This is a genomic window from Amycolatopsis sp. NPDC004625 (genome assembly GCF_040609695.1).
In the GTDB taxonomy this organism is placed as follows: Bacteria; Actinomycetota; Actinomycetes; order Mycobacteriales; family Pseudonocardiaceae; genus Amycolatopsis.
The window spans coordinates 1-55729 of record NZ_JBEXKX010000006.1; the positions used below are offsets into that span (position 1 = coordinate 1).

The 55729-nt window shown below is 69.6% G+C and carries 55 protein-coding genes, 3 tRNA genes and 1 pseudogene (1 of these 59 cut by a window edge); 28 read left to right on the plus strand and 31 right to left on the minus strand.

Going from position 1 to position 55729, the window contains the following annotated elements; translation table 11 throughout:
• Positions 1 to 101 precede the first annotated feature (101 nt).
• A complete protein-coding gene (locus ABZW17_RS08335; RefSeq protein WP_354811025.1) occupies positions 102 to 3320 on the minus strand; it encodes a penicillin acylase family protein in 3219 nt (1072 codons plus the stop codon).
• Between the two features lie 141 nt (positions 3321 to 3461).
• On the opposite strand from ABZW17_RS08335, the gene ABZW17_RS08340 reads away from it, so the two are divergent.
• The gene (locus tag ABZW17_RS08340; protein WP_354811027.1) at positions 3462 to 3836 is read left to right on the plus strand and encodes an FKBP-type peptidyl-prolyl cis-trans isomerase; all 375 of its coding nucleotides are present in this window, start codon (positions 3462 to 3464) and stop codon (positions 3834 to 3836) included.
• A 116-nt stretch (positions 3837 to 3952) separates the two neighbouring features.
• Positions 3953 to 4684 (plus strand): trypsin-like serine protease, encoded by a 732-nt coding sequence (locus tag ABZW17_RS08345; protein WP_354811029.1) that lies wholly within the window; start codon positions 3953 to 3955, stop codon positions 4682 to 4684.
• A 91-nt stretch (positions 4685 to 4775) separates the two neighbouring features.
• Here ABZW17_RS08345 and ABZW17_RS08350 read toward each other — a convergent pair.
• A tRNA-Leu gene (locus tag ABZW17_RS08350) sits at positions 4776 to 4861 on the minus strand.
• Positions 4862 to 4992: 131 nt separating this feature from the next.
• On the opposite strand from ABZW17_RS08350, the gene ABZW17_RS08355 reads away from it, so the two are divergent.
• The 7 genes from ABZW17_RS08355 (at position 4993) to pknB (ending at position 14460) form a co-directional block, all read left to right on the plus strand.
• Positions 4993 to 6240, plus strand: a complete 1248-nt coding sequence (locus tag ABZW17_RS08355) for a DUF3662 and FHA domain-containing protein (protein ID WP_354811031.1) — start codon at positions 4993 to 4995, stop codon at positions 6238 to 6240.
• 100 nt (positions 6241 to 6340) lie between these two features.
• Positions 6341 to 6802 carry an FHA domain-containing protein gene (locus ABZW17_RS08360; RefSeq protein ID WP_003079002.1) on the plus strand — a complete coding sequence of 154 codons (462 nt, stop codon included), beginning with the start codon at positions 6341 to 6343 and terminating at the stop codon, positions 6800 to 6802.
• Positions 6799 to 8196: a PP2C family serine/threonine-protein phosphatase gene (locus ABZW17_RS08365; RefSeq protein WP_354811034.1), complete on the plus strand. Its 1398-nt coding sequence runs from the start codon at positions 6799 to 6801 to the stop codon at positions 8194 to 8196. Before ABZW17_RS08360 ends, ABZW17_RS08365 begins: the two co-directional genes overlap by 4 nt.
• Positions 8196 to 9683 (plus strand): FtsW/RodA/SpoVE family cell cycle protein, encoded by a 1488-nt coding sequence (locus ABZW17_RS08370; protein ID WP_354811036.1) that lies wholly within the window; start codon positions 8196 to 8198, stop codon positions 9681 to 9683. Before ABZW17_RS08365 ends, ABZW17_RS08370 begins: the two co-directional genes overlap by 1 nt.
• Positions 9680 to 11149, plus strand: coding sequence for a penicillin-binding transpeptidase domain-containing protein (locus tag ABZW17_RS08375; RefSeq protein WP_354811038.1), 1470 nt, complete (start codon positions 9680 to 9682; stop codon positions 11147 to 11149). Before ABZW17_RS08370 ends, ABZW17_RS08375 begins: the two co-directional genes overlap by 4 nt.
• Positions 11150 to 11152: 3 nt before the next feature.
• Entirely contained in the window at positions 11153 to 12493 is a 1341-nt protein-coding gene (locus ABZW17_RS08380; RefSeq protein WP_354811040.1) for a serine/threonine-protein kinase, read from the plus strand.
• Positions 12490 to 14460, plus strand: coding sequence for a Stk1 family PASTA domain-containing Ser/Thr kinase (gene pknB / locus ABZW17_RS08385; protein ID WP_354811042.1), 1971 nt, complete (start codon positions 12490 to 12492; stop codon positions 14458 to 14460). Before ABZW17_RS08380 ends, pknB begins: the two co-directional genes overlap by 4 nt.
• Positions 14461 to 14507: 47 nt before the next feature.
• Here the strand turns inward: pknB and ABZW17_RS08390 are convergent, their stop codons facing one another.
• Positions 14508 to 14771, minus strand: a complete 264-nt coding sequence (locus ABZW17_RS08390) for a hypothetical protein (protein WP_354811044.1) — start codon at positions 14769 to 14771, stop codon at positions 14508 to 14510.
• A 52-nt stretch (positions 14772 to 14823) separates the two neighbouring features.
• Here ABZW17_RS08390 and ABZW17_RS08395 point away from each other — a divergent pair, with 52 nt between their 5' ends.
• Positions 14824 to 15690: a helix-turn-helix transcriptional regulator gene (locus tag ABZW17_RS08395; protein ID WP_354811046.1), complete on the plus strand. Its 867-nt coding sequence runs from the start codon at positions 14824 to 14826 to the stop codon at positions 15688 to 15690.
• 23 nt (positions 15691 to 15713) lie between these two features.
• Positions 15714 to 15980 carry a DUF397 domain-containing protein gene (locus ABZW17_RS08400; protein WP_354811048.1) on the plus strand — a complete coding sequence of 89 codons (267 nt, stop codon included), beginning with the start codon at positions 15714 to 15716 and terminating at the stop codon, positions 15978 to 15980.
• On the opposite strand, the gene ABZW17_RS08405 is transcribed toward ABZW17_RS08400, so the two are convergent.
• From ABZW17_RS08405 to ABZW17_RS08420, 4 genes are all read right to left on the minus strand, one after another.
• Positions 15938 to 16252: a hypothetical protein gene (locus ABZW17_RS08405; RefSeq protein ID WP_354811050.1), complete on the minus strand. Its 315-nt coding sequence runs from the start codon at positions 16250 to 16252 to the stop codon at positions 15938 to 15940. The genes ABZW17_RS08400 and ABZW17_RS08405 overlap by 43 nt on opposite strands.
• 100 nt (positions 16253 to 16352) lie before the next feature.
• Complete coding sequence (locus ABZW17_RS08410; RefSeq protein ID WP_354811052.1) at positions 16353 to 16994, minus strand: hypothetical protein; 642 nt, start codon at positions 16992 to 16994, stop codon at positions 16353 to 16355.
• The gene (locus tag ABZW17_RS08415; RefSeq protein WP_354811054.1) at positions 16982 to 17773 is read right to left on the minus strand and encodes an ABC transporter ATP-binding protein; all 792 of its coding nucleotides are present in this window, start codon (positions 17771 to 17773) and stop codon (positions 16982 to 16984) included. The genes ABZW17_RS08410 and ABZW17_RS08415 overlap by 13 nt, the downstream gene beginning before the upstream one ends.
• Positions 17770 to 18414, minus strand: a complete 645-nt coding sequence (locus ABZW17_RS08420) for an aminodeoxychorismate/anthranilate synthase component II (RefSeq protein WP_354811056.1) — start codon at positions 18412 to 18414, stop codon at positions 17770 to 17772. The genes ABZW17_RS08415 and ABZW17_RS08420 overlap by 4 nt, the downstream gene beginning before the upstream one ends.
• Positions 18415 to 18525: 111 nt before the next feature.
• On the opposite strand from ABZW17_RS08420, the gene ABZW17_RS08425 reads away from it, so the two are divergent.
• Positions 18526 to 19854: an FAD-dependent oxidoreductase gene (locus tag ABZW17_RS08425; RefSeq protein WP_354811058.1), complete on the plus strand. Its 1329-nt coding sequence runs from the start codon at positions 18526 to 18528 to the stop codon at positions 19852 to 19854.
• A 32-nt stretch (positions 19855 to 19886) separates the two neighbouring features.
• On the opposite strand, the gene ABZW17_RS08430 is transcribed toward ABZW17_RS08425, so the two are convergent.
• Both ABZW17_RS08430 and ABZW17_RS08435 read right to left on the minus strand, forming a co-directional pair.
• The gene (locus ABZW17_RS08430) at positions 19887 to 20543 is read right to left on the minus strand and encodes a response regulator transcription factor (RefSeq protein ID WP_354811060.1); all 657 of its coding nucleotides are present in this window, start codon (positions 20541 to 20543) and stop codon (positions 19887 to 19889) included.
• Positions 20483 to 22306 carry a histidine kinase gene (locus ABZW17_RS08435; RefSeq protein ID WP_354811062.1) on the minus strand — a complete coding sequence of 608 codons (1824 nt, stop codon included), beginning with the start codon at positions 22304 to 22306 and terminating at the stop codon, positions 20483 to 20485. Before ABZW17_RS08435 ends, ABZW17_RS08430 begins: the two co-directional genes overlap by 61 nt.
• Before the next feature lie 170 nt (positions 22307 to 22476).
• Between ABZW17_RS08435 and ABZW17_RS08440 the strand changes: the two genes are divergently transcribed.
• The 3 genes from ABZW17_RS08440 (at position 22477) to ABZW17_RS08450 (ending at position 24405) form a co-directional block, all read left to right on the plus strand.
• On the plus strand, positions 22477 to 23190 hold the full coding sequence (locus ABZW17_RS08440; RefSeq protein ID WP_354811064.1) for an ABC transporter ATP-binding protein: 714 nt from the start codon (positions 22477 to 22479) through the stop codon (positions 23188 to 23190).
• Positions 23187 to 23921, plus strand: coding sequence for an ABC transporter permease (locus ABZW17_RS08445; RefSeq protein WP_354811066.1), 735 nt, complete (start codon positions 23187 to 23189; stop codon positions 23919 to 23921). The genes ABZW17_RS08440 and ABZW17_RS08445 overlap by 4 nt, the downstream gene beginning before the upstream one ends.
• Positions 23922 to 24018: 97 nt before the next feature.
• Positions 24019 to 24405 (plus strand): SCO5389 family protein, encoded by a 387-nt coding sequence (locus ABZW17_RS08450; protein WP_354811068.1) that lies wholly within the window; start codon positions 24019 to 24021, stop codon positions 24403 to 24405.
• A gap of 3 nt (positions 24406 to 24408) precedes the next feature.
• On the opposite strand, the gene ABZW17_RS08455 is transcribed toward ABZW17_RS08450, so the two are convergent.
• The 3 genes from ABZW17_RS08455 to ABZW17_RS08465 are packed head-to-tail and all read right to left on the minus strand — an operon-like array spanning position 24409 to position 26107.
• Positions 24409 to 24903: a protein phosphatase gene (locus ABZW17_RS08455; protein WP_354811070.1), complete on the minus strand. Its 495-nt coding sequence runs from the start codon at positions 24901 to 24903 to the stop codon at positions 24409 to 24411.
• A 56-nt stretch (positions 24904 to 24959) separates the two neighbouring features.
• Positions 24960 to 25115 carry a hypothetical protein gene (locus ABZW17_RS08460; protein ID WP_003079060.1) on the minus strand — a complete coding sequence of 52 codons (156 nt, stop codon included), beginning with the start codon at positions 25113 to 25115 and terminating at the stop codon, positions 24960 to 24962.
• Positions 25115 to 26107, minus strand: a complete 993-nt coding sequence (locus ABZW17_RS08465; protein WP_354811486.1) for a class E sortase — start codon at positions 26105 to 26107, stop codon at positions 25115 to 25117. The genes ABZW17_RS08460 and ABZW17_RS08465 overlap by 1 nt, the downstream gene beginning before the upstream one ends.
• 273 nt (positions 26108 to 26380) lie before the next feature.
• On the opposite strand from ABZW17_RS08465, the gene crgA reads away from it, so the two are divergent.
• Both crgA and ABZW17_RS08475 read left to right on the plus strand, forming a co-directional pair.
• Positions 26381 to 26647 (plus strand): cell division protein CrgA, encoded by a 267-nt coding sequence (gene crgA, locus ABZW17_RS08470; protein WP_013221990.1) that lies wholly within the window; start codon positions 26381 to 26383, stop codon positions 26645 to 26647.
• A gap of 112 nt (positions 26648 to 26759) precedes the next feature.
• Positions 26760 to 27137, plus strand: a complete 378-nt coding sequence (locus tag ABZW17_RS08475) for a PH domain-containing protein (RefSeq protein ID WP_354811072.1) — start codon at positions 26760 to 26762, stop codon at positions 27135 to 27137.
• Here ABZW17_RS08475 and ABZW17_RS08480 read toward each other — a convergent pair.
• Both ABZW17_RS08480 and ABZW17_RS08485 read right to left on the minus strand, forming a co-directional pair.
• On the minus strand, positions 27134 to 28087 hold the full coding sequence (locus ABZW17_RS08480) for a rhomboid family intramembrane serine protease (RefSeq protein WP_354811074.1): 954 nt from the start codon (positions 28085 to 28087) through the stop codon (positions 27134 to 27136). The two genes, ABZW17_RS08475 and ABZW17_RS08480, sit on opposite strands and share 4 nt — an antisense overlap.
• Before the next feature lie 130 nt (positions 28088 to 28217).
• Positions 28218 to 28736, minus strand: a complete 519-nt coding sequence (locus tag ABZW17_RS08485; RefSeq protein ID WP_354811076.1) for a peptidylprolyl isomerase — start codon at positions 28734 to 28736, stop codon at positions 28218 to 28220.
• Positions 28737 to 28825: 89 nt separating this feature from the next.
• Between ABZW17_RS08485 and ABZW17_RS08490 the strand changes: the two genes are divergently transcribed.
• Positions 28826 to 29365 (plus strand): hypothetical protein, encoded by a 540-nt coding sequence (locus tag ABZW17_RS08490; protein ID WP_354811078.1) that lies wholly within the window; start codon positions 28826 to 28828, stop codon positions 29363 to 29365.
• A 64-nt stretch (positions 29366 to 29429) separates the two neighbouring features.
• On the opposite strand, the gene ABZW17_RS08495 is transcribed toward ABZW17_RS08490, so the two are convergent.
• Together ABZW17_RS08495 and ABZW17_RS08500 are read right to left on the minus strand one after the other, a co-directional pair.
• A complete protein-coding gene (locus tag ABZW17_RS08495) occupies positions 29430 to 29882 on the minus strand; it encodes a hypothetical protein (protein WP_354811080.1) in 453 nt (150 codons plus the stop codon).
• A 146-nt stretch (positions 29883 to 30028) separates the two neighbouring features.
• On the minus strand, positions 30029 to 30559 hold the full coding sequence (locus tag ABZW17_RS08500) for a DUF2020 domain-containing protein (protein ID WP_354811082.1): 531 nt from the start codon (positions 30557 to 30559) through the stop codon (positions 30029 to 30031).
• A 69-nt stretch (positions 30560 to 30628) separates the two neighbouring features.
• Here ABZW17_RS08500 and ABZW17_RS08505 point away from each other — a divergent pair, with 69 nt between their 5' ends.
• Genes ABZW17_RS08505 through ABZW17_RS08515 form a run of 3 tightly spaced genes read left to right on the plus strand, consistent with a single transcriptional unit; the run spans position 30629 to position 33342 of the window.
• On the plus strand, positions 30629 to 31261 hold the full coding sequence (locus tag ABZW17_RS08505; RefSeq protein WP_354811084.1) for a hypothetical protein: 633 nt from the start codon (positions 30629 to 30631) through the stop codon (positions 31259 to 31261).
• Position 31262: 1 nt separating this feature from the next.
• Positions 31263 to 31901 (plus strand): pyridoxal 5'-phosphate synthase, encoded by a 639-nt coding sequence (locus ABZW17_RS08510; protein WP_354811086.1) that lies wholly within the window; start codon positions 31263 to 31265, stop codon positions 31899 to 31901.
• Between the two features lie 52 nt (positions 31902 to 31953).
• Entirely contained in the window at positions 31954 to 33342 is a 1389-nt protein-coding gene (locus ABZW17_RS08515; protein WP_354811088.1) for an alpha/beta fold hydrolase, read from the plus strand.
• Here the strand turns inward: ABZW17_RS08515 and ABZW17_RS08520 are convergent.
• A complete protein-coding gene (locus tag ABZW17_RS08520; RefSeq protein WP_354811090.1) occupies positions 33320 to 34525 on the minus strand; it encodes a cytochrome P450 in 1206 nt (401 codons plus the stop codon). The genes ABZW17_RS08515 and ABZW17_RS08520 overlap by 23 nt on opposite strands.
• A gap of 98 nt (positions 34526 to 34623) precedes the next feature.
• Between ABZW17_RS08520 and ABZW17_RS08525 the strand changes: the two genes are divergently transcribed.
• A complete protein-coding gene (locus tag ABZW17_RS08525; RefSeq protein ID WP_354811092.1) occupies positions 34624 to 37710 on the plus strand; it encodes a BTAD domain-containing putative transcriptional regulator in 3087 nt (1028 codons plus the stop codon).
• Here ABZW17_RS08525 and ABZW17_RS08530 read toward each other — a convergent pair.
• The 4 genes from ABZW17_RS08530 to ABZW17_RS08545 form a co-directional block, all read right to left on the minus strand.
• Positions 37694 to 38437: an ABC transporter permease gene (locus tag ABZW17_RS08530; RefSeq protein WP_354811094.1), complete on the minus strand. Its 744-nt coding sequence runs from the start codon at positions 38435 to 38437 to the stop codon at positions 37694 to 37696. The two genes, ABZW17_RS08525 and ABZW17_RS08530, sit on opposite strands and share 17 nt — an antisense overlap.
• A complete protein-coding gene (locus tag ABZW17_RS08535) occupies positions 38434 to 39360 on the minus strand; it encodes an ATP-binding cassette domain-containing protein (protein WP_354811096.1) in 927 nt (308 codons plus the stop codon). The genes ABZW17_RS08530 and ABZW17_RS08535 overlap by 4 nt, the downstream gene beginning before the upstream one ends.
• Before the next feature lie 102 nt (positions 39361 to 39462).
• Positions 39463 to 39535: transfer RNA gene (locus ABZW17_RS08540), tRNA-Ala, on the minus strand.
• Positions 39536 to 39568: 33 nt separating this feature from the next.
• Positions 39569 to 39736, minus strand: a complete 168-nt coding sequence (locus ABZW17_RS08545) for a DLW-39 family protein (RefSeq protein WP_003100602.1) — start codon at positions 39734 to 39736, stop codon at positions 39569 to 39571.
• A 281-nt stretch (positions 39737 to 40017) separates the two neighbouring features.
• Between ABZW17_RS08545 and ABZW17_RS08550 the strand changes: the two genes are divergently transcribed.
• The 6 genes and pseudogenes from ABZW17_RS08550 (at position 40018) to ABZW17_RS08575 (ending at position 45290) form a co-directional block, all read left to right on the plus strand.
• On the plus strand, positions 40018 to 40779 hold the full coding sequence (locus tag ABZW17_RS08550; protein WP_354811098.1) for a maleylpyruvate isomerase family mycothiol-dependent enzyme: 762 nt from the start codon (positions 40018 to 40020) through the stop codon (positions 40777 to 40779).
• A gap of 95 nt (positions 40780 to 40874) precedes the next feature.
• Complete coding sequence (locus tag ABZW17_RS08555; RefSeq protein WP_354811100.1) at positions 40875 to 41654, plus strand: SDR family oxidoreductase; 780 nt, start codon at positions 40875 to 40877, stop codon at positions 41652 to 41654.
• Between the two features lie 19 nt (positions 41655 to 41673).
• Positions 41674 to 42519: a helix-turn-helix transcriptional regulator gene (locus ABZW17_RS08560; protein ID WP_354811102.1), complete on the plus strand. Its 846-nt coding sequence runs from the start codon at positions 41674 to 41676 to the stop codon at positions 42517 to 42519.
• An 88-nt stretch (positions 42520 to 42607) separates the two neighbouring features.
• Positions 42608 to 43928 (plus strand): annotated as a pseudogene (locus tag ABZW17_RS08565) (DUF3631 domain-containing protein); the annotation flags it as partial.
• The gene (locus tag ABZW17_RS08570) at positions 43925 to 44155 is read left to right on the plus strand and encodes a helix-turn-helix domain-containing protein (RefSeq protein ID WP_354811104.1); all 231 of its coding nucleotides are present in this window, start codon (positions 43925 to 43927) and stop codon (positions 44153 to 44155) included. The pseudogene ABZW17_RS08565 and the gene ABZW17_RS08570, both read left to right, overlap by 4 nt.
• Positions 44139 to 45290, plus strand: coding sequence for a site-specific integrase (locus ABZW17_RS08575; protein WP_354811106.1), 1152 nt, complete (start codon positions 44139 to 44141; stop codon positions 45288 to 45290). The genes ABZW17_RS08570 and ABZW17_RS08575 overlap by 17 nt, the downstream gene beginning before the upstream one ends.
• A 94-nt stretch (positions 45291 to 45384) precedes the next feature.
• Here the strand turns inward: ABZW17_RS08575 and ABZW17_RS08580 are convergent, their stop codons facing one another.
• The 10 genes from ABZW17_RS08580 to gnd form a co-directional block, all read right to left on the minus strand.
• Positions 45385 to 46719 carry a hypothetical protein gene (locus tag ABZW17_RS08580; protein WP_354811108.1) on the minus strand — a complete coding sequence of 445 codons (1335 nt, stop codon included), beginning with the start codon at positions 46717 to 46719 and terminating at the stop codon, positions 45385 to 45387.
• Positions 46716 to 47288: a sigma-70 family RNA polymerase sigma factor gene (locus tag ABZW17_RS08585; RefSeq protein WP_354811110.1), complete on the minus strand. Its 573-nt coding sequence runs from the start codon at positions 47286 to 47288 to the stop codon at positions 46716 to 46718. Before ABZW17_RS08585 ends, ABZW17_RS08580 begins: the two co-directional genes overlap by 4 nt.
• Entirely contained in the window at positions 47285 to 47587 is a 303-nt protein-coding gene (locus ABZW17_RS08590) for a hypothetical protein (protein WP_354811112.1), read from the minus strand. The genes ABZW17_RS08585 and ABZW17_RS08590 overlap by 4 nt, the downstream gene beginning before the upstream one ends.
• 247 nt (positions 47588 to 47834) lie before the next feature.
• Positions 47835 to 47908: transfer RNA gene (locus tag ABZW17_RS08595), tRNA-Ile, on the minus strand.
• 49 nt (positions 47909 to 47957) lie between these two features.
• A complete protein-coding gene (locus ABZW17_RS08600; protein ID WP_354811114.1) occupies positions 47958 to 48596 on the minus strand; it encodes a DUF3566 domain-containing protein in 639 nt (212 codons plus the stop codon).
• A 32-nt stretch (positions 48597 to 48628) separates the two neighbouring features.
• Positions 48629 to 51175, minus strand: coding sequence for a DNA gyrase subunit A (gyrA, locus tag ABZW17_RS08605; RefSeq protein ID WP_354811116.1), 2547 nt, complete (start codon positions 51173 to 51175; stop codon positions 48629 to 48631).
• 52 nt (positions 51176 to 51227) lie between these two features.
• Positions 51228 to 53195: a DNA topoisomerase (ATP-hydrolyzing) subunit B gene (gyrB, locus tag ABZW17_RS08610; RefSeq protein WP_354811118.1), complete on the minus strand. Its 1968-nt coding sequence runs from the start codon at positions 53193 to 53195 to the stop codon at positions 51228 to 51230.
• 197 nt (positions 53196 to 53392) lie between these two features.
• Positions 53393 to 53896 (minus strand): DciA family protein, encoded by a 504-nt coding sequence (locus ABZW17_RS08615; RefSeq protein WP_354811120.1) that lies wholly within the window; start codon positions 53894 to 53896, stop codon positions 53393 to 53395.
• 244 nt (positions 53897 to 54140) lie between these two features.
• Positions 54141 to 55295 carry a DNA replication/repair protein RecF gene (gene recF, locus ABZW17_RS08620; protein WP_354811122.1) on the minus strand — a complete coding sequence of 385 codons (1155 nt, stop codon included), beginning with the start codon at positions 55293 to 55295 and terminating at the stop codon, positions 54141 to 54143.
• A 10-nt stretch (positions 55296 to 55305) separates the two neighbouring features.
• Positions 55306 to 55729 carry the final stretch of a phosphogluconate dehydrogenase (NAD(+)-dependent, decarboxylating) gene (gene gnd / locus ABZW17_RS08625; protein ID WP_354811124.1) on the minus strand. 467 nt of this gene lie beyond the right edge of the window, so only the last 424 of its 891 coding nucleotides appear in the window; the start codon falls outside the window, past its right edge; the stop codon is at positions 55306 to 55308.

Genomic DNA, 55729 nt, shown 5'->3' on the forward strand with positions numbered 1-55729 from the left:
CCGTGAGCAGGCTTTCGAGGCGGGCGGCGACCCGGTCGAGCGGCACCGTGCTGCGTTGCGCTAACCCGCCTTACCACTCACGACAAGCTGCGGCAGACCCCCTAGTGGGCGTAGACCTCGAACTCGTACAGCGAGTAGCCGTACTTCGTCCCGCGCTGGACGCCCTGCATCTTGACGAACCGGGCGGGGGTGGCGGCGAAGGCGAGGTTGTCCTGGCCGCCGTCGCCGTCGGTCACCACGGCTGCGTCCGTCCAGTTCACCGCGTCCGGGGAGAGCTGGATCCGGTAGCTCTTCCCGTACGCCGACTCCCAGTTGAGCAGCACCCGCGAGACCTGCTGGACCGAACCGAGGTCGACGGTGATCGCCTGGTCGTCGCTCCAGTCGCTGGCCCAGCGGGTCGAGGCGTTCCCGTCGATCGCGTTGGACGCCGGCGAGTTGTAGAAGCCGGTCTCGGCGCTGGTGGCGCTGACCGTCTTCGTCGCCGCCAGGTTGGCGATGTTGTCGCCGCGGTGGGCGGCGTACTCGACGACCTGCTGGAACGTCGGGCGGTTCTGCCAGCTGATCTTGTCCTGCGTGATGCCGCCGAGCGGGTTCTGGACGATCGAGTCGGCGCACCACTGGTCGCCGGCCGAGCAGTTCGCGTCACCGGGGTAGACGGTGCTCGCGGACTGGCCGGCGGCCGTGGTCAGCGAGTCGACGAGCGCCTGGCGGCACGCGGTGGCGTCGCCGCCGCCGCAGAACGTCTGCGCGAGCGGGCCGGCCACCGGCTGGCCGAGCACCTGCCGGATGTCCTTGCTGACGTAACCCCACCAGCCGTACTGGAACGACGAGCCCTTGTGGGGCTGGCCGGTGTGCTGGCCGTTGCCGTTCTGCCAGCCGGACGGGCTTTCGTTGATGCCGAGCACACCCGTCATGGCGTTGTAGGCGTCGTCGCCCATGCCCGGCTTGAACTCGGCCTGGACCAGCAGCGGCCACCAGGCGTCGAAGATGCGGATCGCGTCCGCGTCGGCGTAGGCCTTGCTGCCGGCCGACGTCTCCGTGCGCAGCTGGCCGTGCGAGAGCCACGTCTTGAGCTTCGCCTCGGCGTCCGCGGCCGCACCGGTGGTCGGCGTCTTGTCGAGCACCTGCAGCAGCAGCGGCAGCACGCGCTCGGCGCGCAGGTCGGCCAGTGCCGCCTCCGCCATCGCCTGGGTCAGGTTGACCCGGGTGACCTTGGTGCCGCTGGTGATCAGCTTCTTGACCCGCGAGTCGAGCAGGTCGACGCGGTGCACGGCGGACTTGTCGGCGCCCGCGGCCGCGTAGCCGTTGGCCTGGGCGTTGTTCCAGCTGACGTAGTAGTCCTGGTTGACCGACTGCGGGTGCTGCGACGCCGGCGTGTAGGTCGCGACGTTGCCGGCCGGGTTCCAGCCGACCCAGTCGTGGCCCTGGTCGCCCCACACCGGCATGTTCGGGTCCACATCGGACTGCCGGGCCGGGTTGGCGCCGGAGTTGAAGTAGGCGATGTCCTTCGAGTCGGCGTAGAACCAGTTGAACGTGAAGTTGATGTCGGCGGCGGCCCGCTGGAAGTCCGCCGCGGACTTGACGAAGGTCGGGTCGTTGAGCTCCTGGAACCCGATCAGCGAGTCGACCTCGTGGAAGTAGGACGACCGCAGGGCCGCGTACGCCACCGGCTTGCCGCCGACGGTCGCCCGGCTCTGCACCGGCCCGTACTTGGTCCGGTAGCTGCGCAGGGTGTACGAACCCGCCGCGGTGCCGTCGGCCACCGTCGGCTTCCAGGAGTTCTTCACCTCGACGGTGTCCATCGGGACGCACTTGCCCTGGTAGGTGTAGTAGTTCGAGTCCTTCGTCGCCGTGCCGCCGTTGGGGTCGCACAGCTGCAGCGCGTAGGTGTCGATGATGTCCTGCGCCGACGTCGTCGCGCTCCACGAGTAGTCCTGGCCGCGGCCCAGCAGCGTGTACATGCTCAACCCGGCGAAGGCCGCGCCGCGCGAGCTGATGCCCGGGCCCTGCAGTTCCTGCAACAGCAGCAGCTGCGGGGCGAAGTAGCCGGTCTGCGGGCCGAACACGGCGACCGGGTGGCCGCTGGCGGTCTTGGCGCCGGAGACGAGCAGCGCGTTGGACATGCCGTGCTTCTCGCTCAGCATGTTCGCCGGCAGCACGCCGTTGTCGAACATCCCGCGGGCCGGCTCCAGCTCGGCGGGCGCGGCGACGTCCACAGTGGACGGCGTGGCGGAGGCGGCCGAGCCGGTCTGGTCGAACACCAGCGGCTGCGGCGTCACCGAGTTCTTGTCCGGCATGGCCCGGCCGGTGGCGTTGGCCGGAGTCTTGCCGTACGGGAAGGTCTGGCCGTCGTGCAGCGTCTTGACCGCCTCGGGGTCGTCCTCCGAGCGCAGGCTCTGCCACACCTTCTCGCCCTGCACGACGCCGTACTTCTCCTGCATCGCGAGCTTGGCGATGGCGTTCTGCACCTCGCCGCCGCCGCCCGCGCCGAACTCGGCGCCGATCAGGGAGGCGAGCGCGACCAGGTCGGTCAGCTTGAACGGGTCGATCGACCCGGCGTTGGTGATCGAGTCGACGTGCCCGGTCAGCACGTACTCGCCGGGGAAGTACCGGCCGTTGTAGGAGTCGGAGATGTACTTGTTGATGCCGTCGACGTAGGCCTGCGCGTCGGCGAGGCCCTGCGCGCCACGCGGGCCGCTGGCCGCGGTGCGGTCGATCTGCTGCTGCAGCTCGGCTTCGGTGTACGGCGCGTTCGCGAAGAACTGCTGCTCGAGCTCGCGGTTGGCCTGTGCGCCGCCGGCGAACGAGGTGACCTGGCCGCGGGCGGCGTGCCGCAGCACGTCCATCAGCCACAGCCGGTCCTGCCCGGCCGCGTACCCGGCGCCGAACTCGGTGCCGGCGCGGGTGGTCCCGGTGATGTGCGGGACGCCGAGCGCCTTGTCCCGCACGATCGTGACGTCGGAGCGCGGTTTCGTCGTGCTCGCCACCTGGTCGGCCGGGACGCCGAAGGAGGAGTCGTTGAAGTACTGGCTGATCGCGCCGGTGGTCAGCGTCTTGTAGCCGCCGGCCAGCGAGGCGTACTTCCCGAGCTGGTCGGCCGCGTGCGCCGGCCGGGTGCCGAGGAGCTTGTGGGCGAGGATGTCCGCGAGGGTGGCGTTGCCGTTCTCGCCGGGCGGGAGGATGTCGTTGCACTGCCCGCCGCAGTAGTCGTCGGGTGACAGGGCCGCCTCCGCGGCCGGCGCGGAAACGGCGACCTGGGTCAGCCCGGCCACGAGGGCCCCCAGTGCCGTAACGGTCAGGGCGCGGATGCGTCGTCGCATGCCGGGCTCCCCTCAGTCCAGAAGAGTGACGAAGCGCACGCTACCGAGCAGTAGCTGAAGTGTGAAGACTTTTCGCGTTTCTCCCCTCTTTGGGCGTAGTCCGATCGGCGCAGCCGATCGCACGTAGGTACGGTGAGGGCCATGACCTTGGAAAAGCCCCTCATCGACCGCCCGGACGGACCTGCGCCGGCCGAACTCGAGATCACCGACCTCACCGTCGGTGACGGCGCGGAAGCCACGGCCGGCCAGACCGTCACCGTGCACTACGTCGGTGTCTCGCACTCGACCGGCGAACAGTTCGACGCGTCCTGGGACCGCGGCGAGCCGCTGCGGTTCGGCCTCGGGGTCGGCCAGGTCATCCCGGGCTGGGACAAGGGTGTCGCCGGGATGAAGATCGGCGGCCGCCGCAAGCTGGTCATCCCGCCGCACCTGGCCTACGGCGAGCGCGGGGTGCCCGGCGCGATCAAGCCGTCCGAAACGCTCGTCTTCGTCGTCGACCTGGTCGGCGTGAACTGATCCCGCGGCCGGGCGTCACCCGATGGACCACCGGGTGACGCCCGGCCAGGGAATTCCCCGCCCGCGGCGGCGGCCCTAACGTCGAACGTCGACCACCGACTCGACGAAGGGGAAGAATGCGCCTGCGCGCCCTGCTCGCCGCTGCTGTCCTGACCATCTCCACCGCCCCCGCCGCCTGGGCCGTCGCCCACGGATCCGACGTTCCACCGGGGCAGTACGGGTTCGTCGCGAAGCTCGCGATGACGAAGATCCCCCGCCCGGACGGCTCGACGTACAGCAGTTACTGCACGGGCGCGCTGATCGCGCCTGCCTGGGTCGTCACGACCGGTCACTGCTTCCACGACGCCCACCGCGACCGGATCTCGGGAAAGATCCCGTACCCCACGACGGTGACGCTGGGCCTGACCGACGAAGAGACGGAGTCGGGCATCGCCCGCAAGGCGACCGAGGTCCTCCAGGCCAAGGAGAACGACGTCGCCCTCATCCACCTGGACTCCCCGGTGGCAGCGGTACCGCCGCTGACGGTGAGCCGCACGGCCCCCAAGGTCGGCCGGCAGCTGACGCTGGCGGGCTGGGGCAGCCTGACGGGCACGGACCCCAAGCCGGCGACCCGGATGCAGGAGGGCACGGTGGCGGTCGCGAAGGTGGACCCGACGACGCTCGGCGTCCGCGGCGCGGCCCCGGAGATCACGACGAGCGCGTGCACGTACGACTCGGGAGCGCCGTATTTTTCCGGCACCGAGCTGGTCGCTCTGGAGGCCACCGGGCCGGGCTGCCCCCACGCGGGCATCGAGACGACGAGCCGCGCGGACGTGATCGCCGACTGGATCGCCACCCACACGGCGTAACTTCGCCCAGGGCGAACGCGGAGCCGTGACAAACCCCACGGCCAGGTCCAGACCATGAAAAAGGGGCCCCGGCCAGTAGCCGGGGCCCCTTTGGTGGGCGAGGAGGGAGTTGAACCCTCACGTCCTTTCGGACACACGGACCTGAACCGTGCGCGTCTGCCATTCCGCCACTCGCCCTAGTGCTTGTCTCAAGCGGCGAGGAGAAGACTAGCAGGTGGTTTGAACGGCTTTCACCGGGGGCCGTGTAGAGGCTGGCTCACCCGGATAGGATCGATAGCGGAAGCACACGTGCAAGGAGGTTTTCCCCGGTGGGCCGCGCCGAACGATTCGACAGGCGACTCGAGAACCTGGTGGGGAACACTTTCGCGCGCATGTTCGGTGGCAACGTCGTCACGCAGGAAGTGGCGATCGCCCTGGAGCGGGAGAGTGAGGAGAACGTTCGTGAGCTGGCAGGCGGTCGGCAGCTCGCCCCGAATCACTACATCGTGTCCTTGGGGACGGCTGACCACGAGCGCATGGCCGGTGACGAGCAACGCGTCACCCAGGTCCTGGCGAAGGCGGTGGCGGAACACCTCGCCGCCGAGGGCCTGGACACCTATGGTGACGTCGTCGTATCACTCGAGCGCAACGAGGCGCTGCATACTGGACAGTTCAAGACCCGTTCGTCCGTCGATCCCGACGCCCGCCCCTCAGGCGCCGGTTCACCGCGGTCGGCACGACCCAGCAACGCAGGAGACCCAGCAATGAGCCAGCCCCCCGGCTACGGCCAATACGACCAGGGTGACCCGTACGGCCAGCAGGGCCAGTACGGCTACGGACAGCAGGGTGGCCAGCAGCCCGGGTACGACCAGGGTTACGGCCAGCAGGGTGGATACGACCAGTACGGCCAGCAGCAGCCCGGTGGTGGTTACGACCAGTACGGCCAGCAGCAGCAACAGGGCGGCTACGACCAGGCCGGCTACGCCCAGCCCCAGCAGGGCGGCTACGACCAGGGTTACGGCCAGCCCCAGCAGGGCGGCTACGACCAGGGCGGGTACGGGCAACCGCAGCAGGGCGGCTACGACCAGGGCGGCTACGGCCAGCCCCAGGGTGGTGGCTACGACCAGGGCGGCTACGGCCAGCCCCAGGGCGGCGGCTACGACCAGTACGGCGGCCAGCAGCAGGGCGGCTACGACCAGTACGGCCAGCAGGGCGCGTACGGCCAGCCGGCCGGTGACCCGTACGGCCAGCAGCAGGGCGGCTACGCCCAGCCCGCGCCGGGCCGCCAGCTCGCGGCGAGCCTGCAGCTGGACGACGGCTCCAACCGCACGTACTCGCTGAAGCAGGGCGGGAACGTCGTGGGCCGCGGCCAGGACGCGGACTTCCGCCTCCCGGACACCGGTGTCTCGCGCCGCCACCTGGAGATCACCTGGGACGGCCAGAGCGCGACGCTCGCGGACATCGGTTCGACCAACGGCACGACCGTGAACGGCACCCCGGTCCAGACCTGGCAGCTCGCCGACGGCGACGTGATCCGGGTGGGTCATTCGTCCCTGGTGTTCCGTACACAGGGCTGACTCGGGACCCGGAATACTGTTCCCGCAGAATTGACGTGCGGGGGGACCGCGGCGTACCCGCGTCGCGGCTGCACGGACGAGTCGGGAGCGGACACACCAAGTGCCAGAGCTGGTCGTACAACTCACCAGGGTGGGCTTCCTCGTGCTGCTCTGGCTCTTCGTGTTCGCCGCGCTCAGAGTCGTCCGCTCGGACCTCTACGCGGCGTCGGGCATGCGCGTCCAGGTCCCGACCTTCGGGCGCAAGAAGGAGAAGAAGCCGCGCAACAGCAAGTCCCCGCAGCAGCTGCTCGTCACGCACGGCGCGCTGGCGGGGACGCGCATCGCGCTGGACGGCCGGCCGATCCTGATCGGCCGGGCCGACGACTCCACGCTGGTCCTCGACGACGACTACGCGTCCACCCGGCACGCGCGGATCGCCCAGCGCGGCGAGGACTGGTACGTGGAAGATCTGGGCTCGACGAACGGCACCTATCTCGACCGGGCTAAGGTCACTGCACCCCTCCGGGTCCCGCTCGGAGTCCCCATCCGGATCGGCAAGACGGTGATCGAGCTTCGCCCATGACTCTCGTCCTCCGCTACGCAGCCCGCAGCGACCGGGGCCTGGTGCGTTCGAGCAACCAGGACTCCGTGTACGCCGGCCCTCGCCTGCTCGCGCTCGCCGACGGCATGGGTGGCCACGCGGCGGGTGAAGTGGCCAGCAAGGTCGTCATCGCGTCCCTCGCCCCGCTCGACGACGACGAGCCGGGCGACGATCTGCTCGCCCAGCTGCGGGAGGCGGTGGCGAACGGCAACGCCGCGATCGCCGAGCTCGTCTCGCAGGACCCGGACCTGGACGGGATGGGCACCACGCTCACCGCCGTCCTGTTCGCGGGCACCCGGCTCGGGCTGGTGCACGTCGGCGACTCGCGCGCGTACCTGCTGCGCGGCGGCCAGTTCGCGCAGATCACGCGCGACGACAGCTTCGTCAACGAACTCCTCGAACAGGGCCGGATCACGCCCGAAGAGGCCGCGGTGCACCCGCAGCGGTCGCTGCTGCTGAAGGCGCTGACCGGGCACGAGGTCGAGCCGAGCCTGACCGTGCGCGAAGCGCGTTCCGGTGACCGGTACCTGATCTGCTCGGACGGCCTGTCCGGCATGGTGTCCGACGAGACGCTGGCCGAGGCCGTGCAGATCCCGGACCCGCAGCAGTGCGCGGACCGGATGATCGAGCTGGCGCTCAAGGGCGGCGGCACCGACAACGTCACGGTGATCATCGCCGACGTGGTCGACGTCGACTTCGGCGAGGACGCGCCCATCGTGGGCGGCGCCGCCGGGGACGGCAGCGACGAACGCCACCAGGGCGACTCGCCCGCGGCGCGGGCCAGGGCGCTGACCCAGCCGCCGCCGCAGCCGCGCCCGGAACTGCCGCAGCCCACCGAAGACCCCAAGGCCAAGCGGCGGAAGCGGTTCCGCTGGCTGGCCGGGGCGCTGGTGGTCCTCGTGGTGCTCGCCGCGGCGGCCATCGCGACCCGCTACTTCGTGCTGAGTCAGTACTATGTCGGCGAGGGAGCGGACGGGGAGGTCGTGATCTACCGCGGCGTCCCCGGCAGCATTCTCGGCATCGACCTGCACGCCTACGAGCAGGGGTCCTGCCCGCCCACCCAGGTGTGCACGGACAAGCTGCGCGTCAACCAGCTCCAGGAGGACGCGCGGCTGGCGGTGCAGAACGGCGTCAAGAAGGACAGCCTCGATGACGCCCGCAGGTACATCGATGACTTCCTGCAGCTGCGCAAGCGCCTGAACAACTGCGCGCCGGCGGGCGGTCAGCCGTCCACGACGCCGACCCCTCCGGTCACGCCGACGACGACTCCGTCGGCTCCGGCCGGCTCGACTGCCCCGTCGTCGGCGAACCAGCCAGCGGGGAGGGACTGCTCGACGCCGAGTTCGACGGCACCGACGACGGGAGGCGGTAACTGATGGGCCAGCCCGTCGCGCGCTCCGCCGAACCGCTCGCCGCGCAGTTCCAGACGAACCCGCCGCGCGAGGTCCCGACCCGCCGCAACACCGAGCTGGTGCTGCTGGGGTTCGCCACGTTCATCGTCACCGTCGCGCTGGTCCTGGTGGAAGCGAACCAGGAGCAGGAGCTGACCTGGTCGATCATCTGGCTCGGCCTCGCCTACCTCGCGATCTTCGCCGCCGCGCACCTCGCGGTGCGCCGGTGGGCGCCGTACGCCGACCCGGTGCTGCTCCCCTGCGTCGCGCTGCTGAACGGCATCGGCCTGGTGATGATCCACCGGATCGACCTGGCCCTGGCCGAGCGCGCCACGCAGCAGGGCAAGGACTACACGCCCGCGGTCACCGCGCAGGTGCTGTTCACGGTGATCTCGCTCGTGTTCTTCGTCGTGGTGCTGATCGTGGTGAACGACCACCGCACGCTGACCCGCTACGGCTACACGGCCGGCCTGATCGGCATCGTCGCGCTGGCCCTGCCCGCGCTGCTGCCGTCGAGCCTGTCCGAGGTCAACGGGGCCAAGGTGTGGCTGAAGCTGCCGTTCTTCTCGATCCAGCCGGGCGAGTTCGCGAAGATCCTGCTGATGATCTTCTTCGCTTCGTTCCTGGTGTCGAAGCGGGACCTGTTCATGGTGGCGGGCAAGAAGCTCGTCGGGGTCGAGCTCCCGCGCGCCCGCGACCTCGGCCCGATCCTGATCGCCGCGTTCGCCTGCATCGGCATCCTGGTGTTCGAGAAGGACCTCGGCACGTCGCTGCTGTTCTTCAGCGTGATCCTGGTGATGCTGTACGTCGCCACCGAGCGGGCCATCTGGGTCGTCCTCGGCCTCAGCTTCTTCGCCGTGGGCTGCGTCATCGCCTACAACCTCTTCGCGCACGTCCAGCAGCGCGTGGCGAACTGGCTGGACCCGCTGGCCACCTACGACCAGGCGGGCGGCGGCTACCAGCTGGCGCAGGGCCTGTTCGGGCTCGGCACCGGCGGCGTCGGCGGCACCGGGCTCGGCGCCGGCCGGCCGGACATGGTGCCCGAGGCCAACACCGACTTCATCACCGCGTCGATCGGCGAGGAGCTCGGCTTCATCGGCCTGGCCGCGGTGCTGATGCTCTACTTGCTGGTCGCGATGCGCGGTATGCGCAGCGCGCTGGCCGTGCGCGACACGTTCGGCAAGCTGCTGGGCGGCGGGCTCGCGTTCACCATGGTCATGCAGATCTTCGTCGTCGTCGGCGGGGTCACGAAACTCATCCCGGAGACCGGTATCACCGCCCCGTTCCTGTCCAAGGGTGGTTCGTCGCTGCTCGCGAACTACATCCTCGTCGCGCTGCTGCTCCGCATCTCCGACGCGGCCCGCAGGCCGGCCGCCCGCCCGAAGCCGCAGCAGCAGCCGCAGGCTCCGATCGCGGAGGCGCACACCGTGCTCGTGCAACGCCCGCCGGCGGACGGGGGCGCGCAGGCATGAACACCCCGCTCCGCAAGGTCGGCATGGCGATGCTCGTGATGGTCGTCCTGCTGCTCGGCAACGCCACCTACATCCAGGTGGTGAAGGCCGACGACTACCGCACCGACTCCCGCAACGCGCGCGTGCTCTACGACGAGTTCGCCCGCCAGCGCGGCAAGATCGTGTCGCAGGCCAACGGCGAGGTGCTGGCCGGCATCAACCCGTCGAACGACAAGTACAAGTACATCCGGACCTACGCCGACGGCCCGATGTACGCGCCGGTCACCGGCTACTACTCGATCAACTACGGCGCCGGCGGCCTGGAGCGCGCCGAGGACGACGTCCTCAACGGCTCCGACCCGCGGCTGTTCGTGCGGCGGCTGTCGGACATGGTCACCGGCCGCGACCCCAGCGGCGGCAACGTCCGGCTGACCATCGACCCGGCCGTGCAGAAGGCCGCCTACGACCTGATGACGCAGAAGGGCTACACCGGCGCCGTCGTCGCGATGGAGCCGAGCACCGGCCGGATCCTGGCGATGGTCTCGACGCCGTCGTACGACCCGAACTCGCTCGCTTCGCACACGTCGAAGGCGCAGACCGACGCCTGGAACGCGAACAACAAGGACCCGAAGAAGCCCATGCTGAACCGGGCGATCTCGGAGACCTACCCGCCGGGGTCGACGATGAAGCTCGTCACCGCGGCCACCGCGCTCGAAAACGGCATCGGCCCGGACACCCAGGTCAGCACCGCGCCGAACACGAAACTGCCGAACACCAACGTCACGCTGGAGAACTACGGCGGCGAGACCTGCCCGGGCAACACGTTCAAGGACGCGCTCGCGCACTCCTGCAACGTGCCCTTCGCGGAGTTCGCCGGCCAGCTCGGCGCGGACAAGATCAAGAAGACGGCGGCGAACTTCGGCATCGGGCAGACCGACCTGACCGTGCCGATGAAGGTCGCCCCGTCGACGGTCGGCGCGCTCGACTCGCAGGGCGCGCTCTACCAGAGCGGCATCGGCCAGCGTGACGTCCGGCTGACGCCCCTGCAGGACTGCCTGCTCTCGGCCACCGTGGCCAACGGCGGGATGGCGATGAAGCCGCAGCTGGTCCAGTCGGTGCTGGCGCCGGACCTGTCGACCATCGAGGACTACAGCCCCACCGAGCTCACCGGCACCGCGGCGCTTTCGTCGTCGAACGCCGCGATCCTCAAGGACATGATGATCGCTTCCGAAGGCTTCACCAAGGGTGGCGGCAAGCGCGCGGACATCAAGATCGCGTCGAAGACCGGCACCGCCGAACACGGCACGGACTCCAAGAACACGCCCCCGCACGCCTGGTACACCGCCTTCGCCCCGGCCGACAGCCCGCAGATCGCGGTCGCCGTGATCGTCGAGGACGGCGGCAACCGCGGTCTCGCGGCCACCGGCGGCACGGTCGCGGCGGAAATCGGCCGGGCCGCGATCAACGCCAAGCTCGGGGGTGGATAGCGCATGCTGTCCTCCGGTCAGCTGCTGGCCGACCGCTACAAACTGACGAGCCGGATCGCCGTCGGCGGGATGGGCGAGGTCTGGCAGGCCAGTGACACCCGGCTGGACCGGACTGTCGCCGTCAAGATCCTCAAGACCGAGCTCTCCGGCGACGCCGAGTTCCTCCACCGCTTCCGCACGGAAGCGCGGATGACGGCGTCGCTCAACCACCCCGGCATCGCCGCGGTGCACGACTACGGCGAGACGATCCTCGACGGCGACCTGTCGATCGCGTACCTGGTGATGGAGCTCGTCGACGGCGACCCGCTGGCCGGGTTGCTGGCCAAGCACGGGCGGCTGTCGGCGGAGTTCACGCTCGACATGCTCGAGCAGGCGGGCAACGCGCTGCAGGCCGCGCACTCCCACGGCCTGGTCCACCGCGACGTCAAGCCGGGCAACATCCTGGTGACCTCGGCCGGCCAGGTGAAGATCACCGACTTCGGGGTCGCGAAGGCGGCCGACGCCGCCCCGGTCACCCGGTCCGGCATGGTCATGGGCACCGCGCACTACATCGCGCCGGAGCAGGCGCTCGGGCAGCCGGCCGAACCGGCGTCCGACGTCTACTCGCTGGCGGTGTGCGGTTACGAGTGCCTCGCCGGGCACCGGCCGTTCCTGTCGGAGAACGCCGTGACGGTCGCGATGATGCACATCCGCGACGTCGCGCCGCCGCTGCCGCCGGACGTGCCGCCCGCGGCCCGCGCGGTGATCGAGGCGACCCTGGTCAAGGACCCGCGGCAGCGCTACAACGACGGCGGCGAGTTTGCGGCCGCCGTCGCCGCGGTCCGCGCCGGGCTGCCGCTGCCGGCGCCGTCGGGGCTGGTCAACGCCACCTACACGACGGGCCAGCAGCCGGTGGTGCCGCAGCAGCTCCCGCCGCAGCAGCCGCCGCCGTCGATGCCGGTGCCGATCCCGCAGCAGCAGCTCCCGCCGCACATGCCGGTCGGCCCGCCGTCGCCGGCGATGAACCCGATGATCGCGATCGGCCCGCCGTCGCGGCCCCATCCGCGGCAGGTCATGCTGCCGGCCGCCCGCAAGAAGACGCAGTGGGGCTGGTGGGCGCTGCTCGCGGCGATCCTGCTCGTTGTCCTGGTGGCGGGGATCGTCCTGGTGGCGAAGATGCTGGGCGGCGGCAGCGGCTCGCCGCCGCACAGCGGTCAGACGCAGAGCCAGGTGGTCCCGGGCAGACAGGTGCCCGCGGAGCAGTCCTCGAGCGTCTACCCCGCGGACACTCCCGGCACGACCGACGATGGCCGGCAAGGCATCATGACCACACCTTGGACGGAATGGAACGGCACCCAGAGATGAGCACACCCAGACTGCTCTCCAACCGGTACGAGCTGGGCGAAACGCTCGGCTACGGAGGCATGTCCGAGGTCCATCACGGCCACGACGTGCGTCTCGGCCGGGAAGTCGCGATCAAGATCCTCCGTGCCGACCTCGCCAGGGACCCGCAGTTCCAGGAGCGCTTCCGCCGCGAGGCGCAGAACGCCGCCGCGCTGAACCACCCGGCGATCGTCGCGGTGTACGACACGGGTGAAGCCAACACCGATTTCGGGCCGCTGCCGTACATCGTCATGGAGTACGTCGAAGGCCGGACGCTGCGCGACATCGTCAAGACCGAAGGCCCGATGTCGCAGAAGCGGGCGATGGAGGTCATGGCCGACGTCTGCGCGGCGCTGGACTTCTCGCACCGCCACGGCATCGTGCACCGCGACGTCAAGCCGGCCAACGTGATGATCACGAAGAACGGCGCGGTCAAGGTGATGGACTTCGGCATCGCGCGCGCGATGCACGACGGCCAGTCCGCCATGACCCAGACGGCCGCGGTGATCGGCACCGCGCAGTACCTTTCGCCGGAGCAGGCCCGCGGCGAGTCGGTCGACGCGCGGTCGGACGTCTACGCGGCCGGCTGCGTGCTGTACGAGCTGATCACCGGCGAGCCGCCGTTCACCGGTGACTCCCCGGTCGCGGTGGCCTACCAGCACGTCCGGGAGGACCCGAACCCGCCGTCGTCGGTGAACCCGGCGGTGGCGCCGGAGCTGGACGCGGTCGTGCTGAAGGCGCTGGCCAAGGGCCCGGCGAACCGCTACCAGTCGGCGGCGGAGATGCGCTCGGACCTGGTGCGCACCCTGTCGGGCCAGCGCCCGGCGGCGCCGATGGTGATGTCCGAAGACGAGCGCACGCAGGTGATGAACGCCGACCGGCGGCAGCCGCAGCGCTACGAGGAGTACCCCGAGCCGGACGACGAGGACCCGAAGGCCAAGCGCCGCCGCCGCACGATCTTCGCCGTGCTGGCCGCGGTGTTCGTGCTGGGTTCGGTGCTGCTGATCATGTGGCTGTCGAACGCGTTCAAGAGCAACGACGCGACGCTGGTGGCGGTCCCGGACGTGCTGCACCAGACGGTCCCCCAGGCCCGCGAAACGCTGAACGGCAAGGGTTTCAACGGCACGATCGAGCAGAAGCAGGTCACCTGCGGCGTGCAGCCGACCGACGGCAGCCCGCAGTGCGGCGACGGCGACATCAACCGCGTCATCAAGATCGACCCGTCGGTCGGGACGCAGGTCGCGACCAGCCAGAAGATCACCCTGTACGTCGGGGTCGCGCCGGGCAAAGCGAGCGTGCCGGACCTCAAGGGCAAGACGCGCGACCAGGCCGAGCAGGCGCTGAAGGACGCGAAGCTGACGCTCGACCCGTCCGTCGGCGAGATCGAGGTCGACGACCCGAACCAGGCCGGCCTGGTGCAGAACCAGACCCCGGCCTCGGCGTCCGAGGTCGACCAGGGCACCAGCGTGCGGATCACGGTGGGCAAGTCGAAGCAGCTCAAGACGGTCACCGACTTCACCGGCAAGCCGTACGCGCAGGCCAAGGCGGCGCTCGAAGGCCAGGGCTGGAAGACGAAGAAGAGCGAGCAGCCGTCGGACACGGTGCCGAAGGACTCGGTCATCACCCAGAACCCGAACGGCGGCCAGCTCGCGATCGGCGAGACGATCACGCTGACCGTGTCGACGGGCCCCGACCAGTCCCAGCCGACGCAGATCCAGATGCCGACCCTGGTCGGGATGACGTTCGACGACGCCCAGGCCAAGCTGCAGAGCATGGGCTGGACCGGGCAGCTGAACCAGCGGGCGGACCGGACGAGCTCGCAGCCGGAAGGCACGATCACCGGCCAGAGCCCCAAGGCGGGCACCACGATCGACAAGAACCAGACGGTCAACGTCAACGTCTCGGAGCCGTTGTTCCCGTCGTCGCCGACGAAGACATCAGGCCCCTGATCCGGTCCTGCTGAACAAGGCCCGCACGGTTCGCCGTGCGGGCCTTTTCAGTGGTCCAGCCAGCGCAGTTCGACGTCCCCGAGCCGGCGCTGGACGCGCAGCAGCCGTTCCGCGGTATCGGACGAGTGAATCGAGCGCTGCCCGCTGTACCGGAAGAGGGCGCCGCCGCCGTCCTGCAGCTCGATGCCCCAGCCGATCAGGGGTGTGCCGTCGAGGTGGTTCGCTGTCCCGAAGACCGTGAACAACCTGGGCTTTCCGGCGAGCGCCAGCTCTTCGATGACGCGCTGGTACGGTGTGCGGTCAGTGCTCATGGAACGAGCTTACCGAGAAACTTTCTCCTTAAGCAACTGGTAGTGTCTGCGCATGCACATCCCGTCGGATCCCGAGCTGCTGAAGACGCAGCTGGGCATCGAGCTGCGCCGGCTGCGTGAAGAGGCCGGGTTCACCGCGCTGGAGGCCTGCGCGGCGATCAACGCGCACACGCCGAAGCTTTCGAAGCTGGAGAACGGCAACCAGACCGCGGACCCGGAGGACATCCGGAAGCTCGCGGAGTTCTACCGCGCGACGCCGGAGCAGCGGGACTACCTGGTGGCGTTGGCCGAGGCCCAGCCGAAACGGCGGCGGAGGCGGAAGGCGGCCGAGCGCGACGCGGTGCCGGACTGGTTCCGCCGGTTCCTGGCGCTGGAGTGGGACGCAACCGAGATCCGCACCTACCAGATCGACATGGTGCCGGGCCTGCTCCAGACCGAGGACTACGCACGGTCGAACATCCAGGCATGGGAACCCGAGGCCGATCAGCGGATCATCGACAAGCAGGTGACCACCCGCCTCGAACGGCAGGTCGCGTTGCGGCGCAACGGGCGCCCATCGCTGCGCCTCGATGCGGTGCTCAGCGAAGCGGCATTGCGCCGGGTTCAGGGCAGCCACGCCATCATGCGGGCGCAGTTGCAGCACCTGATCACAGCATCGAAACGGCCCAACATCACGGTCCGCGTGCTGCCGTTCGAGATGCCGGGCCGGATCACCACACCGGCAGCTTTCTCGTTGTTCCGGCTGCAGGAGCAGAACTTCTCCACGGTCTACCTGGAGGATCTCTTCGGCGCGACCTACCTCAAGGAGCCGGACGAATTCACCAAGTACAACGTGGTCTACGGGCGCCTGCGGGACGCTGCACTGGACCCGGAATCGACTCGCAGGTTCCTCGCTAAGGTGGCAGAGTCCTACAAGTAGAACGCCACCTGAAGGGGTGTGTGATGACAGCCCCCGAGTCCCCGATCTGGTTCAAGAGCAGTCACAGCGGCGGAAACGGCGGCGACTGCGTCGAGGTCGCCTGGTTCAAGAGCAGCTACAGCAGCAGCAACGGTGGCGAGTGTGTCGAGGTCGCGTTCGCCGGTCCGGCTGTCGGCATCCGTGACACCAAAGCCCGCGCGGCCGGACATCTGACCGTCTCCGGCCCGGCGTGGGATGCGCTGCTGGGTCACGCTTTGTCGAGGAACCCCCGCACCGCACCGAGCACCTGATCGGCGTCGCTCGCGGCACCGCAGTCGAGCTCCAGCTCCTCGGCGGCGCCCGAGCGCTTCACCTTCAGCGAGACGCTGCCCGCCCCGCGCGTCAGCCACGCGAACAGCGAACGGCAGAAGACCGCGGCGGAGTTGCTCGACACCCCGACCACGACGGCGTCGAAGACCTGCACGCGGCCGCGCAGCTCGTCTTCGCCGCGCAACCAGGCGGCGAGCTCCGGAAGCTCGCCTTCGGAGTTTGGCACGGTGATCGCGACGATCCCAGCCGTCACCCGAGCTCCCTTCGCCCAGAACCGGAGAGGACCCGAACCTTAGTCGCGTTCGCATCCCTGCCGAAACCCCGGTGGGGAACTTGAAGATGGCAATTTGCAGTCAGGAGCGCCGACGCACCAGCGCCGAGACGGCGAAGAAGCTGGCGGCCAGCATCACCACCGACGTGACCAGGGCCAGGACCAGCGGGCCGCCGACCGGTTCGTCGTCGGTCAGAGCGTGCAGCAGCGGGTGGACCAGCGGAATCTTGGCCAGCAGCACGACGACGAGGGTGATCACCGCGGCCAGGACCGTCCAGCCGATGCGCTGCACCAGCAGCCGCGAGCACGGCAGCGCGATCGCGATGCCCAGCACCGCGCACGCGAGGTGCGCGAGCAACCCGATCCCGAGCGCCGCCGGCTGCACCTTGAACGACTTGATCGCCGACCACACCTCGGTGATCGCCGTCAGGACCAGCGAACAGGCCAGCACCGTCAGCACCGCGCCGGTGATCATCCGGCGCCACTGGCGCGCGTGGCTCAACGTCACCAGCCGCTGGACCGGGTCTTCGATGTCGAGCAGCGCGATCGTCAGCCAGCACGACACGACCAGCAACCCGCCCGCGCTGACGCCGAACAGGGGCAACGGCGGTGAATGCGGGTCGGCGTAGAGGATCACGCACAGCGCGAGGTACGCCAGCAACGCCGGCAGGTACCGCTGCGAATGACCGAGCAGCGCCAGGTAGTACCGCGTCAGGGCGAGCACGGCGCCACCTCCCGCACCGACCAGCCGTCCTTCAGCGCGCGCCGCAGCACGGCGTCCACCGACGCGATCTCGACCGTGAGCACCACCTGCGTGCCTTCCACCACCGCGTGCCGGACGCCGGGCTCGTCCGCCCAGCCGGCGCCGCCGCCGCGCAGCACGATCCGCGTGGTCGGCTCGGCGCTCTCGGCCGTCAGGCGGCCTTCGTTCATCAGGTGGACGACGTCGGCGTGGTCGTGCACCACCTGCGGCCGGTGGTCGGTGAACACGACGCTCGCCCCGCGCGCCCGCGTCTCGGCGACGAGCTCGCCGAGGATCGCGTGCGTGCCGACGTCCAGACCGCTCCACGGCTCGTCGAGGATCAGCAGGTCGGGGCGGACCATCACGGCCTGCGCGAGCCCCACCTTCTGCGCGTTGCCCTTGGACAGCGTGCGCAGCGGGGCCGTCGGGCCGCCGACGAGCGCGAGCCGTTCCAGCAGCGGGTCGATCACCGAGAGGTCGGCGAGGCCGTGGATGCGGGCCATGTGCCGCAGGTACGCCCGCGCACCCATGCGCTGGCCGGCCGGGAACCGGTCCGGCAGGTAGCCGATCCGCGGGTTGCCGCTCAGGGTGCCGGTGGTCGCGTGCGAGACGCCGGCCATGATCCGCAGCAGCGTCGACTTGCCGGAGCCGTTGCTGCCGAGGACGCCGACGACGTGCCCGGGCTCGACGGTCAGGTCGACGTCGCGGAGGACGAAGTCACCGCGCCCGTACCGCTTGCCGACCCCCGCCAGCCGGATCACGCAACAGCGGCCTTCTGGAGGGCCTTGGTCGCCCGCTCGAGCTCGTCGACCCGCGCCGGGTCGACCGGGTGGCCGGCCGCGGCCAGCCAGTTCGCCAGCATCCGGTGGCCGCCCTCGGTGAGCACCGACTCGGGGTGGAACTGGACGCCTTCCAGCGGCAGCTCGCGGTGGCGCATGCCCATCACGATGCCGGACTCGGTGCGGCCGGTGACCTCGAAGACGTCTTCGGCGATGGTTTCGGGGAGCACGGTCAGGGAGTGGTACCGGGTGGCGGTGAACTCCTCCGGCAGGTCCTTGAGGATGCCGGCGCCTTCGTGGCGGACCTGGCTCGTCTTGCCGTGGAGCAGCTCGGGCGCGCGGTCGACGGTCGCGCCGTAGACCACGCCGAGGGCCTGGTGGCCGAGGCAGACGCCGAGCATCGGGGTGCGCGTCTCGGCGCACTTGCGGATGACGTCCATGCTCTGACCAGCGCGTTCGGGCGTTCCCGGGCCGGGCGAGACGAGCACGGCGTCGAACTCGGGCACGCGGTCGAGGTCCACGACGTCGTTGCGCCAGACCGTGCAGTCGGCGCCGAGCTGGGCCAGGTACTGGACCAGGTTGTAGACGAAGCTGTCGTAGTTGTCGACGACGAGAACGCGCATGGCGCCGAGCTTACCGGCTCCCACCTGGTGGACCGTACGCCAAATCACATTTCTGGTTAGGTGACCCTAACTTACCGTGGAGGTGTGACTCGATCTCTTCGCGTAGCCGTCGTGGGCGCTGGTCCCGCCGGCATCTACGCCGCCGACATCCTGGACAAGTCCGACGCCGACGTGACGATCGACCTCTTCGAGCGGATGCCCGCGCCCTTCGGCCTGATCCGGTACGGCGTCGCGCCCGACCACCCGCGCATCAAGGGGATCGTGACGGCGCTGGAGAAGGTGCTCTCGAAGCCGAACGTCCGCCTGCTGGGCAACATCGACTACGGCACCGACGTCAAGCTCGACGAGCTGCGCGAGTTCTACGACGCGGTGATCTTCTCCACGGGCGCGTCCGCCGACCGCGCGCTCGACATCCCGGGCATCGACCTCGACGGCAGCCACGGCGCCGCGGACTTCGTCTCCTGGTACGACGGCCACCCGGACGTCCCGCGCACCTGGCCGCTGACCGCGTCTTCGGTGGCGGTGCTCGGTGTCGGGAACGTCGCCCTGGACGTGGCCCGGATCCTCGCGAAGACGGCCGACGAGCTGCTGACCACGGACATCCCGGACAACGTCTACCAGGGCCTGCGCACGAGCCCGGTGACCGACGTGCACGTGTTCGGCCGCCGCGGCCCGGCCCAGGCGAAGTTCACGCCGCTGGAGCTGCGGGAGCTGGACCACTCGCCGAACGTCGAGGTCATCGTCCACCCGGAGGACATCGAGTTCGACGAAGGCAGCATCGCCGCGCTGCGGGCGTCGAAGCAAATCGACATGGTGGTGAAGACGCTGCAGGAGTGGGCGATCCGCGAGCCGGGCACCCGCCCGCGGCGGCTGCACCTGCACTTCTTCCACTCCCCCGTTTCGGTGCTGGGTTCCGACGGCCGGGTGAGCGGCCTGCGCACCGAGCGCACCGAGCTGACCGGCGACGGTTCCGTCCGCGGCACCGGCGAGTTCCACGACTGGGACGTCCAGGCGGTGTACCGGGCGGTCGGCTACCTGTCGTCGCACCTGCCGGAACTGCCGTTCGACCACGTGGCCGGGGTGGTGCCCAACCAGGCCGGGCGCGTGCTGGACCTGGACGAGAACCAGCTCCCGGGCGTGTACGTGACGGGCTGGATCAAGCGCGGCCCGATCGGCCTCATCGGCCACACGAAGGGCGACGCGGCGGAGACGATCGCGAGTCTCCTGGCGGACGCCGACACGCTGGCGGCCCCCAAGTACGCGTCACCGGACGCGATCCTGGACTTCCTGGGCGCACGCGGCATCCCGTTCACGACCTGGGACGGCTGGGGCCGCCTGGACGCCCACGAGAAGTCCCTGGGCTCGGCGGCGGGCCGCGAGCGGATCAAGGTGGTCGAGCGCGAGGAGATGACCCGAGTTTCGCGCGGCCAGGGCTCGTGAGTGGTAAGGCGGGTTCTAACCCGCCTTACCACTCACGAGCGGCCGAGGTAGGCGAGGACGGCCAGCACGCGGCGGTTCGTGTCGTCGGAGGCCGTGATGTCGAGCTTGGCGAAGAGGTTCGCCGTGTGCTTGCCGACCGCGCCCTCGCTGAAGTGCAGCTTCGCGGCGATCGCGGCGTTCGAACAGCCCTCCGCCATCAGCGACAGGACCTCCCGCTCCCGCGGGGTCAGCGCGGCGAGCGGGTCGGAGGCGTTGCCCGCCACCAGTTTCGCGATCACCTCGGGGTCCATCACCGTGCCGCCGGCGGCGACCCGGCGGACGGCGTCGATGAACTGCTCGGCGTTGAACACCCGGTCCTTGAGCAGGTAGCCGATCGCGCCGGTGCCGTCGGCGAGCAGCTCGCGCGCGTACAGCTGCTCGACGTGCTGCGACAGCACGAGGATCGGCAGCCCGGGCACCTCCCGGCGGGCGTCGAGCGCGGCCTGGAGGCCCTCGTCGGTGTTCGTCGGCGGCATCCGGACGTCCACAATGGACACATCCGGGCGTTCCTCGCGCAGGGCGGCCACCAGCTCCGGGCCGCTGCCGACCGCCGCGACGACGTCGAAGCCGTGAGCGGTCAGCAGGTGCGTCAGGCCGTCTCGGAGGAGGTACTGGTCTTCGGCGACGAGGGTTCGAGGTCGAGCTGACACGGGATCTCCAGGGTCGCCCTCGTGGGGCCGCCGAGCGGGCTGGTCAGCGTCAACCTACCGTCGAAGCCACCCAGGCGGCGCTCGATTCCCCGCAGTCCCGAACCCCGCGCCGGATTCGCACCGCCCGGGCCTTCGTCGGTCACCACGACCGTCAGGAGGTCGTGGGCGAAGGCCACGTCGATCGACACCCGTTTCGCGCCGTGCTTCGCCGCGTTGCCCAGCAGTTCCGACACCGCGAAGTACACGCACGCCTCGACCGGCTCCTCGACGCGTCCCGGCAGCGAGCCCGTGACCTCGGCCTTCAGCGGGCTGTCCATGGCCAGCGCGCGCACCGCGTCCAGCAGCCCGCGTTCGGACAGCACCGGCGGGTGGATGCCGCGGATCAGCACCCGCAGCTCGGTGAGCGCTTCGGACGACGCCGCCCGCAACTCCGCCGCGAGCCGTTTCGCGGCCGCCGGGTCGGTGTCGACCAGGGCCTCGACCGCGCCGAGCTTCATGCCCATCGCGACCAGCCGGGACTGGATGCCGTCGTGCAGGTCACGCTCGATCCGGCGCAGCTCCGCCGCCTGCGTCACCGTGACGTCGGAGCGGGTCTGCTTCAGCCGTTCGACGCGCTGGGCCAGCCGCGTCGACTCGGTCGGCCCGAACCACACGCGGGCGAAGCGGGCCTGCTGGCGGGCGAGCCACGGCGCCGCGGCCAAGCCGGCGAAGACCATCGCCAGCATGACCGGCGTCTGGGCGAGCGCACCCAGGTGCGTCGTCACCACGGGGAACGGGGACCAGTCGATGCGGTGCGACACGAACGGCCGCCAGATCCAGAGCGCGGCGAGGCCGGTCAGCCCGCGGCCGGCCAACGCCACCGTCGGCAGGATCATGACGAACGAAACCAGCGGGACGAGCAGGCTGCCGGCGAGGTCGCGCCAGGTGGCGCGGTCGCGGTAGATCCACCGCGTCCGGGCGTGCTGGACCGGCCAGAACGGCTCTTCGTACAACTGGCGGCCGGCCTGGTAGAGCCCGTCGGCGCGGGGCACCGGCAGCCCGGGCGGCGGCAGGTACGGCCGCGCGATCCGCACCCCGGTCCAGTTCCCGATCTCGCGGCGCAGGGTGTCCGTGATCGTCCGGTTCGCCAGCACGACCGGGGTGGCCACCGGCACGAAGAGCACCATGACGACCAGCTGGAAGCTCGAGAAGACCAGCTGCACCACCGAAACCGCGAACAGCCCGGCCTGGTGCCCCAGCGCTTCGGTGTGCCGGTGCAGCCAGTTCTTGCGCGTCGGGTCGGCGGGCGGGCGCGGCCCGATCCACCAGCGCGTCCACCGGCCGTAGCCGCGCAGCACCACCGGCCCGCCGAGCAGGGTGGCCACCGGCAGCAGCATCGTGCACAGCGGGTTCAGCAGCTGCCACAGGAACTCCCGGCCGGTCGCCGGGTCTTCCATCGCCCAGGTGAGCCGGTGCTGCCAGCTGATCCAGAACGCCCGCTTGTAGAGCTGGTTGCCGTCGCGGTACCAGCCGTCGCGCTCGCGCACCGGCGCCGGCGGCTCGGGCCGGTACGGCGCTTCGATCCCGACGCCGCACCAGCGCCCGGCCAGCGCGCGCATGGTCGCCGAGCGGCCGCGGGCCCACAGGAGCGCGGGGCCGAAGAAGAACACCAGCCCGACGCACAGCAGCGCGAAGGTGAGCAGCTGGACCAGGACGTCCACCAGGCTGAGCAACGAGAACGCGGCCAGCGCGAACGCCCGGCCGACCGCACGCAGGTACGTCATCCGGCACCTCCTTTCCCCCGGGATCTTCGCGGACGCGCGGCTGGCCGCGCACTGCCCGAAGCCCCACAACGGGGGTGGGCCCAGCCCCACCCCGGCTTCAGCAAAACGCTACCTGAGCTGGGGTTTCAGCGTCATACCGCCGACGTCCGCCGGTTCGTAGCTTTGTCCCCATGCCACTCATCGAAGTCACCGACCTCCGCAAGCAGTACGGCAACCGGGTCGCGGTCGACGGCGTTTCGTTCACCGTCGAGCGCGGCGAAATCTTCGGCATCCTCGGCACGAACGGCGCCGGGAAGACCACCACCGTCGAATGCCTCCAGGGCCTGCGCCGCGCCGACGGCGGCACGATCTCCGTCCTCGGCCTCGACCCGGCGGCCGACCACACCGAGCTGACCCGCCGCGTCGGCGTCCAGCTGCAGGAGAGCCAGCTGCCGGCGAAACTGCGGGTGCGCGAGGCGCTGGAGCTGTTCGCGTCCTTCTACCCGCAGCCGGCCGACATCGACGTCCTGCTCGACCAGCTGGACCTGCGCGACCACGCCCGCAGCTACTTCGGCAAGCTCTCCGGCGGCCAGAAGCAGCGCGTGTCGATCGCGCTGGCCCTGGTGGGACAGCCGGAGCTGGCCATTCTCGACGAGCTGACCACCGGCCTCGACCCGCACGCCCGCCGCGAAACGTGGCAGCTGGTCGAAGGCGTCCGCGCCGCCGGCGTGACGGTCCTGCTCGTCACCCACTTCATGGACGAAGCCGAGCGGCTCTGCGACCGCGTCGCGATCTTCGACGCCGGGCGCGTGGTCGCCACCGGCACCCCGACCGAGCTCCGCGCCGCGGCCGGAGCCTCCACTTTGGACGACGCGTTCGTCTCGCTGACCAGGAGCGCCCGATGAGCACCCTCACCAAGATCACCGCCACCGAAACGAAGATCTTCCTCCGCTCGCCGTTCATGGCGATCGCCGGCGTGCTGCTGCCGTCGGTCCTGCTGCTCGCGATCGGCGCGATCCCGGGCATGACCGAGCCCAGCGAAAAGACGGGCGGCTACCGGTTCATCGACGCGTGGGTGCCGTCGCTGGTGGTGATCAGCCTGGCGATGCTGGCCCTGCAGTCGATCCCGGCCGCCGTCGCGGCCTACCGCGAACAAGGCGTCCTGCGCCGGCTGGCCACGACCCCGGTGCACCCGGCGAACCTGCTGGTGGCGCAGCTGGTGATCCACGTGGTGGTGGCGCTGGCGGGCATCGCGCTGCTGCTGGGCCTGGCCAACGCGGTGTACGACGTCCCGCTGCCGAAGCACGCGCTGATGTTCGTGGTGACGCTGCTGCTGGGCCTGGTCTCGACGTTCTCGCTGGGCCTGATCACGGCGTCGGTCGCGGGCACGGCGAAGAGCGCGAACGGCCTGGCGATGGTCACGTTCGTCCCGATCATGTTCTTCGGCGGCGTGTACCTGCCGCGCCCGCTGCTGCCGCCGGTGCTGCAGCGGATCGGCGACTACGTCCCGCCGGGCTCGCAGCCGCTGCAGGACACGTGGGTCGGCACCGGGGTGCAGCCGCTGCAGCTGGTCGCGCTGGCCGCGTTCGCGGTGCTCGGCACGGCGCTGGCGGCCCGGTTGTTCCGCTGGGAGTGACCCCTTCCGCCAAAGTGGTGATGATCATCGTTTTCTCTTGTGGCGGCGCCACCCGGCCGGTAGCCAGGAGGGTGGCCCTGCTCAAACTGGAGGTTCGATGTCCCTGGACGTGTCACCCGCCCTGCTGGAGAAGGCCGAGCGCGGCGAGGTCACCGACGCCGAGTTCGTCGCCTGCGTCAAGGAATCCCTGCCCTACGCCTGGGAAGTCATCACCGGGGTGATCGCCGACGCCGAGGGCACCGGCTTCGCCGACAACGAAACACCCCCGCCGAGCGAGGCGGCCCGAGGCCAGTTGCTGCGAGCACTGGCCTCGGACGCCATCCGCGGCGGCCTCGAGCGGCACTTCGGCGTCAAGCTGGCGTTCCAGAACTGCCACCGGGTGGCGGTGTTCCGCCAGTCCGAAGTGGACGGTGACCGGTACCGGGCGTTCGTGTCCCCGCGGGGCCAGCTGCTCAACCAGAGCCCGGAACTGCGCGACTGCTAGCGCTCAGGAACCGAGGCCGCTGAGCAGCCGGGCGACCGGCAGGCCGCTCTCCAGGTACTGCACGAACAGCTGGTTGCTCAGCGCCCCCGGCCCGCGGCGCTGCCGGATCAGCGCGATCGCGGCCGGCAGCGCCATCCCCAGGTCGACCAGCGCCTGGGCGACGACCAGGCCGGACCGGTTCTGCCCCGCGTGGCAGCGCACCAGCGTCCTGCGGCCCGCGCGGACCGCCTCCACCGCGAGCCCGGCCAAGCGTTCGACCTCGCCGATCTGGGCCTCGGTCAGCGGGCCGTCCGGCATCTCGGCGAAGTGGTGCTCGACGCCGGGTGCCGGGCCGTGGCCGTCGCGCTGGTACAGGCTCAGCACGAGGTCGAACTCGCGCCCGACCACGACCGGAACCTCCCCGGCCCGGACGTGCCCACCCATCCAGAGACCCGGCCGGATCTCGTTCCACGGGTCTTCCGGCGGCGGGTTGTGGCGATCCTTCTGGCGTGTCTTCACTCCGGTCCCCCCTCTCCCGAGAAGGGAAACGGACCAGGGCCCCGGCCGGTTCCGGGTCAGTTGACCGCGACCTCGTTGAACCACAGCCGCGGCTCCAGCCACGGGAACACCACGAACATCAGCAGCGCCACGACGCCGAGCGCCAGCACGACCGCGATGGTCAGCTTCGCCGCGAACGGGCCCGGCAGCTTCCGCCAGATCCAGGCGTACATCAGGCTTCCCCGATCTTCGACAGCAGGTCGCCGTAGTCCTTGACCTGGTTCTTCGGCACCTGCTGGGTCAGCACCGACGTGATGATGAGCCGCTCGCGGGCGGAGAACTGCGGGTGGCAGGTGGTGAGCGTGAGCAGGGCCGCCTGCTGGGCCTTCGGCAGCACGTCCGCGCCCTTGTACGGGACCGGGTTGACCGCGGCGCCGTTGCTGGGCAGCACGACCTTGCGGCCGAACGTGTCGCTGTAGGCGCCGCCGTCCTCGGCGTTCGGGTCGCGCAGGGTCGAGACGCCCTTGCACTTCGGGTCCGCGCCCTTGCCGCCCGCCCAGTCCTTCACCTCGTCGTCGTAGGGCAGGACCTTGTAGATGAAGAAGTCGGTGGAGGTTTCGATCACGATCTGGTCACAGGAGGAGAGGTTGTCCAGGTCGTTGAACGGGGCTCCCTTGCCGACGCGGTGGCCGGCGACGGCGAAGTTGCCGGGCTCGCCGGGCAGCGACGTGCCCTTGTAGTGGCCGGGGCCGACCTCCAGGGAGGCGTCGTCCGTGCCCTCCTGGATGGTGAAGTTGTAGTCGACGCCGAACGTCGGGATGTGGATGCGGGCGAACGCCTTGCCGTCGACCAGCTCGGGGTGCAGCGTGCGGTCGTGCGCCCACTCGCCCTCGAGCTGGTCGCTCGCCTCGGACTGCTTGCCCGCCGAGAACAGGTCGGTCACGTACAGCTCGTAGACCATGAACAGCAGCACGACCAGGCCCAGCGTGATGAGGATTTCGCCGGCCGTCCGGATCGCGACGCCGCCCTTGCCCAGCGGAGCCGGGGCCGGCTTCTCCTTCGTCGCCGTGCCGCCCTTCCCGACCGGGGCGAAGATGACGGTCTCCTCGTTCGCACCGGGCGGCGGAGGCGGGCTCGCGTAGCGGCGGGGCGCCGGGCCCGGCGGACGCCGCGGCGGCTGCCCCTGCGGGCCGCGTTGGGGCTGGTGGGGCTGGTGGGGCGGCACCTGGCCGCGCGGAGGCGTGGCGGGGCGGCGTGGGGGCTGTCCGGGGTATCTGCGCCGGTCGTCGTCCGGTCCTTCGCGCGTAGCCACGCAAGCTCCTCTCAAGCCGCGTCGAACACTGGGTGACGCCGTTGTCACGGTCCGGGAAATCCGACCACTCCTGGCCGCTGCTTTCCTGCGGTCGTTTACGTTAACGTGTGCACGTGGCGCTGGTTGCGCACCCTCAGCGGGACATCGCCACCAGACGAGCCCGAAGAGCACCGCGAGGAACACACGATGCCCAAGTCCAAGGTCCGCAAGAAGACGGCGTACACCCCGCCCGCCGACCGGCGCACGCCGGTGAAGGTGCGGGCCGCCGGCCCCACCGGCCTCGCCTGGAAGATCCCCATGTTCGGGCTGATGCTCATCGGCCTGGTGTGGCTGCTGGTCAACTACATCGCCGGCGACAAGATCTCCTGGATGGCCGACCTGGGCAACTGGAACTTCGCCGGCGGGTTCGCGCTGATGATCGCCGGTCTGCTGATGACCATGCGCTGGCGTTGACAATTACTCCGAACGGCCGCTTGACGCCGAATTACAGCGGTGTGACTCATCCCCAGTGTGGATAACTGCTGTGGATAACTACCCCACCTCTTGGGCGCCCCGCCAGGCGGTTGTGGTATCGGCCTGGGCGGTCACCGCGTTGCTGCTGGCCGGCGTGGTGGCCGACGCCCTGACCGGTGACCGCGGCGGCCTGGTGCTGTTCGCCCTCGCCGCGGTGGCCGTCGGCGTGTTCGCCGGCCACGTCACCATCGTCCGGCCGCGGCTGGCGGCCGGGCCCGAGGGCCTGCTCGCCCGGACGCTGGGCGGCACGCACCGGCTGCCGTGGGCGCAGACCCGCACCCGGCTGCGCACCACCCGCCGGATGGGCCGCGACGGCGTCACGCTGGAGGTCGAGCACGAAGACGAGCTGTACGTCTTCGGGTGGCTGGACCTCGGCGAGGACCCGCGGGACGTCCTGGAGGTCCTCAGCACGCTGCGGGCGCGCGGCTAGGCGCAGAAGTAGGTCGGGACGCCGCGGTAGGAGATGAAGCCGCAGCTCGCCGCGCCGAACCGGCTCGCCGTGTACGCCATCAGGCCGACGATGGCCAGCGCGATGATCGTGAGGCCGACGGCCTGCCACCGCGCCTGGTTGACCTGCGGGGCGTAGAGCAGCGCGACGGTGACCAGCGCCCCGGTCACCAGGCCGCCGACGTGCGCCCAGATCGAGATGCCCGAGATGCCGAAGGTGATGAACGCGTTCAGCGCGAGGGTGATGATCAGCCCGGTCGGGTTCAGCCGCAGCTTCAGCACGAGCACCGCGTAGGCGCCCATCAGGCCGAACAGCGCGCCGGACGCGCCGACCGTCGGCGGGCCCGTCTGGTCGAAGATCAGCACGGCGGCGGACGCGCCGAGCATCGAGACGAAGTAGAGCGCGAGGTAGCGGCCACGGCCGCAGACCTGCTCCAGCGCCCGGCCCATCATCCACAGCGAGAACATGTTGACCGCGATGTGGATCGGCCCGTAGTGCAGGAACCCGCTGGTCAGGACCCGCCACCACTCGTCGTGGCCCAGGGTGGCGGTGACGTACAGGCTGCCGCGCTGGAAGGCGTTCGAGAAGTCGTTGTCGTTGAGGCTCTGCGCCTGGAAGACCGTGAGCAGGTAGACCAGGACGTTCACCGCGAGGATGACCTGGGTCACGAGCACCGACTGCGAGAGCCGAGCGCCGAAGACCGTCCGCTGGCCGAGGCCGGCTTCCTGGTAGCCGCGGTGCTGACGGCGCTGCTCTTGGCCGCCGGCGTGGACGCAGTCGGTGCACTGGAAGCCGACGGGGGCTTCGCGGAGGCAATCCGGGCACGCCGGACGCCCGCACCGGGAACAGCTCAGTCCGGTCGGGCGGTTCGGGTGCCACCAGCACCCGGGCAGCGCGGCTTGCTCGGCGGCGGGGTTCGGCGGTTGGTTCACGATGACACCAACCTACCGAAACCCCTGCGAAGCAGCCGTCAGTGAGGCTTATTCAGCCGTCGGCCGCCACACGACTTCGCTCTGACCTGCGGTTCGCGCGCGGGGCGTGGCGGCCTAACCAGAATAAGCCTCAGTGCTCGATGCTGACCTTCTCGATCACGACGTCGGTCAGCGGGCGGTCCGCCGGCCCGGTCGCGGTACGGGCGATCGCGTCGACGACGGTGCGCGACTCCTGGTCGGCCACCTCGCCGAAGATCGTGTGCCGGAAGTTCAGGTGGGTGGTCGGCGCCACGGTGATGAAGAACTGCGAGCCGTTCGTGCCCGGCCCGGCGTTCGCCATGGCCAGCAGGTACGGCTTGCTGAACTGCAGCTCCGGGTGGAACTCGTCGCCGAACTTGTAGCCGGGACCGCCGCGGCCGGTGCCGGTCGGGTCGCCGCCCTGCAGCATGAAGCCGTCGATCACCCGGTGGAAGATCGAACCGTCGTAGAAGGGCCCGGAGTTCGTGCCCGCCGCGTTGGGCTGGGTGTACTCCTTGGTGCCTTCCGCCAGCCCGACGAAGTTCGCGACCGTCTTCGGCGCGTGGTCGGGGAGCAGGTTGAGGTGGATGTCACCCTGGTTGGTGTGCAGCGTAGCTTTCACGCACGCCATCGTGCCATCTGCGGCGGGGAGCTCAAAAAAGGGGCACGATAGGTTACGGGTAACAGAGCAGTGTCAAAACGAATGATGAGGTGAAGCCCATGTCCCGGGCGACAGCCCAGGCCGTCGAGACCGCCGACAAACTCGTCACCGAGGGTGTCAAGCAGGGGCGGCGCGCGCAGAAGAAGCTCGCGAAGAAGACGGAACTGACCCGCAAGGAGCTCAAGAAGAGCTCGAAGGCCGCTCGCCAGGAGGCGCTCGCGCGCCTGTCCGAGCTGCGCAAGCCGGGTCGCAAGGCGAAGAAGGCCGCCATCAAGGCCGCGAAGGCGGCCGGCGACTCGAAGCGTCGCGGCAAGAAGGACTTCAAGGCGGCGAAGAAGGACTTCTACGCGGCCGTGTCCGAGGCCAAGTCGGCCGCGAAGGGCACCCGCAGCCGTCGCAAGTGGCCGTGGCTGCTCGGCCTGGTCGTGGTCGGCGCCGGCGCCGCCTACGCCCTCCGTTCGAAGCAGGAGCCGCCGGTTGCGCCCGCGCCGCCGAAGGCCACCCCGCCCGCGCCGAAGCCCGCCGAAGCGGCGAAGCCGACCCCGCAGGCGAACGGCAAGGCTCCGTCTCCGGCGCCCGCCGCCGAGAAGAAGAACTGAACCAGACGCGAAGAGGCCCCCGGGGGTGCAGCCGGGGGCCTCTTCAGTCGTGCCTGGGAACCGATCAGACGGCAGCGGCGTGCTTGTCGATCAGCTGGCCGAGCCGCGGCAGCGCCTCTTCCACGTTCTTCTTGCCGTTCGGGCGCAGCTTCGAGTAGACCTTCTTGATGCTGTCGCGGCTGCTCTTCTCCGCGCGCGAGTCGGTGACCGACAGCAGCGCGTCGGAAGCCTCGTCCGAGCGGCTGGTCAGGTAGGCGCCGAAGTCGTTGCCGCCACGGGCGCGGTAGTCGCCGTAGAAGGGCTCGAGCGCGGACGCGAAGTCCGGCAGCAGCGTGTCGACGGCCGAGGGGATGATGCCCGGCTTGATCTTCTTGACCGCGGCGAAGCCGGTCTTCACGACGGCACCCGAAACGCCGCCCTTGTCCGAGACCTCGGCGTCGACGAGGGTCTCGAAGTCGGAGACGACAGCCGGGCGACGGCCGGAGTCGAGCAGGATTTCCTTGAGGGTGTCAGCCACGAATCTTGTCCTTTGTCGTTGCAGAGTTGGTGCCCCGCCCCGGGGTGGGGGTCCCCGGCGGCTGCGGTGCGCGAGTCCACGAAGCCTGCGCGTGACGCACAGGGTAATACAAGATCAACATCACTCACCCGTGTGGAGGTCACTACCTAGAGCTTCAGGGCGGAGATAGTCTTTTTGACCACTGTGCGTGCCTTGACGCTCTGTTTCTGGTTCGTGGTCGCGATGACCGCCGTGGACCCCTTCGAGACCGCGTAGACGGCCCCGTCGTCGGTCGACAAATAGCCCCCCTTCCAGCCGGAAGGGTCGCTCGCCGGGTTGGACGAGTCGACCGGCGCCGCCTTGTTGACCAGCGCCGTCGCCGTTTTGGCGTCCCCGACGTAGACACGGACGGTGAGCTGGACCTTCCCGTCCGGGCGATAGAAGAAGCACGCCGGGTGCGGCTGGTCGGCGGACACGCGCACCTTCGACACGTGCTGGCCGTTCGACTCGGCCACGAATTCGCTCCCGAGGTACGGGCAGTCCTCGGTCGCACCCGGCTCCGGGTCCGGGGGCAGCGCGCCGGCGCCCGACGCGGTGGACGCCGAGGGCGGGCTGGGCGCCGCGGTGCCGGTCACGATGGTGGCGCTGCAGCCGGCCAGCAGGGCCACGGCGGGCGCGAGAAGTACGAGTCGTCGCATAGCGCGGACAGTCAACCACGAAGCATGTGTGGAAACCGCTGGCTGACGGGGGCGTGAGACGATGACCGCGTGCTCACCCCGGAGCAGTACCTCGGCGCGATGGCCGAGCGCATCCAGCGGGCCGGCGGCCGGCTGCACACCGTGCCGATGGGCCCCACCACGGCCGTCGTCGGGCTGTTCACCGAATCGGTGCTGCTCACGACGATGAACTACTGCGTGATCGCGGCCGCCTGCCCCGAGGTCACGGCCGCGGCGCTGTACGACTTCACCGGCCGCGCCACGCAGCACGCCCGCGCGAACCTGGTCGGCACCATGGGCTGGACGGCGTCGTCGGTGGTCATCGCCGGGCTCGTCGGCCAGCGCGTGTACCCCGACGCGGCGCAGGCCGCCTCGGCGAAGTCGGGCAACCAGTTCGGCGGCGAGACGCGGATGGTCGCGGTGGACCTCTCCGCCGGGCAGATGTACGCGTTCGTCGGCGGCAAGTTCTGGGGCGCGGCGATCCAGGGTTCGGTCAACGCCAAGCTGACGTACTGCTTCCCGCAGCCCGCCGAGGTCTACCAGCAGGTGCAGTGGCAGCAGCACCAGTCCTCGCAGCCGATGCCGCAGGTACCGCCGCCGCCGGTCGTCGGCCCGGGCGGCCCGCAGCCGCCGGTGTACCCACCGCCGGGGCACCAGCCCCAGCAGGGCCCGTACGGTCATTGACATGGTGCAGTTGCGCGGCTGGCCGTCGTTCCCCGAAGAACTTCCCGTCTTCACGCCGGGAACGGCGCCGCCGGAACCGCAGGCGCTGTTCCTCGAGTGGCTGACCGAGGCGGGCGAGCACGTGCTGGCCCCGCACGCCGTCACACTGTCCACAGTGGACGCCGACGGCGCGCCCGACGCCCGCGTGGTGATCCTCAAGGACGTCGGGCCGGCCGGCTGGGCGGTCGCGACCAGCTCGGAAAGCCCGAAGGGGCAGCAGCTGCACAAGGACCCGCGCGCGGCACTGACGTTCTTCTGGCCCGGCCGTGGCCGCCAGGTCCGGCTGCGCGGCCCGGTCTCCCCGGCCGCGCCCGAGGTCTCCGCGGCGGACTTCCTCGCCCGGCCGCCGGCGTCCCGCGTCGAGGCGTTCATCGGGCACCAGTCCCAGGTGCTGCCCGACCCGGCCGACCTCGACGCGGCGGCCGCGGAGGCGGAACGCTGGGTCGCGGAGAACCCGGACACGGCCCCGGAAACGTGGACGCGGTACTTCGTCGACCCGGACGAGGTCGAGTTCTGGCAGGCCGGCCACGACCGGCGGCACATCCGGCTGCGCTACCGGAAGTCGGGCGACGGCTGGGTCCGCGAGCGGCTCTGGCCCTGACGAGCCTTTCGGGGGTATGCGAGCTCGGCCGGGGTGTGCGCATGATGCAGGTATGCGCTCGAAGATCCTGACCGCCGGGCTGGTCCTGGCGCTGACCGCCGCCCTCGGGGGCGTGGCCGACGCGCGTCCCGGGGCACCGGAGCTGGCGGATCCGCACCCGTGCCCGGGCCAGCCGGGCTTCACGTGCTCGACCCTGACCGTCCCGCTCGACCACACCGGCCGCGTACCAGGCACGATCGCCCTCCCGGTGGCGACGGCGGACAACGCGGACGCGCCCAAGGGCGTGCTGCTGTTCCTGACCGGCGGCCCCGGCCAGGGCGGCGTCGGCACGATCACGCGCATCGCGAAGCAGCGGCTGCCGGAGATCGCGAAGGACTACCGGATCGTCATGCTCGACCAGCGCGGCACCGGTCCGTCGGGAGCGCTGCAGTGCCCGGGCCTGCAGGCGCAGATGGGCAGTTCGGACATCGCGACGCCGTCCCCCGACGCGGTCCGCGAGTGCGCGGCCATCCTCGGCAAGACGGCACCGCTGTATTCGACCGACCAGACGGTCGCCGACTTCGACCGGCTGCGACAGGCACTGGGTGTGCCGAAAATGGTGGTCGACGGCGTCTCGTACGGCTCGTTCACGGCGGCGCGGTACGCGATCGCGCACCCGGACCACGTCAGCAAGGTGATCCTCGATTCGGTCCTGCCGCACCACGCAACGGCGTCGGCCTCGCTGTACCTGACGGGCTTGACGGCAGAGGCCCGAGTCCTGCGCGCGGCGTGCGCAGCGGCCCCGGCCTGCGGTTACGACCCGGCCGACGACCTGGCGTGGGTGGTCCGCCACCGCACCACGGCGGACGGCGTCCGGATCTTCGACACGGTGGTGTCGTACGAGTTCCTGGACCCGACGTACCGCAACCCGGAGGCGGGCGACATCATCGGCGCCCTCCACGAAGCCCGCAGCGGCGCCCCGGCCCGCCTGGACGCGCTGCTGGAGGCGTACAAATCGGGCGGCGACGACCCGGCCTCGTTCAGCGCCGGCCTCCACGCGGCAACGCTGTGCGCGGACCAGCGCTTCCCCTGGGGCTCGGCGGCAACGCCGCTTCCGGTTCGCCAGCCGCTGCTGTCGTGGACGGCCCGCACGCTGCCGACGTCGGCGACCTGGCCGTACACGACGGGAGTGGCAACGCAGCAGGGGTTCGTCCAGAGCTGCCTGCCGTGGCCGGCAGAACGTCCGGCCTCGAACCCGGCCGGTGTGCTGCCGAACGTCCCGGTGCTGCTGCTGAACGGCGACCGAGACCTGTCGACCCCGATGGAGTGGGCCCGGGAGGAAGCGGCCCAGGCCCCACGCGGCTCGTTGGTGATCGTCCCGGGCGAGTCGCACTCGATCCAGAACCGGGAACGCGGCCACGCGGGCCGGGACGCGGTGATCAGCTTCCTGGCGTCCACGTGACCGGCAGTTCGTGCACCCCGTAGATGTTCATGTCCGTCCGCAGCTTCACCTCCCCGGCCGGCACCGCGAGCGCCAGGTCCGGGAACCGGCGCAGCAGACCGCCGAAGCCGGCGCGCATCTCGATGCGGGCCAGTTGCTGGCCGAGGCACTGGTGCACGCCGTGGCCGAACGACAGCAGGCCTCGGGCGTTGCGGTGGATGTCCAGCGTGTCCGGGTTCTCGAAGCGCCGCGGGTCGTGGTTCGCCGCCAGCAGTGACACGACCACCGTCGAGCCCTTGGTGATCGTCTCCCCGCCCAGCTCGAGGTCCTCTGTCGCGTAGCGGAAGAAGATGTCGGCCACCGACAGGTAGCGCAGCAGCTCCTCCACCGCGCCCGGCAGCAGGTCCGCGTCCGCGCGCAGCTCGGCGACCTGCTCCGGGTTCTCCAGCAGCGCGAACGTGCCCAGGGACAGCATGTTCGCCGTCGTCTCGTGGCCCGCGAGCAGCAGCAGGAACGCGGCTCCGGTCAGCTCCTCGATCGTCAGGTCGTCGTGGCGGGCCAGGTCGGACAGGATGTCGTCGGCCGGCTCGGCGCGCTTGTTCGTGACGAGCTCGGTGAGGTACGTGTTCAGCGCGATGTACGCGCCCATCTTCTCCTCGAGCGTCTGCTCGCGGACCATGAACTGCGCCGAGTTCGCCTGGAACGTGCCGCGGTCGGCGTAGGGCACGCCGAGCAGTTCGCAGATCACCAGCGACGGCACCGGCAGCGCGAACTCCTGCACCAGGTCGACCGGCGGGACCAGCCGCGCCAGGTGGTCCAGCTGGCGCTCGACGACCTCGGCGATGTGCTCTTCCAGCTGCTTCATCCGCTTGACCGTGAAGGCGCCGGTGAGTTTGCGGCGCAGCCGGCTGTGGTCCGGCGGGTCCATCGCGATGAACATGCCCGGCAGCTGCGGCGACGGCTCGGTCGCGGCCGGCATGCCGGTCTCGTAGGGCACGTGGATGACGTCGAGGTCCAGGCGCGAACTGAACCGCGTGTCCGCCATCATCTCCCGGACCTCGTCGTAGCCGGTGACGAGCCAGCCCTCGTGCCCGTCGGGGAACACCAGCGGGCTGACCGGGCGGGCGTCGCGCAGCCGGGTGAGCGCGCTCGGCGGGTCGAAGGGGCCCGCGTCGCGGTCCATGGGGAGTCCGTGCTGGCTCATCGGTTTTCCTTCCGTGGGTGTGCCGATCACGATGGCCGGGTGGGCTGACACGGGCCTGACACGCGTCGGACACCACCGTCCGTGGCAAGATCGGCCGGGTGCAGATCGGGATCCTGGGGCCCTTCGAAGTGCGCACGGACGACGGCACCCTCGCCGACGTTCCGGGCGCCCGCCTGCGGGGACTGCTGGTCGTCCTCGCGCTCGAACCGGGCCAGGTGGTCCCGAAGGGGACGCTCGTCGACTGGATCTGGGGCGAAAACCCGCCTGCCGAAGCGCCGAACGCCCTGCAGCGCCTGGTTTCGCGGCTGCGGAAGGCGCTGCCGGAGGGGGCGGTCGACAGCCGGCCGACCGGCTACCGGCTGGTGGTGGCCCCGGACGACGTCGACGCCGTGCGGTTCGAACGGCTCGTCGGCCAGGCTCGCACGGACGGCGATCCGCGGCGGCTGCGCGAGGCCCTCGCCCTCTGGCGCGGTCCGGCCCTGCAGGACGTCGAACTGCCGGAAAGCGCGGCCTTCGGCGCCGCCGTCACCCGGCTCGAAGGGTTGCGGCTCGCCGCACAGGAAGACCGGTTCGACGGCGAGGCCGGCGCGGAGCTCGTCACCGAGCTGACGGACCTGGTGGCCGCGAACCCGATGCGGGAACGGCTCGTCGCCGCGTTGATGCGGGCCCTCGTCGCGAGCGGCCGCGACTCCGAGGCGCTGCTCGTCTACGAGCGCACGCGGGAGACCCTGGCCGACTCCCTCGGCGTCGACCCGTCCCCGGAGCTGGCCGAGGTGCACGTGGCGCTGCTGCGCGGCGAGCTCGGCCGGCGCGAGGAGACCCGGAAGACCAACCTGCGGGAGGAGCTCACCAGCTTCGTCGGCAAGGACGCCGATCTCGCCGCGGTCCGCGAGCTCGTCGCCGGGCACCGGCTCACCACGCTGATCGGGCCGGGCGGCTCGGGGAAGACCCGCCAGGCCACCGAAACAGCGCGCACGCTGCTCGGCGAGTTCCCGGACGGGGCGTGGCTGGTCGAACTGGCGGCGATCGGCGCCGACGGCGACGTCGCCCAGGCGACGCTCGGCGCGCTCAAGCTGCGGGATTCGCTGGTCGGTGAGGCACCGGACGCCGAGCCGACGGACCGGGTCATCGCCGCCCTGCGCGAGCGCTCGATGCTGCTGGTCCTGGACAACTGCGAGCACGTCATCGAGGCCGCGGCGGAGTTCGCGCACCGGGTGCTCGGCGAATGCCGCCGGCTGCGGATCCTCGCGACGAGCCGCGAGCCGCTCGGCATCACCGGGGAGGCGCTGTGGCAGGTCGCACCGCTGGTCCTGCCCGCCGAAGACGCCGACACCGCCGAAATCGAGGCCGCGCCCGCCGTCCGGCTGCTGCGGGACCGGGCCGGCGCGGTGCGCAAGGACCTCGCTGCGGACGCCCGCACGCTGGCGCGTGTCTGCCGCGCGCTGGACGGGATGCCGCTGGCCATCGAGCTCGCCGCCGCCCGGCTGCGGACGATGTCGCTCGACCAGCTCGCGCACCGGCTCGACGACCGGTTCCGCCTGCTCACCGGCGGCAGCCGGACCGCGCTCCCCCGGCACCGGACGCTGCGCGCGGTGATCGACTGGAGCTGGGAGCTGCTGTCCGACGCCGAGCGCGTCGTGCTGCGCCGGCTTTCGGTGTTCTCCGGCGGGGCGAGCCTGGAGGCGGCCGAGCGGGTCTGCGGCGGCGACGAGGTGCTCGACCTGCTGACGTCGTTGACCGAGAAGTCGCTGGTGGTCGTCGTGGGCGAGCGCTACCGGATGCTCGGCACGATCAAGGAGTACGCCGAGCAGCGGCTGGCGGAAGCGGGCGAAACCGACGTCGCCCGCCGTGCGCACCTCGCGTACTTCATCGAACTGGCCGAAACGGCGGAGCCGCACCTTCGCCGTGCGGCGCAGCTGGGCTGGCTCGCCATGCTCGAAGCCGAGCACGACAACCTGACGGCGGCGATGCGCGGGGCGCTCGCGGCCGGCGAAGCCGAGGAGTCGATGCGGCTCGCCGCGGCCGCCGGCTGGTACTGGTGGCTCGGCGGGCACCGCGCGGAGGGCAACGAGCTGGTCCTCGCGGCCACCACCGTCCCCGGCGAGGTCCCGGACGAGCTGCGGGGCGTGGTCTACGCGTTCGTCGTCCAGTTCGTGACCTCCGGCCAGCAGAGCGACGAATTCCGCGCCGAAGAGTGGATCCGCAAGACCTACGAGATCAGCCGCCGGGTGGAAAACCCGCAGCTGGCGTTGCGGTTCGCCGGTCCGCTGGAACGCCTGCTGCACGGTCCGGAGGCGGCCCTGACGGCGTTCGAACCGCTGCTCGCCGACGAGGACCCGTGGGTGCGCGCGGTGGCCCGGCTGCAGCTGGGCAAGATGCGCATCCAGCTCGGCCACGCCGACCAGGAAGCGGACACGCTCCTCGAAACGGCGATCGCCGAGTTCCGCGCGCTCGGGGAACGCTGGGGCATCTCGTTCGCGCTGACCGAGCTGGCCGACCGCATCGCCGCCCGCGGCGAGTTCGCCGGCGCGTGCGAGTACTACGAGCAGGCGATCGAGGTGGTGACCGAGGTCGGCGCCATCGAGGACGTCGTCCGGATGCGGTCCCGGCAGGCGCAGCTGTACTGGCTGATGGGCGACGAAAAGGCCGGCGCGGCGGCGATGGCGGAGGCGCAGCAGCGTGCCGAGCGCGTCGCCTGGCCCGACGCCCAGGCCGAGCTGGCGCTGGCCAAGGCGGAGCTCGCCCGCTGGCGCGGCGACGCGGCGGAAGCACGACGTCAGCTCGCCGCCGCCACCGAGATGCTGGGTGAGGACGCGCACCGGGCGACCATTCGGGCCCTGGCCCAGGACCTGCTCGGCTACCTGGCCGAAGACCTCGGCGAGGCCCGCGCCCACCGCGCGGCGGCGCTGGAGGCGGCCGCCGAATCGGGACACCCGCTCACGATCGCGCGCGGGCTGGTCGGGCTGGCGGACTGGGCGTCCCGCACGGACCAGGACGCGCAGGCCGCGCGGCTGCTCGCGGCGAGCGCGGGCGTCCGGGGCCTGCCGGACCGGTCGCAACCGGACGTGGCCCGGATCGAAGAGACCACACGACGTCGCCTCGGTGACACGAAGTTCACCGAGGCGACGCGGGAGGGGGCGGCGGCGAGCTGGCGCGAGCTGGCCGACGTCACGCTCGCTTCTTGAAGGTGGCCGAGGCCCACAGGTAGCCGACGACGGCGATCCCGGCGCACCAGCCGAGTGCGGCGAGCAGGGTGCCGGTCGACGGCGAGCCGTTGAGCAGCCCGCGCAGGGTCTCGATGATCGGCGTGAACGGCTGGTACTCGGCGAACTGCTTGAGCCCGGGGCCCATCTTGTCGGCGGGCACGATCGCGCTGCTGAAGAACGGCAGCATGACCAGCGGCACCGACGCCAGACCGGCGGTTTCCGGCGTCTTCGCGGCCAGGCCCAGTGCGACCGTGAGCCAGCCGGTCGCGAAGCCGAGCAGCACGACGACACCGACCGCGCCGAGCCAGTCGAGGAAGCTCGCCGACGGGCTGAACCCCAGCAGGAAGGCGACCCCGAGCAGGGCCGCGATAGCGACCAGGTTGGTCAGGACGCTGGCGACGACGTGCCCGGTCAGCACCGCGCCGCGGGAGACGTCCATGACCTTGAAGCGGTTGATGATGCCCTTGGTCATGTCGGAGTTGACGGCGGTCGCGGTGGCGCCGAGGCCGTAGCAGACGGCCAGCAGCATCAGGCCGGGTGTCGCGTAGTCGACGTAGTCCACGCCGACGCTGAACGCGTCACCGAACATGTAGACGAACATCAGCATGACCACGATCGGCATCAGGACCGCGTTGAAGACGGAGACCGGATTCCGGGCGATGTGCTTGAAGTTGCGGCGCAGCATCACGATCGAGTGGGCGTTCATTTGGCGGGAACCTCCGTGGCGTGGCCCGTCAGGGCGAGGAAGACGTCGTCGAGATCGGGGGTGTGGACGGAGAGCTCGTCGGCGCCGAGCGCGTACTCGTCGAGCCTGTCCAAAAGGGACCGGAGGGATTTCGTGCCGCCGTCGCTGGGAACCCGCAGGCCCTCGTCGTCCTTTGTGGATCCGGGCAGGATCCGCGCGGCGGCGTCGAGGTCGGCGGCGGTGGCGAACCGGAGCCGGACGTGGGTGCCCGGAATCCGGCGCTTGAGCTCGTCGGCCGTGCCCTCGGCGACCAGCCGGCCCTGGTCCAGGACGGCGATGCGGTCGGCGAGCTGGTCGGCTTCCTCGAGGTACTGGGTGGTGAGGAAGATGGTGACGCCGTCGGCGACGAGGTCGCGGATGATCGTCCACATGGTCCGCCGGCTGCGCGGGTCGAGGCCGGTCGTCGGCTCGTCGAGGAAGATGATCCGCGGGTTCCCGACGAGCGTCATGGCGAGGTCGAGCTTCCGGCGCATGCCCCCGGAGTAGGTGGACGCGGGCTTCTTGGCCGCCTCGGTGAGCTCGAAGCGCTCCAGCAGCCCGGCGACGGACTGCGGGGTGGCGTTCTTGCTGAGGTCGACCATGAGCTGCAGGTTTTCCTGCCCGGTGAGCAACTCGTCGACGGCGGCGAACTGCCCGGTGACGCCGATGGCGGCCCGCACGGCCTTGGCTTCGGCGGCCAGGTCGTGCCCGGCGACGCGGACGCTGCCGCCGTCGGCCTTGGTGAGCGTGGTGAGGATGTTGACGGTGGTGGTCTTGCCGGCGCCGTTCGGGCCGAGGAGGGCGAAGATGCTGCCCGCTTCGACTTCGAGGTCAACGCCGTCGAGGACGGTTTTGTCTTGGTAGGCCTTCCGCAGTCCGGAGGCCGTGATCGCCAGGTCGGTCATGGGAACGACCTTCGCGGCACGGCCTGACACGGCCCTGATCCGAACCTGACACGACCCCTGACGCGGCGAAGGCCAGGTCAGCGACCTGGCCTTCGTGGGTTGTGGAGCTGAGGGGAATCGAACCCCTGACCCCCGCCTTGCAAAGGCGGTGCTCTACCAATTGAGCTACAGCCCCGGACGCGGGCGGTGTTCGCCGCCCGCGGGGAGGTCAGTTGTGGGAAGCGCCCGCCGGCTTGGCGGGGGTGGTGCCGTTGGTGGAGGGGACCGGAGCGGTCGCCTCGCGCCAGAGGTCGGCTTCGGCCTTGGCCGCCTTGTTGCGCTTGACGACGAACAGGACGCCGCCCGCGATGACCGCGAGTGCCAGCAGCTTCTTCACCGAAGCCCCCTTCTCAGCTTGCTTCCCTTACCCCGCGATGTTACTGCACCGCGCCGGAGCGGGTGGCACGTGGTTCCACGTGGAACCACTGGTAACGCACGTCACACCCCAGGAAATACCGCACCGGGTGACCACGTTGTACTGACCGGTCGGGACGCCGGCCGTGACTGCTCAGCCCTGCCGGTCCTTCTCTTCCCGGCAGGGCTGACCTGTTCCTGTCGATCCGGCCTGTCGTCGTTCGACGCATGGGGGAAAGCACCCGGCGAGATCGAGGACGAACCATGCTGAACGCAGAGACCACCCGGCACGCGATCGTCGAGCACACCCGGCGCCTGGCGGCATCCGCCACGGCTGCCGGCCCCGGCGCGGCGGTGCCGACGGCCCCGGCGTGGACGGTCGCCGACCTGGTCCGGCACGTGGGCCAGACCCAGCACTGGGTCGCGGAGATCATCGAGCGGCGCATCACCGACCCCACCCGGCTGCCCACGGAGCTGGCCACCCTCCCCGCCGGCCCCGGCGAGTGGCCGGCGTGGCTGGCGGAGTCCGCACAGCGCGTCGCGGACGCGTGCACGGACCTCGACGCCCCGGTGTTCAACGCGTCCGGTGACGAGCGCTCCGGAGTCCGGTTCTGGCTGTCGAGCATGCTCAACGAGGCGGTCATCCACGGCTTCGACGCAGCCACCGCAGCCGCACGGCCGGCCGACATCGACGCCGACGTCGCGGCGGCGCTGATCACCAACCACCTCACGATGCTGACCTCACCGACGTGGGCCTTGCAGCGCCCGGCGTCCGCCGAAGCCCTCCGCGGCACCGGCCAAACCCTGCTGTGGCGAGCCGCCGACACGACGGACGCGTGGCTCATCGAGCGGCACCCCGAGGGAGCAACGTGGCGGCACGAGACCGGTCCGGCGGACGTGACGGTGACCGGCCCGGCCGAGTCCCTGCTGCTGACGTTGACCCGCCGGATCCCCCTGACCGGCGCCGACGGCGACGTCGAGCTGGCCCAGCACTGGCTCGACAACACCGCCCACGCCAGCAACTGAGGGAGGCCCTCGCAGTACCTGGTTCACCGCGGTCTCCCAGGCGTTCGGAAAGCCGGTCAATCTGTTCGAGCAATTCCCTCGGCAGAAGGAAAACCATGGCGCTTCACGCAGACCTGTTCGACCTGAGCGGCAAGTACGCACTCGTCACCGGCGGCACCAGGGGCATCGGCGTGATGATCGCGCGCGGCCTGCTGCAGGCGGGCGCCCGCGTGATCATCAGCTCACGCAAGGCGGACGCGTGCGCGCAGGCACAGCGTTCGTTGTCCGAATTCGGCGACGTCCGGGCAATTCCCGCGGACCTGTCCCGGCACGACGAGTGCCGGCGCCTCGCCGACCTTGTCGGAGACAGCCTGGACATCCTCGTCAACAACGCGGGCACGATGTGGCGCGAGCCGCTGGAGACGTTCCCGGCCGAGGCGTGGGACACCGTGCTCGACCTCAACGTCAAGGCGCCGTTTTGGCTGGTGCAGGCGCTGCTGCCGGCCCTTCGCAAGGCGGCCACCGCCGACGATCCCGCGCGGATCATCAACATCGGCAGTATTGCAGCGATCCACGTCGCCGACTCGCCGAACTATTCGTACGCCAGCAGCAAAGCGGCCCTCCACCAGCTCACGAGGGTGCTCGCCAGGGAGCTGGGCCCCCAGCACGTCACGGTGAACGCGGTGGCCCCCGGCCCGTTCCCGTCACAGATGATGGCGTCCACACTCGAAGTGATGGGCGAGGCGATAGCGGCAAAGGCCCCCCTACGCCGCCTCGGCCGCGACGACGACATGGCCGGGGTCGCAGTGTTCCTCGCGGGCCGAGCCGGCGCTTACGTCACGGGCACGGTCATCCCGGTGGACGGCGGCATCGCCACGACCGCATCGGGCACCTAGCAGGAACTACGGTGACGAGGTGGCCATCGATTTGCGAACCGAGATCAAGGAATTCCTGAGCTCCCGCCGCGCGCGGATCACCCCCTCGCAGGCCGGTCTGCCTGTCTACGGCAGGAATCGCCGGGTCAAGGGCCTGCGTCGTGAAGAGGTGGCGCTGCTGGCCGGGGTATCGGTCGATTACTACGTACGGATGGAGCGCGGCAGCCTCGCGGGGGCGTCGGACGCGGTGCTTCTCTCGTTGGCCACTGCATTGCAGCTGGACGAGGCCGAGCGCGACCACTTGTTCCACCTGGCTCGGCAGACACCCACCGGTGCACGCGCCGTGACGGTGCGTCCGGCGCTTCAGCAGGTGCTCGACGCGATGACCGAAGCACCGGCGTGGATTTGCAACGGCCGTTACGACGTCCTGGCTGCGAACCACCTCGCCCGCGCCCTGTATTCACCGGTGTTGGCCGACCCTCGACGCCCGGCGAACACCGCGCGGTTCGTGTACTTGAATCCCGAAGCGGCAGAGATCTTTTTCGTCGACTACGACCGAATCGCCGCGGATGTGGCGGCGAAGCTGCGCATGGAAGCCGGGCGCAATCCGCATGACGAGAAGCTGATCGCTCTGGTCGGCGAGTTGTCGACTCGCAGCGAGTTGTTCCGGCAGCGGTGGGCATCTCAGGACGTCCGGCTCCACCGATCCGGGCGCAAGCGGTTGCACCACCCGGTAGTGGGCCGGCTGGACCTGGATGTGGAGTCGCTGCCCGCCGAGCCCGGCTTGCTCCTGAACGTCTACACAGCCCCCGCCGGCACAGCGGCGGCGGATGGCTTGGCGCTGTTGGCTTCGTGGGCGGCCAGCCAGGAGAACGTGGTGCGGTGAGCACTGGTCACGGAAGCCCGGCTCGCGAGCCGGGCTTTTTCGTGCGAGTGGGCCTCCCTGGTCTGAACCTGGGACACCGGTACCGAACTGCCAGCAGTGCGGCCGCCCGCCCGGCGACTCGCTGACCGGCAGCTTTTAGTCGGAGAACTGCCAGCCCGTCTGGCGCGCCTGCCACATCGCGGCCACGCGGCCGAAGACGGCGGCGCCCAGCCGAGTGAGGCGCTGCTGGAGACTGCGCCGGTCGTCCCGCTCGCATGGTTCGGGCCTACCTCGGCTGGCGCCTTCGCGGAGCAGGGTCATGAGGTCTTGGACGCGGTCGTGACGTTCGTCCTCTGGTTCGCCAGCACCCACGTCGCCGAACGTCTGTACGTCACGCCGAGGCTGATCCTCGACTCGGCGGAGCCGGGGAGTGGGAAGACGCGGTCTTCAACTCGAAGACGGGCGGGAACAACGAGGAGCTACGGGCGCTGCTGAACGCGGGCTACAAGCGGTCGGCGACCGTGACGCGGTGCGTTGGCGACGCCAAGAGCATGAACGTGACCCCGTTCCCGGTCTACGCGCCGGTCGCGCTCGCCGGGATCGCCGGCGGCATGCCGGACACCATCACCACCCGAGCGATCACCGTGCACATGCGCAAGCGCCGGTTCGACGAAGTGGTCGAGGAGTTCATCGAAGAAGACGTCGAGCGGGAATCGGCGCCGGTGCGCGCCGAGCTGGCGGAGTGGGTTGGTCGTGTCGGTGACGAGGTGAGCCGCGCACGACCGCACCGGCCGGACGGCGTCCGCGACCGAGCAGCCGAGATCTGGCGTCCGCTGCTGGCCATTGCGGACGCGGCCGGCGGGCACTGGCCGGAGACGGCACGGCGGGCGTGCCGTCACTTCGTGCTCGAAGCCACGGCGCAACCGGCGTCGATCGGCGTGCGCCTGCTGGCGGACGTCCGGCAGATCTTCGCCGCAGAGAACACCGACCGCATGGTCACCGCCGAGCTGATCCGCGAACTACACGCCATCGAAGACGGGCCGTAGACTGACGTCCAGGGCAAGCCGCTCGACAGCCGCCGCCTGGCGAAGGAACTCGACCGGTACCTGGTCCGGCCGAAGGACCTCAAGGTCAGCGGCAAGACGCTCAAGGGCTACCGCATCGACGGCGACGGCGGCCTGGCCGACGCCTGGAGCCGCTACCTCCCACCGCCCGAAACGGGCGCGACCTCCGCGACCAGCGCGACCCCGCAGGTCGACAGCACATCGAGGGTCGCGGAGCCGCCCGGCTCGGCCGCGACCTCCGCAACCCGGGTCGCGGACGGTCGCGGCACCCAACAGCCGCTCGCACCCGCGCTGACCAGCCCGGTCGCGGAGGTCGCGGACGTCGCGCCCACCAAGCCCGACCACGACACCGAGGGGGACCGATGAACACCGCACCCATGCCTGCCGCCGTGCCCGAACGGCACCTCTACCGGATCACCGAAGCCATGCGCCTGCTCTCTATGAGCCGCTCGGTCATCTACGAACAGCTCCGCTCCGGTCGCCTGCGCTCGGTCAAGCAGGGACGCGCACGGCTCGTGCCGGCCGTCGCCATTCAGGAATACGTCGAGCTGTTGATGAGGGAAGCGGAGGTCAGCTATGACGAAACGGCGTAGCCGCGGAGACGGCGGCCTTCGCTGGTCGGAGAGCCGTCAGCGCTGGATCGCGGAAATCACGGTGGGTTACACGCCGGCCGGAAAGCGAAAGGTCCGGTCCGCGTACGGCAAGACGAAGACCGAGGCGAAGGACAAGCTCAAGGAGATGCTCCGCGAGCACGACGACGGACTTCCGCCAGAAGACCGGTCGTTCACGGTGGCTCAAGCGGTGCGTGACTTCCTCGCGCACGGTCTGCCCAGGCGGTCGGCCTCGACCGTGGAGAAGCTGACGATCCTCGCCGACAAGCACATCGTGCCGCTGATCGGGCGCCGCAACGCAAGGGAGCTGATCGCCGACGAGGTCGACACGTGGCTTGCCGGCCGGGCGACGGTGGTGTCAACGCGGACGCTGCAAGAGCTGCTGTCGCTGCTCAGGCGGTCGCTAGCCAGGGCGCAGAAGCGGGAGAAGATCAAGCGAAACGTCGCGCTCCTGTGCGAGGTCCCCGAGGGGCGGGCCGGCCGACCGTCGAAGTCGCTGACCTTCGAACAGGCCGAGGCCGTTCTTGCGGCCGCCGAGTTCACCTCGATGCGCGCCTACATCGTGGTGTCGTTGCTGACCGGGGCGCGGACGGAGGAGATGCGGGCGCTCACCTGGTCGCACACCGATCTGACGGGCAAGCCGGACCTTAGCCCGCCAGTTCCTCCGCACGTCAGGGTGTGGAGGTCGGTGCGGGAAGGCGGCGACACGAAAACAGCGAAATCTCGTCGCTCGATCGCGCTTCCGCAACGGTGCGTGGACGCCCTATGGGCGCACCAGAGCAAGCAAGCGCTCGCACGAAAATTGGCCGGAGAGAAATGGGAGGATAACGGCTTGGTGTTCGCATCGGCGGTCGGCCGAGAGCTAGACGCGGCCAATGTCCGACGTGCATTCCGACGAGTTCTCAAGAAGGCCGGCATGAACCCGGCCGAGTGGACACCGCGTGAGCTACGCCACAGCTTCGTGTCGCTGCTCTCCGAGAGCGGAACGACGATTGAGGAGATCTCGCGCCTCATTGGCCACAACGGTTCAACTGTGACCGAAAAGGTTTACCGTCACCAGTTGCGGCCGGTAATTCAACATGGGGCTGAGACCATGGATCGCATCTTCGCCAACTGACCCACTCGTCGTCCGGACCAAAGGCAGGGTCGGCTCTTAACGAAGCCGACCCTGCCTCAAGCGTTCCGATCGTGCTCTCCGCACCTGAAAGTGATCAGCTCGCAGCCGCGAGTTCTGCCCTGGCGGCGGATAGAGCCTCTCGCGTGAGAGGCCCAGGAGTGATCCTTTCACGACACAAGGGAAGGTTGACAAGCTCACTCAATGACCAGTTATTGACAAACTCACCCAACCTGTCCGGCACCACACTAGAGACAGGGCAATCCGACGCAGAAGTCATGATTTCCATATTTCCACCCTGGCCAAAGTTCAACAGAAGCCGCTCTATCCGACGACGCTCCTCCTCGTCAGAGACTCCTGAACCCAAGCTGGCCGCGTACACGGCGAACGGCAAAACTCGACTACTACGACACCTCGTCGACCATTTGACATTAAACTCATGCAGTTGGTCTTTTCGCGTAAATTCAAAGTCCGACGTTAGCAGGCGAGCGAGATTGTTCGCCGCAACTTCACGGGTTTGGTGATGAGAAATCCATGGGCGTAACCTGTCGGAGTTAGGGCTTCCATGAGAGAGGAGCCAAACCAATTCGGGACTTTCAATGCGGCCCACGCCTGCCCCGTGGGGCATGTCAAATGACCGTAGCCCTCGGTACATGAAATTATTCGACAGAAATGGATTCTGACCCCATAGCGATACACGACTGTCGTCAGAAACCTTCAACAGCATCTTTACGCGATCTTCCCCGCGAATGCTCGGCTTCGAATCCGCCAGCATGTCTAGCACATGCATGACTTCGCCTCGCCGACCACGCTCAGCAAAGTCACGCTTGATTAATTCTAAATCGCCGGATTCGCCGGTCAATATTACCGAGATAGCCCGTTTGAGGTAGTCGAAAGTTTGCTGCCTCTCTGGATCAACATTCCAGGCGAGATCCTGCAAGGTCGCTTCGCGGCGACTCGACTCCTGGCGAACCTCCGCAAGCACGCGCTCAGCCTCGGCATGGGCAGCGTCGACGATGCGACGCGCCTCTGCGCGGGCGACGTGAATTACAGATGCAGCCTGACTGAGAGATTCCAGATTCTCGGCTCGCCGAGCGTCGTCTGCCTCGACATCGATGCGGAATTGTGTGTCTTCGGCAGCCTCAGCCATCCCGGCGGTGCCGGTCGCGTCGATCAACGCTTCGGTGTCGGCAAGCAGCTCCACAGCTCCATCAGCTTCATGCCGAGCGGCGACGGCATACCAGCGGGCCGCGGAGCGAAGATCACCCCGAGCCGAGTACTCATCGCCAAGCTGCATGGCGTCCAGGCCGACCGCGACCGACTCGGCCTCGGCCAGCTCCGTGGCGCGCTGTTCTGGGGTCTTTCGGTCGATGGCGGCGTTAATGGCAGCCATGTCGAACGGGGCAGGGGTCGCGGGATCGTAGTCGGTCATCGGGTGTCCTCCTTCGCGGTCTCGATCTGGACAGGAACGTCACTTGCGTTGAGACGAGAGGCGTACTCACGCCCCTTAACCAAGCGGCTTTTCAAGGTGCCTGCGGAGATGGCGAGGATCTTGGCCGCCTCAACTTGCCTGTAGCCGAGGATGTCTACTAACCAGACCGCTTGCCTAAAGTGAAACGGTAAGCGCTTTAGGTCGGCGTCGCCCTCGATCGCCCGGAAGGAGTCTTCCGCTCCGGGGTCGACCACGTCCTCCTCTGCCTCGTCGGCTCCAGCGAGCGCGCGAAACTTCGCCTCGCCGTCCCTGAAGTACTTCATGATCTTCTTGTTCGCGATGCCATGCAAGAAGGCCACATGATTGTCAACCCACCTGAGGCTGTCCTTATCACGCCAGGCCATAGTGAAGGCTGCAGCCACTTCCTGTCGAATGTCGTTAGCGGCATGTACGTCTTGCACCCTTGCGTTGATCATCTTGAACAAGGGTTCCCAGTGCTCGCAGAGGAAGTCCGCGAGCTCGGCTTCACCGCCTTCCTGCGGCTCCGAGGGTAGGTCATTAGGGCTCACTCGCGGTCGTCTCCCGCTTCGCCGCGGAACGCCGCGCCCGACGCCGGGGTAGGTCGAGCGCCCTCGGCATCCTTCGTCCCGGCATCGAAGGTCATCGACCAGTCGCCGTCCTTGACCTGCATTTCCACGCGGCCGCGGTAAGTGCCGGCTCGTTCGGCCAGTTCGATCATCGTTTCACCCAGGCCACGAGCGCGCACCGTGTGCCCGTGACTGTCGACGATGGCCTCAGCCAGCCGAAAGGTCCTTCCACGCGCGGAGGTGTCGATCTGAATAACCTGGGGCTTGTTCTGTTTTGTCAAGAGCCTCTCCTACTTTCTCTGTTAGCGAAGCGCTACTCCAGCGCCTTCGCCTACGTAGTTCCGGTAGGTCCACAAAAAACGTCAATAGTGTGACTCAGATCACATCTACGGCTTCGGCAGCTTCGCGCGTGGCGGCGAGCCGTCGACGATCCTTGAACGGAGCGGCAGGGAGCCTAGTCAGGCAGCTAGTCAGGCAGGCAGCAAAAAGCCCGGCTCACAAGAGATGTGAACCGGGCTTTGACTTGCGTGGGCCTACCAGGACTTGAACCTGGGACCTCTTCGTTATCAGCGAAGCGCTCTAACCGCCTGAGCTATAGGCCCTTGAACGAGGAGAACTTTACAGGACCCCCGAAGGGGCCCTGCAACCGGGTCACTCCCGTTCCGACAGGGTGACCTCCAAGCCTCCCGCCAGGTCCGCCGACACGTTGTAGATGAACGCGCTCACCGTCGCCAGGGCCGACACCAGGACGATGTTGATCGCTCCCAGGATCGCGGCGATGCCGAACACCCGGCCTGCGCTGATCAGGGGTTCCGAGGATGCGTTCGCGCCCTCGCCGCCCACCAGCGATGAGTATGTTCCGTTCAGCTTGTCCCAGACGCCCATGCCGTCGAGGACCGTGTACAGGACTCCGACCGCTACCAGCCAGACGAAGAACATTGCCACGCCCAGGACCAGGGACAGCTTCAACACCGACCACGGGTCGAACCGCTTGACCTGCAGGGATGCTCGGCGGGGGCCGCGGCCTGGGCGGCGCAACGCGCTTGGGCGGGCTCGCTGGGTCGATGCCGGGGGGACCTCGCCGGATCCGGCTGGCGGCGGGGTGTCCGGGGCTCCGAACAGGCGGGGGGCCGCACTGCCCGTCACCACGGCGGGGGCCGGCGGTGCGGCCTCCTCCGTGGCCAGCTTGACCGTCGCTTCGGCGTCGCCTTCCTTGTCTACCCGCTGCCAGGGCGGGCTCGCCGGCGTTCCGTTCGAACCCGCTGCCTCGGGATTCTCGGATGGTGTCACGAAGAGTCAGTCCTTACCCGTGCCGTGGGGCGCTACTGCGCCGTTGTTTCTTCACCCGTTTCCGGTGCTTCCGGAGCCGGAGCGTCGTCGGGAGCTTCACCATTGGCGACGTCCGAGGGCTCGTCCGCGTTGCGTGCGACCGCGAGAAGAGTGGTGCCTTCGCCGAGATTCATCAGCCGGACCCCCTTCGTCTGCCGTCCTGCTTTGCGTACGTCGCCCGCCGGTGTGCGGATCACGCCGCCGCTCGAGGTGATTGCGTAGAGCTCGTCCTCGGCGTCGACGATGAGCGCACCCACCAGCCTGCCACGTTTGCGGTCGTGCTGAATGGTGAGCACGCCCTTGCCGCCGCGGCCCTGGACCGGGTAGTCCTCGATCGCGGTGCGCTTCGAGTAGCCGCCGTCCGTTGCGACCAGCAGGAACTTGCCCTCCTTGACGACGCTGATGCCGAGCAGCTCGTCGCCGTCGTTGAAGCGCATGCCCATCACGCCGGACGTCGGGCGGCCCATCGGCCGCAGGGCCTCGTCGGTTGCGTGGAAGCGGATCGACTGGCCTTCCGCCGACACCAGGAGCAGGTCGTCCTCGGCCGCCGCCAGGACCGCGCCGACCAGCTCGTCGCCCTCGCGCAGGTTGATCGCGATCAGGCCGCCGGAGCGGTTGGAGTCGAAGTCCGTGAGCTTGGTCTTCTTCACCAGGCCGCGCTTGGTCGCGAGCACCAGGTACGGCGCGACCTCGTAGTTCTTGATCTGGATGACCTGGGCGATCTGCTCGTCCGGCTGGAACGCCATCAGGTTCGCCACGTGCTGGCCGCGCGCGTTGCGGCTGGCCTCGGGCAGGTCGTACGCCTTGGTCCGGTAGACGCGGCCCTTGTTCGTGAAGAACAGCATCCAGTCGTGGGTCGAGCAGACGAAGAAGTGCTGGACGATGTCGTCCTGCTTCAGCGTCGCGCCCTGCACGCCCTTGCCGCCGCGCTTCTGCGAGCGGTAGAGATCCGTTTTCGTCCGCTTGGCGTACCCCGTGCGGGTGATCGTGACGACGACGTCCTCGACCGCGATGAGCTCTTCGTCGGTGACGTCGCCGCTGAAGCCGATGATCTTCGTGCGGCGGTCGTCGCCGTACTTCTCGACGATCGCCATCAGCTCGTCGCGGATCAGCGCGCGCTGCCGCTCCGGCTTGTCGAGGATGTCCTTCAGGTCGGCGATCTCGAGCTCGATCTCGGCCAGCTGGTCGATGATCCGCTGGCGCTCCAGGGCGGCCAGGCGGCGCAGCTGCATGTCGAGGATCGCGGTGGCCTGGATCTCGTCGACGTCCAGCAGCTCCATCAGGGCCGGCCGGGCCTCGTCCGCCGAGGGCGACCGCCGGATCAGGGCGATGACCTCGTCGAGCATGTCCAGCGCCTTGACGTACCCACGCAGGATGTGGGCCCGTTCTTCGGCCTTCTTCAGGCGGAACTTGGTCCGCCGGACGATGACCTCGACCTGGTGCTTCACGTAGTGGCGGATGATCTGGTCGAGCCGCAGCGTGCGCGGCACGCCGTCGACCAGGGCCAGCATGTTGACGCCGAAGTTCTGCTGCAGCTGGGTGTGCTTGAACAGGTTGTTCAGCACGACCTTCGCGACCGCGTCCCGCTTGATCGTGATGACGATCCGCATGCCCGAGCGGCTGTTGGACTCGTCGGCGATGTCGGCGATGCCGGTGAGCTTGCCGTCGCGGACCAGGTTCGCGATGTTCTCGACCAGGTTGTCCGGGTTGACCTGGTAGGGCAGCTCGGACACGACCAGGATCGTGCGGCCCTTCGCGTCCTCCTCGACCTCGACGACCGCGCGCATCCGGACCGAGCCGCGGCCGGTGCGGTAGGCGTCCTCGATGCCGGACGTGCCGAGGATCATCGCCTTGGTCGGGAAGTCCGGGCCCTTGATCCGGACCAGCAGCGCCGCCAGCAGCTCGTCGTCGGTCGCCTCGGGGTTCTCCAGCGCCCAGACGACGCCCTCGGACACCTCGCGCAGGTTGTGCGGCGGGATGTTGGTCGCCATCCCGACCGCGATCCCGGAACCACCGTTGACCAGCAGGTTCGGGAACCGCGACGGCAGGACGTCCGGCTCCTGCGTGCGGCCGTCGTAGTTGTCCGAGAAGTCGACGGTGTCTTCTTCGATGTCGGCCAGCATCTGCATGGCCAGCGGCGCGAGCCGGGACTCGGTGTACCGCATGGCGGCCGCGGGGTCGTTGCCCGGCGAACCGAAGTTGCCCTGGCCGTCGATCAGCGGGTACCGCATCGACCACGGCTGGGCGAGCCGCACCAGCGCGTCGTAGATCGCCGAGTCGCCGTGCGGGTGGTAGTTGCCCATGACGTCGCCGACGACGCGCGAGCACTTGTTGTACCCGCGGTCCGGCCGGAAGCCGGAGTCGAACATCGAGTACAGGACCCGCCGGTGCACCGGCTTGAGGCCGTCCCGGACGTCCGGCAGCGCGCGCGACACGATGACGCTCATCGCGTAGTCGATGTAGGAGCGCTGCATCTCCTGCTGGATGTCGACCGGTTCGATCCGGTCGTGGTCCGGAGCCGGCGGCAAGGTTTCCGTCATGAGGTCCTTCTCGGGTGCAGGGGCCTAGCGGGGGCGAAGAACGGGGGGACGCTCAGACGTCCAGGAAGCGCACGTCCTTGGCGTTGCGCGTGATGAACGAGCGCCGGGCCTCGACGTCCTCGCCCATCAGGACCGAGAACAGCTCGTCGGCCTGGGCGGCGTCGTCGAGGGTGACCTGGCCCAGCAGCCGGTTGGCCGGGTCCATCGTGGTCTCCCACAGCTCTTCGGCGTTCATCTCGCCGAGACCCTTGTAGCGCTGGATCGCGTCGTCCTTCGGGAGCCGCTTGCCGGCCTCGACGCCCGCCTGGATGACGGCGTCGCGCTCGCGGTCGGAGTAGGCGTACTCCGGCTCGGCCCGCGGCCACTTGATCTTGTACAGCGGCGGCCGCGACAGGAAGACGTGGCCGTGCTCGATCAGCGGCGTCATGAACCGGAACAGCAGGGTGAGCAGCAGCGTGGTGATGTGCTGGCCGTCGACGTCGGCGTCGGCCATCAGCACGATCTTGTGGTAGCGCAGCTTCGCGAGGTCGAACTCGTCGTGGATACCCGTACCGAGCGCGGTGATCAGCGACTGGACCTCGGTGTTCTTGAGGACGCGGTCGATGCGGGCCTTCTCGACGTTGATGATCTTGCCGCGGATCGGCAGGATCGCCTGGTACATCGAGTCCCGGCCCTCCTTGGCCGAGCCGCCGGCCGAGTCACCCTCGACGATGTAGAGCTCGCACTCCGCCGGGTTGGTCGAGCGGCAGTCCTTGAGCTTGCCGGGCAGGCCGCCGATCTCCAGCGCACCCTTGCGGCGGACCAGGTCACGCGCCTTGCGCGCGGCCATCCGGGCCTGGGCCGAGGAGATCGACTTGTTGATGATCGTCTTGGCCTCGGTCGGGTTGCGCTCGAACCAGTCCGCGAGCCACTCGTTCGACGTCTGCTGCACGAACGTCTTGGCCTCGCTGTTGCCCAGCTTGGTCTTGGTCTGGCCCTCGAACTGCGGCTCGGCCAGCTTGATCGAGACGATCGCGGCGAGCCCCTCGCGCACGTCGTCGCCGGTCAGGTTGGCGTCCTTCTCCTTGAGCAGCTTCTTGTCGCGCGCGTAGGAGTTGACGACGCGGGTCAGCGCGGCGCGGAAGCCCTCTTCGTGGGTGCCGCCCTCGTGGGTGTTGATCGTGTTGGCGAACGTGTAGACCGACGGCGTGAAGCCGGTGTTCCACTGCATCGCGACCTCGACCTCGAGGCCGGTGCCCTTCGCGTCGAAGGAGATCACGCTGGAGTGGATCGGGTCCTTGCTGCCGTTGATGTGCTTGACGAAGTCCTCGAGCCCGCCCGGGTAGCAGTAGGTCTTCTCCTTGACCCGCGCGACCTTGCCCTCGGCGTCGGCTTCGGTGTCCTCGTCGGCGACGCGCTCGTCGCGCAGGGACAGCGTCAGCCCCTTGTTGAGGAACGCCATCTCCTGCAGCCGGCGCGAGATGGTCTCGAAGTTGTACGTCGTGGTCTCGAAGATGTCGCCGTCGGCCCAGAAGGTGATCGTGGTGCCGGTCTCCGAGGCCGGGCCGAGGTCTTCGAGCGGGCCGGGGATCTGGTCGGTGTACTCCTGGCGCCAGCTGCGGCCGCCGTACTTGACCTCGGCGAGCAGCTTCTTCGACAGCGCGTTCACCACCGAGACGCCGACACCGTGCAGGCCGCCGGACACCGCGTAGGAGTCGCTGTCGAACTTGCCGCCCGCGTGCAGCACGGTGAGCACGACCTCGAGGGTCGGCTTCTGCTCCTTGGGGTGCATGTCGACCGGGATGCCGCGGCCGTCGTCGACGACGCGCACCCCGCCGTCGGCGAGGAGGGTAACCTCGACCTTGGTGGCGTACCCCGCCATCGCTTCGTCGACGGAGTTGTCGACGACCTCCTGGACGAGGTGGTGCAGCCCGCGTTCACCGGTGGAACCGATGTACATGCCGGGGCGCTTGCGGACCGCTTCGAGGCCTTCGAGCACCGTGATCGACGACGCGTTGTACTCGCTCTTGTTCTCGGTCACCGGCGTTGTTTCTCCTCGTCTCGCCCGAGCGGACGCTCGCTCTCCTCCAGTGTACTTGGCCGCGTCCGCTGACATGCGGCAAGGACACCCCTGAACGCGTCACAGACGGACGAAATCGGTTCGAGCCGAGTCTTGACGTATCTCGGGAGGTCTGGATGCGTTCTCGGCCCACTCAACCGAGCAACGCGCAACCCGGGTCAGCCGTACGTGTCACGGGGGCCGCGCCCCGGCACGTGACGGGGCCCTTTCCGCCAGCTCGGGGCGGTCGGACCCTGGATCCGCATCCGCTTGACGACGCCGTTTCCGACCCCCGCCGCGATCTTGGCCAGCAGCTTTCCCTGCAGCAACCGGAGCTGGGTGGCCCACGCCGTGGAGCTGGCGCGGACGGTGAGTTCGCCGTCCTTGAGCGCGACCGGCTGCGCGTGTTCGGCGACGTCTTCGCCGACCAGCCGTGCCCACTGCGCGAAGACGCGGGCGCTGGTGACGCTCTCGTTCCAGCCGCGGTCGGTGACCAGCCGGGACACGAGCCGGCCGAGCGGCTGCGGGTCACGCGGGTCCGCGCCCGGTCCCGACCAGCGGCGACGCCGGGGGTTCTGCCCGCCGCCGATCGCGGGGCGGCGCCGGCCGGGCGAGGTGCCCCGCTCCTTGGCCTTCGCCTTCGCGGCCTCGAGCGCGGCGTGCGCGAGATCGCGGCCCGTCATCGCTTGCCCGTTCGGAGCAGTGCCGCCTTCACTCTGCGTGCCCGAAGGCGCGTTCTCGCGTGGGTTACCCCCCTTGAGAGGGACGTCAAGAGGCTGATCCGGCGTTTTGGTCACGCGCGGCGATAACTCGGGCACGGGTTTATCCACACTGTCCACAGGTTTGTCCCCAGATCGGTGGGTAACTGCTGTGTCGGCGATCACACGGGGTGCCCGGTTCGATCTTGCCGGCCCCCGTTCGCGCTGCTCAGCCACCCGAGATCGCACCATCCGCCACCACGAACCGGTGCCCGGACAGCTCCCCGGGCACGTCTTCGTCGACCGCGGCGGTCACCAGCACCTGTTCGGCGCTCGCGGCCACCTCGGCCAGCCGGGCCCGGCGCTTGCGGTCCAGCTCGGCGAACACGTCGTCGAGCAGCAGCACCGGCTCGCCCGCCTCCCCGCGCAGCAGCTCGTAGCTGCCGAGCCGCAGCGCCAGCGCGAACGACCACGACTCGCCGTGGCTCGCGTAGCCCTTGGCCGGCGCCTCGCCCAGGATCAGCTCCAGCTCGTCCCGGTGCGGGCCGACCAGGCTGATCCCGCGCTCGAGTTCGGCCTTCCTGGCCTCGCCGAGCGCCTGCAGTAAGACGTCCTTGAGCACCGCCGGTTGCGCCCGTTCGCCGTCCGGTACGCCGTACGTCTCCGGTAGCGCCGCACCCAGCGACGACCGGTAGGCGATCTTCGCCGGCCGGGAGTCGGGCGCGACACCCATGTACGCCGACGCAGCGTACGGCGCCAGGTCGGCGACGAGGTTCAGGCGCGCCGCGAGCAGCTCCGCGCCCGCCACCGCGAGGTGGTCGTCCCAGACCTCCAGCGTCGAAAGCGCGTACGGGTCTTCGCGGCCCGTACGCCGTTTCCCCGCCGTCTTCAGCAGGGCGTTCCGCTGCTTCAGCACCTTCTCGTAGTCCGCCCGGACACCGGCGTACCGCGGTGCGCGCAGCACCAAGAGCTCGTCGAGGAACCGTCTTCGCTCACCCGGGTCGCCGCGCACGAGCGCCAGGTCCTCCGGGGAGAACAGCACCGTGCGCAGGATGCCGAGCACGTCACGCGGCCGGCCGACCGCACCGCGGTTGACCCGGGCGCGGTTCGCCCGGCCCGCGGTGATCTCCAGCTCGACCGTCAGCTCGCGGTCGTCGTTGACCACCGCGACGCGCACCAGCGCACGCTCGCAGCCGTGCCGGATCAGCGGCGCGTCCGTCGCGACGCGGTGGGAACCCAGCGTCGCGACGTACCCGATCGCCTCCAGCAGGTTGGTCTTGCCGCGGCCGTTCTGGCCGACCAGCACGGTCGGCCCCGGTTCGAGGGCGAGATCGGCCTGCGGCCAGGAGCGGAAGTCGGTGACCTGCAGGTGTCGCAGATACACCAGCTGCTCCTTACCCGCCGACCTTCTTCACGGCGTGCCCGCCGAACTGGTTGCGCAGCGCGGCGACCGCGCGCATCGCGGCCGAGTGCTCCTGCCGCGAAGCGAACCGCGCGAACAGGGCGGCCGAAATGACCGGCGCCGGCACCGCGTTGTTGATCGCCTCTTCCAGCGTCCAACGGCCTTCGCCCGAGTCTTCGACGTAGCCCTCGAGGTCGTCCAGCTCCGGGTCCTCGTCGAGCGCGCGCACGAGCAGGTCGAGCAGCCAGGACCGGACGACCGTGCCGCGCTGCCAGCCCTTGATCACGGCCGGCACGTCCTTGACGACCTTCGCGGCCTCGAGCAGCTCGAAGCCTTCGGCGAAGGCCTGCATCATGCCGTACTCGATGCCGTTGTGGATCATCTTCGCGTAGTGCCCGGCGCCGACGTCGCCCGCG

Coding starts and splice junctions, on each gene's coding strand:
- ABZW17_RS08435 (WP_354811062.1), bottom strand. CDS start 22,306: ATGACGTACCTGCGTGCGGTCGGCCGGGCGTTCGCGCTGGCCGCGTTC.
- ABZW17_RS08550 (WP_354811098.1), top strand. CDS start 40,018: ATGCTGAACGCAGAGACCACCCGGCACGCGATCGTCGAGCACACCCGG.
- ABZW17_RS08615 (WP_354811120.1), bottom strand. CDS start 53,896: ATGACGGGCCGCGATCTCGCGCACGCCGCGCTCGAGGCCGCGAAGGCG.
- ABZW17_RS08380 (WP_354811040.1), top strand. CDS start 11,153: ATGCTGTCCTCCGGTCAGCTGCTGGCCGACCGCTACAAACTGACGAGC.
- ABZW17_RS08400 (WP_354811048.1), top strand. CDS start 15,714: ATGACAGCCCCCGAGTCCCCGATCTGGTTCAAGAGCAGTCACAGCGGC.
- ABZW17_RS08345 (WP_354811029.1), top strand. CDS start 3,953: ATGCGCCTGCGCGCCCTGCTCGCCGCTGCTGTCCTGACCATCTCCACC.
- ABZW17_RS08335 (WP_354811025.1), bottom strand. CDS start 3,320: ATGCGACGACGCATCCGCGCCCTGACCGTTACGGCACTGGGGGCCCTC.
- pknB (WP_354811042.1), top strand. CDS start 12,490: ATGAGCACACCCAGACTGCTCTCCAACCGGTACGAGCTGGGCGAAACG.
- crgA (WP_013221990.1), top strand. CDS start 26,381: ATGCCCAAGTCCAAGGTCCGCAAGAAGACGGCGTACACCCCGCCCGCC.
- ABZW17_RS08515 (WP_354811088.1), top strand. CDS start 31,954: ATGCGCTCGAAGATCCTGACCGCCGGGCTGGTCCTGGCGCTGACCGCC.
- ABZW17_RS08580 (WP_354811108.1), bottom strand. CDS start 46,719: ATGACCGACTACGATCCCGCGACCCCTGCCCCGTTCGACATGGCTGCC.
- ABZW17_RS08445 (WP_354811066.1), top strand. CDS start 23,187: ATGAGCACCCTCACCAAGATCACCGCCACCGAAACGAAGATCTTCCTC.
- ABZW17_RS08395 (WP_354811046.1), top strand. CDS start 14,824: ATGCACATCCCGTCGGATCCCGAGCTGCTGAAGACGCAGCTGGGCATC.
- ABZW17_RS08530 (WP_354811094.1), bottom strand. CDS start 38,437: ATGAACGCCCACTCGATCGTGATGCTGCGCCGCAACTTCAAGCACATC.
- ABZW17_RS08500 (WP_354811082.1), bottom strand. CDS start 30,559: ATGCGACGACTCGTACTTCTCGCGCCCGCCGTGGCCCTGCTGGCCGGC.
- ABZW17_RS08535 (WP_354811096.1), bottom strand. CDS start 39,360: ATGACCGACCTGGCGATCACGGCCTCCGGACTGCGGAAGGCCTACCAA.
- ABZW17_RS08485 (WP_354811076.1), bottom strand. CDS start 28,736: ATGGCGTGCGTGAAAGCTACGCTGCACACCAACCAGGGTGACATCCAC.
- ABZW17_RS08440 (WP_354811064.1), top strand. CDS start 22,477: ATGCCACTCATCGAAGTCACCGACCTCCGCAAGCAGTACGGCAACCGG.
- ABZW17_RS08365 (WP_354811034.1), top strand. CDS start 6,799: ATGACTCTCGTCCTCCGCTACGCAGCCCGCAGCGACCGGGGCCTGGTG.
- ABZW17_RS08575 (WP_354811106.1), top strand. CDS start 44,139: ATGACGAAACGGCGTAGCCGCGGAGACGGCGGCCTTCGCTGGTCGGAG.
- ABZW17_RS08520 (WP_354811090.1), bottom strand. CDS start 34,525: ATGAGCCAGCACGGACTCCCCATGGACCGCGACGCGGGCCCCTTCGAC.
- gyrA (WP_354811116.1), bottom strand. CDS start 51,175: ATGACGGAAACCTTGCCGCCGGCTCCGGACCACGACCGGATCGAACCG.
- ABZW17_RS08490 (WP_354811078.1), top strand. CDS start 28,826: ATGTCCCGGGCGACAGCCCAGGCCGTCGAGACCGCCGACAAACTCGTC.
- ABZW17_RS08420 (WP_354811056.1), bottom strand. CDS start 18,414: ATGCGCGTTCTCGTCGTCGACAACTACGACAGCTTCGTCTACAACCTG.
- ABZW17_RS08340 (WP_354811027.1), top strand. CDS start 3,462: ATGACCTTGGAAAAGCCCCTCATCGACCGCCCGGACGGACCTGCGCCG.
- ABZW17_RS08570 (WP_354811104.1), top strand. CDS start 43,925: ATGAACACCGCACCCATGCCTGCCGCCGTGCCCGAACGGCACCTCTAC.
- ABZW17_RS08375 (WP_354811038.1), top strand. CDS start 9,680: ATGAACACCCCGCTCCGCAAGGTCGGCATGGCGATGCTCGTGATGGTC.
- ABZW17_RS08510 (WP_354811086.1), top strand. CDS start 31,263: ATGGTGCAGTTGCGCGGCTGGCCGTCGTTCCCCGAAGAACTTCCCGTC.
- ABZW17_RS08450 (WP_354811068.1), top strand. CDS start 24,019: ATGTCCCTGGACGTGTCACCCGCCCTGCTGGAGAAGGCCGAGCGCGGC.
- ABZW17_RS08555 (WP_354811100.1), top strand. CDS start 40,875: ATGGCGCTTCACGCAGACCTGTTCGACCTGAGCGGCAAGTACGCACTC.
- ABZW17_RS08370 (WP_354811036.1), top strand. CDS start 8,196: ATGGGCCAGCCCGTCGCGCGCTCCGCCGAACCGCTCGCCGCGCAGTTC.
- ABZW17_RS08390 (WP_354811044.1), bottom strand. CDS start 14,771: ATGAGCACTGACCGCACACCGTACCAGCGCGTCATCGAAGAGCTGGCG.
- ABZW17_RS08460 (WP_003079060.1), bottom strand. CDS start 25,115: ATGTACGCCTGGATCTGGCGGAAGCTGCCGGGCCCGTTCGCGGCGAAG.